General features: G+C 55.7%; 62 protein-coding genes, 6 tRNA genes and 3 rRNA genes (2 of these 71 cut by a window edge). 62 read left to right on the top strand and 9 right to left on the bottom strand.

Annotated elements, in window-relative coordinates; translation table 11 throughout:
• From trpD to PSH90_RS23965, 3 genes are all read left to right on the top strand, one after another.
• On the top strand, positions 1-662 hold the 3' portion of the coding sequence (gene trpD, locus PSH90_RS23975) for an anthranilate phosphoribosyltransferase (RefSeq protein ID WP_041476682.1). The gene continues 388 nt to the left of window position 1, outside the view; 662 of the gene's 1,050 nt are visible here — the last part of the coding sequence; its start codon lies beyond the left edge, outside the window; the stop codon is at positions 660-662.
• A complete protein-coding gene (trpC, locus tag PSH90_RS23970; RefSeq protein WP_041476681.1) occupies positions 659-1,495 on the top strand; it encodes an indole-3-glycerol phosphate synthase TrpC in 837 nt (278 codons plus the stop codon). Before trpD ends, trpC begins: the two co-directional genes overlap by 4 nt.
• Before the next feature lie 124 nt (positions 1,496-1,619).
• Positions 1,620-2,318 carry a lipoate--protein ligase family protein gene (locus PSH90_RS23965; protein WP_252868379.1) on the top strand — a complete coding sequence of 233 codons (699 nt, stop codon included), beginning with the start codon at positions 1,620-1,622 and terminating at the stop codon, positions 2,316-2,318.
• On the opposite strand, the gene crp is transcribed toward PSH90_RS23965, so the two are convergent.
• The gene (gene crp / locus PSH90_RS23960) at positions 2,315-2,959 is read right to left on the bottom strand and encodes a cAMP-activated global transcriptional regulator CRP (RefSeq protein WP_041476679.1); all 645 of its coding nucleotides are present in this window, start codon (positions 2,957-2,959) and stop codon (positions 2,315-2,317) included. The two genes, PSH90_RS23965 and crp, sit on opposite strands and share 4 nt — an antisense overlap.
• A gap of 235 nt (positions 2,960-3,194) precedes the next feature.
• Between crp and PSH90_RS23955 the strand changes: the two genes are divergently transcribed.
• Entirely contained in the window at positions 3,195-3,617 is a 423-nt protein-coding gene (locus tag PSH90_RS23955; RefSeq protein WP_016772921.1) for an OsmC family protein, read from the top strand.
• 237 nt (positions 3,618-3,854) lie between these two features.
• Positions 3,855-4,649, top strand: a complete 795-nt coding sequence (speD, locus tag PSH90_RS23950) for an adenosylmethionine decarboxylase (RefSeq protein ID WP_024014530.1) — start codon at positions 3,855-3,857, stop codon at positions 4,647-4,649.
• A gap of 112 nt (positions 4,650-4,761) precedes the next feature.
• Here speD and coq7 read toward each other — a convergent pair whose 3' ends face one another.
• The 6 genes from coq7 to hemJ form a co-directional block, all read right to left on the bottom strand.
• Complete coding sequence (coq7, locus tag PSH90_RS23945) at positions 4,762-5,409, bottom strand: 2-polyprenyl-3-methyl-6-methoxy-1,4-benzoquinone monooxygenase (RefSeq protein WP_252886882.1); 648 nt, start codon at positions 5,407-5,409, stop codon at positions 4,762-4,764.
• Between the two features lie 195 nt (positions 5,410-5,604).
• Positions 5,605-5,943: a histidine triad nucleotide-binding protein gene (locus PSH90_RS23940; RefSeq protein WP_017128660.1), complete on the bottom strand. Its 339-nt coding sequence runs from the start codon at positions 5,941-5,943 to the stop codon at positions 5,605-5,607.
• Between the two features lie 56 nt (positions 5,944-5,999).
• Positions 6,000-6,788 (bottom strand): SDR family oxidoreductase, encoded by a 789-nt coding sequence (locus PSH90_RS23935; protein ID WP_041476677.1) that lies wholly within the window; start codon positions 6,786-6,788, stop codon positions 6,000-6,002.
• Positions 6,789-6,849: 61 nt separating this feature from the next.
• Complete coding sequence (locus PSH90_RS23930; RefSeq protein ID WP_252886881.1) at positions 6,850-7,797, bottom strand: DUF805 domain-containing protein; 948 nt, start codon at positions 7,795-7,797, stop codon at positions 6,850-6,852.
• An 80-nt stretch (positions 7,798-7,877) separates the two neighbouring features.
• Complete coding sequence (locus PSH90_RS23925) at positions 7,878-8,846, bottom strand: nitronate monooxygenase family protein (RefSeq protein ID WP_056786714.1); 969 nt, start codon at positions 8,844-8,846, stop codon at positions 7,878-7,880.
• Between the two features lie 33 nt (positions 8,847-8,879).
• A complete protein-coding gene (gene hemJ, locus PSH90_RS23920) occupies positions 8,880-9,308 on the bottom strand; it encodes a protoporphyrinogen oxidase HemJ (protein WP_039757756.1) in 429 nt (142 codons plus the stop codon).
• 134 nt (positions 9,309-9,442) lie between these two features.
• On the opposite strand from hemJ, the gene argC reads away from it, so the two are divergent.
• Positions 9,443-10,477 carry an N-acetyl-gamma-glutamyl-phosphate reductase gene (gene argC / locus PSH90_RS23915; protein ID WP_041476674.1) on the top strand — a complete coding sequence of 345 codons (1,035 nt, stop codon included), beginning with the start codon at positions 9,443-9,445 and terminating at the stop codon, positions 10,475-10,477.
• Between the two features lie 147 nt (positions 10,478-10,624).
• Entirely contained in the window at positions 10,625-10,975 is a 351-nt protein-coding gene (gene erpA, locus PSH90_RS23910; protein WP_003228776.1) for an iron-sulfur cluster insertion protein ErpA, read from the top strand.
• A gap of 69 nt (positions 10,976-11,044) precedes the next feature.
• Here erpA and PSH90_RS23905 read toward each other — a convergent pair whose 3' ends face one another.
• A complete protein-coding gene (locus PSH90_RS23905; protein ID WP_305381630.1) occupies positions 11,045-12,136 on the bottom strand; it encodes an anhydro-N-acetylmuramic acid kinase in 1,092 nt (363 codons plus the stop codon).
• Positions 12,137-12,139: 3 nt separating this feature from the next.
• A complete protein-coding gene (locus PSH90_RS23900) occupies positions 12,140-13,564 on the bottom strand; it encodes a peptidoglycan DD-metalloendopeptidase family protein (protein WP_305381628.1) in 1,425 nt (474 codons plus the stop codon).
• Between the two features lie 212 nt (positions 13,565-13,776).
• Between PSH90_RS23900 and tyrS the strand changes: the two genes are divergently transcribed.
• From tyrS to PSH90_RS23625, 55 genes are all read left to right on the top strand, one after another.
• Positions 13,777-14,976 (top strand): tyrosine--tRNA ligase, encoded by a 1,200-nt coding sequence (gene tyrS, locus PSH90_RS23895; RefSeq protein ID WP_016772931.1) that lies wholly within the window; start codon positions 13,777-13,779, stop codon positions 14,974-14,976.
• Between the two features lie 552 nt (positions 14,977-15,528).
• Positions 15,529-17,063: ribosomal RNA gene (locus tag PSH90_RS23890) — 16S ribosomal RNA — on the top strand.
• Positions 17,064-17,142: 79 nt separating this feature from the next.
• Positions 17,143-17,219, top strand: a tRNA-Ile gene (locus PSH90_RS23885).
• 30 nt (positions 17,220-17,249) lie between these two features.
• A tRNA-Ala gene (locus PSH90_RS23880) sits at positions 17,250-17,325 on the top strand.
• A 247-nt stretch (positions 17,326-17,572) separates the two neighbouring features.
• A 23S ribosomal RNA gene (locus PSH90_RS23875) occupies positions 17,573-20,465 on the top strand.
• Positions 20,466-20,618: 153 nt separating this feature from the next.
• Positions 20,619-20,734 (top strand): 5S ribosomal RNA (gene rrf, locus PSH90_RS23870).
• The 16S, 23S and 5S rRNA genes sit together here with 2 tRNA genes alongside, the layout of an rRNA operon.
• Positions 20,735-20,866: 132 nt before the next feature.
• Positions 20,867-21,820: a bifunctional biotin--[acetyl-CoA-carboxylase] ligase/biotin operon repressor BirA gene (gene birA / locus PSH90_RS23865; protein WP_150638814.1), complete on the top strand. Its 954-nt coding sequence runs from the start codon at positions 20,867-20,869 to the stop codon at positions 21,818-21,820.
• The gene (locus tag PSH90_RS23860) at positions 21,810-22,562 is read left to right on the top strand and encodes a pantothenate kinase (RefSeq protein ID WP_095181970.1); all 753 of its coding nucleotides are present in this window, start codon (positions 21,810-21,812) and stop codon (positions 22,560-22,562) included. The genes birA and PSH90_RS23860 overlap by 11 nt, the downstream gene beginning before the upstream one ends.
• Before the next feature lie 7 nt (positions 22,563-22,569).
• Positions 22,570-23,001, top strand: coding sequence for a hypothetical protein (locus tag PSH90_RS23855; protein WP_095181969.1), 432 nt, complete (start codon positions 22,570-22,572; stop codon positions 22,999-23,001).
• Between the two features lie 142 nt (positions 23,002-23,143).
• Positions 23,144-23,228, top strand: a tRNA-Tyr gene (locus PSH90_RS23850).
• 25 nt (positions 23,229-23,253) lie between these two features.
• A tRNA-Gly gene (locus PSH90_RS23845) sits at positions 23,254-23,327 on the top strand.
• Between the two features lie 27 nt (positions 23,328-23,354).
• A tRNA-Thr gene (locus PSH90_RS23840) sits at positions 23,355-23,430 on the top strand.
• Positions 23,431-23,515: 85 nt separating this feature from the next.
• Positions 23,516-24,709 carry an elongation factor Tu gene (gene tuf / locus PSH90_RS23835; RefSeq protein WP_064361246.1) on the top strand — a complete coding sequence of 398 codons (1,194 nt, stop codon included), beginning with the start codon at positions 23,516-23,518 and terminating at the stop codon, positions 24,707-24,709.
• A 53-nt stretch (positions 24,710-24,762) separates the two neighbouring features.
• Positions 24,763-24,838: transfer RNA gene (locus tag PSH90_RS23830), tRNA-Trp, on the top strand.
• 45 nt (positions 24,839-24,883) lie between these two features.
• Entirely contained in the window at positions 24,884-25,252 is a 369-nt protein-coding gene (gene secE / locus PSH90_RS23825) for a preprotein translocase subunit SecE (protein ID WP_016772937.1), read from the top strand.
• A gap of 9 nt (positions 25,253-25,261) precedes the next feature.
• Positions 25,262-25,795, top strand: coding sequence for a transcription termination/antitermination protein NusG (nusG, locus tag PSH90_RS23820; protein ID WP_007957598.1), 534 nt, complete (start codon positions 25,262-25,264; stop codon positions 25,793-25,795).
• Between the two features lie 118 nt (positions 25,796-25,913).
• Positions 25,914-26,345 carry a 50S ribosomal protein L11 gene (rplK, locus tag PSH90_RS23815; RefSeq protein ID WP_003176435.1) on the top strand — a complete coding sequence of 144 codons (432 nt, stop codon included), beginning with the start codon at positions 25,914-25,916 and terminating at the stop codon, positions 26,343-26,345.
• Complete coding sequence (rplA, locus tag PSH90_RS23810) at positions 26,345-27,040, top strand: 50S ribosomal protein L1 (RefSeq protein WP_024014523.1); 696 nt, start codon at positions 26,345-26,347, stop codon at positions 27,038-27,040. The genes rplK and rplA overlap by 1 nt, the downstream gene beginning before the upstream one ends.
• Positions 27,041-27,238: 198 nt before the next feature.
• The gene (rplJ, locus tag PSH90_RS23805; protein WP_008081912.1) at positions 27,239-27,739 is read left to right on the top strand and encodes a 50S ribosomal protein L10; all 501 of its coding nucleotides are present in this window, start codon (positions 27,239-27,241) and stop codon (positions 27,737-27,739) included.
• Between the two features lie 73 nt (positions 27,740-27,812).
• Entirely contained in the window at positions 27,813-28,178 is a 366-nt protein-coding gene (gene rplL, locus PSH90_RS23800; RefSeq protein ID WP_007962228.1) for a 50S ribosomal protein L7/L12, read from the top strand.
• 221 nt (positions 28,179-28,399) lie between these two features.
• Entirely contained in the window at positions 28,400-32,473 is a 4,074-nt protein-coding gene (gene rpoB / locus PSH90_RS23795; RefSeq protein ID WP_016772939.1) for a DNA-directed RNA polymerase subunit beta, read from the top strand.
• Positions 32,474-32,537: 64 nt separating this feature from the next.
• Positions 32,538-36,737, top strand: a complete 4,200-nt coding sequence (rpoC, locus tag PSH90_RS23790; protein WP_016772940.1) for a DNA-directed RNA polymerase subunit beta' — start codon at positions 32,538-32,540, stop codon at positions 36,735-36,737.
• Between the two features lie 216 nt (positions 36,738-36,953).
• Entirely contained in the window at positions 36,954-37,325 is a 372-nt protein-coding gene (gene rpsL, locus PSH90_RS23785) for a 30S ribosomal protein S12 (protein ID WP_003186084.1), read from the top strand.
• Positions 37,326-37,432: 107 nt separating this feature from the next.
• Positions 37,433-37,906 carry a 30S ribosomal protein S7 gene (gene rpsG / locus PSH90_RS23780; RefSeq protein WP_016772941.1) on the top strand — a complete coding sequence of 158 codons (474 nt, stop codon included), beginning with the start codon at positions 37,433-37,435 and terminating at the stop codon, positions 37,904-37,906.
• Between the two features lie 30 nt (positions 37,907-37,936).
• Positions 37,937-40,042, top strand: coding sequence for an elongation factor G (fusA, locus tag PSH90_RS23775; protein WP_016772942.1), 2,106 nt, complete (start codon positions 37,937-37,939; stop codon positions 40,040-40,042).
• 31 nt (positions 40,043-40,073) lie between these two features.
• Positions 40,074-41,267, top strand: a complete 1,194-nt coding sequence (tuf, locus tag PSH90_RS23770) for an elongation factor Tu (protein ID WP_064361246.1) — start codon at positions 40,074-40,076, stop codon at positions 41,265-41,267.
• Between the two features lie 154 nt (positions 41,268-41,421).
• A complete protein-coding gene (rpsJ, locus tag PSH90_RS23765) occupies positions 41,422-41,733 on the top strand; it encodes a 30S ribosomal protein S10 (protein WP_003186070.1) in 312 nt (103 codons plus the stop codon).
• Between the two features lie 80 nt (positions 41,734-41,813).
• Positions 41,814-42,449 (top strand): 50S ribosomal protein L3, encoded by a 636-nt coding sequence (gene rplC, locus PSH90_RS23760; protein WP_003228738.1) that lies wholly within the window; start codon positions 41,814-41,816, stop codon positions 42,447-42,449.
• A 12-nt stretch (positions 42,450-42,461) separates the two neighbouring features.
• Entirely contained in the window at positions 42,462-43,064 is a 603-nt protein-coding gene (gene rplD, locus PSH90_RS23755) for a 50S ribosomal protein L4 (protein WP_003228735.1), read from the top strand.
• Positions 43,061-43,360, top strand: coding sequence for a 50S ribosomal protein L23 (rplW, locus tag PSH90_RS23750; RefSeq protein WP_002555488.1), 300 nt, complete (start codon positions 43,061-43,063; stop codon positions 43,358-43,360). The genes rplD and rplW overlap by 4 nt, the downstream gene beginning before the upstream one ends.
• Before the next feature lie 14 nt (positions 43,361-43,374).
• Positions 43,375-44,199 (top strand): 50S ribosomal protein L2, encoded by an 825-nt coding sequence (rplB, locus tag PSH90_RS23745; protein WP_016772943.1) that lies wholly within the window; start codon positions 43,375-43,377, stop codon positions 44,197-44,199.
• Between the two features lie 16 nt (positions 44,200-44,215).
• The gene (gene rpsS, locus PSH90_RS23740) at positions 44,216-44,491 is read left to right on the top strand and encodes a 30S ribosomal protein S19 (RefSeq protein ID WP_011336172.1); all 276 of its coding nucleotides are present in this window, start codon (positions 44,216-44,218) and stop codon (positions 44,489-44,491) included.
• Positions 44,492-44,502: 11 nt separating this feature from the next.
• Positions 44,503-44,835 carry a 50S ribosomal protein L22 gene (gene rplV, locus PSH90_RS23735; protein WP_003103908.1) on the top strand — a complete coding sequence of 111 codons (333 nt, stop codon included), beginning with the start codon at positions 44,503-44,505 and terminating at the stop codon, positions 44,833-44,835.
• Positions 44,836-44,848: 13 nt separating this feature from the next.
• The gene (gene rpsC, locus PSH90_RS23730; protein WP_003176422.1) at positions 44,849-45,535 is read left to right on the top strand and encodes a 30S ribosomal protein S3; all 687 of its coding nucleotides are present in this window, start codon (positions 44,849-44,851) and stop codon (positions 45,533-45,535) included.
• A gap of 12 nt (positions 45,536-45,547) precedes the next feature.
• Entirely contained in the window at positions 45,548-45,961 is a 414-nt protein-coding gene (rplP, locus tag PSH90_RS23725; RefSeq protein ID WP_003228729.1) for a 50S ribosomal protein L16, read from the top strand.
• On the top strand, positions 45,961-46,152 hold the full coding sequence (gene rpmC / locus PSH90_RS23720) for a 50S ribosomal protein L29 (RefSeq protein ID WP_002555481.1): 192 nt from the start codon (positions 45,961-45,963) through the stop codon (positions 46,150-46,152). Before rplP ends, rpmC begins: the two co-directional genes overlap by 1 nt.
• Positions 46,153-46,154: 2 nt before the next feature.
• A complete protein-coding gene (gene rpsQ, locus PSH90_RS23715) occupies positions 46,155-46,421 on the top strand; it encodes a 30S ribosomal protein S17 (protein ID WP_003194644.1) in 267 nt (88 codons plus the stop codon).
• A gap of 23 nt (positions 46,422-46,444) precedes the next feature.
• Positions 46,445-46,813 (top strand): 50S ribosomal protein L14, encoded by a 369-nt coding sequence (rplN, locus tag PSH90_RS23710; protein WP_002555479.1) that lies wholly within the window; start codon positions 46,445-46,447, stop codon positions 46,811-46,813.
• Positions 46,814-46,824: 11 nt separating this feature from the next.
• Positions 46,825-47,139: a 50S ribosomal protein L24 gene (gene rplX / locus PSH90_RS23705; protein ID WP_003186046.1), complete on the top strand. Its 315-nt coding sequence runs from the start codon at positions 46,825-46,827 to the stop codon at positions 47,137-47,139.
• A gap of 20 nt (positions 47,140-47,159) precedes the next feature.
• Entirely contained in the window at positions 47,160-47,699 is a 540-nt protein-coding gene (rplE, locus tag PSH90_RS23700) for a 50S ribosomal protein L5 (RefSeq protein WP_003210069.1), read from the top strand.
• A 13-nt stretch (positions 47,700-47,712) separates the two neighbouring features.
• Positions 47,713-48,018 carry a 30S ribosomal protein S14 gene (rpsN, locus tag PSH90_RS23695; RefSeq protein WP_003186042.1) on the top strand — a complete coding sequence of 102 codons (306 nt, stop codon included), beginning with the start codon at positions 47,713-47,715 and terminating at the stop codon, positions 48,016-48,018.
• Positions 48,019-48,226: 208 nt separating this feature from the next.
• A complete protein-coding gene (gene rpsH, locus PSH90_RS23690) occupies positions 48,227-48,619 on the top strand; it encodes a 30S ribosomal protein S8 (RefSeq protein WP_016772944.1) in 393 nt (130 codons plus the stop codon).
• A gap of 12 nt (positions 48,620-48,631) precedes the next feature.
• Entirely contained in the window at positions 48,632-49,165 is a 534-nt protein-coding gene (rplF, locus tag PSH90_RS23685; RefSeq protein WP_003228722.1) for a 50S ribosomal protein L6, read from the top strand.
• A 10-nt stretch (positions 49,166-49,175) separates the two neighbouring features.
• Complete coding sequence (gene rplR, locus PSH90_RS23680) at positions 49,176-49,526, top strand: 50S ribosomal protein L18 (RefSeq protein ID WP_003186037.1); 351 nt, start codon at positions 49,176-49,178, stop codon at positions 49,524-49,526.
• 3 nt (positions 49,527-49,529) lie between these two features.
• Positions 49,530-50,030, top strand: a complete 501-nt coding sequence (gene rpsE, locus PSH90_RS23675; protein ID WP_007955637.1) for a 30S ribosomal protein S5 — start codon at positions 49,530-49,532, stop codon at positions 50,028-50,030.
• A gap of 2 nt (positions 50,031-50,032) precedes the next feature.
• The gene (rpmD, locus tag PSH90_RS23670; RefSeq protein WP_003176408.1) at positions 50,033-50,209 is read left to right on the top strand and encodes a 50S ribosomal protein L30; all 177 of its coding nucleotides are present in this window, start codon (positions 50,033-50,035) and stop codon (positions 50,207-50,209) included.
• Positions 50,210-50,212: 3 nt separating this feature from the next.
• On the top strand, positions 50,213-50,650 hold the full coding sequence (rplO, locus tag PSH90_RS23665; RefSeq protein ID WP_003228720.1) for a 50S ribosomal protein L15: 438 nt from the start codon (positions 50,213-50,215) through the stop codon (positions 50,648-50,650).
• Positions 50,651-51,979 (top strand): preprotein translocase subunit SecY, encoded by a 1,329-nt coding sequence (gene secY, locus PSH90_RS23660; RefSeq protein WP_016772945.1) that lies wholly within the window; start codon positions 50,651-50,653, stop codon positions 51,977-51,979.
• Positions 51,980-52,006: 27 nt separating this feature from the next.
• On the top strand, positions 52,007-52,123 hold the full coding sequence (gene rpmJ, locus PSH90_RS23655) for a 50S ribosomal protein L36 (RefSeq protein ID WP_002555468.1): 117 nt from the start codon (positions 52,007-52,009) through the stop codon (positions 52,121-52,123).
• A gap of 130 nt (positions 52,124-52,253) precedes the next feature.
• On the top strand, positions 52,254-52,610 hold the full coding sequence (gene rpsM, locus PSH90_RS23650; RefSeq protein WP_003186020.1) for a 30S ribosomal protein S13: 357 nt from the start codon (positions 52,254-52,256) through the stop codon (positions 52,608-52,610).
• A 30-nt stretch (positions 52,611-52,640) separates the two neighbouring features.
• Complete coding sequence (gene rpsK, locus PSH90_RS23645; RefSeq protein WP_002555466.1) at positions 52,641-53,030, top strand: 30S ribosomal protein S11; 390 nt, start codon at positions 52,641-52,643, stop codon at positions 53,028-53,030.
• 18 nt (positions 53,031-53,048) lie between these two features.
• Positions 53,049-53,669 (top strand): 30S ribosomal protein S4, encoded by a 621-nt coding sequence (gene rpsD, locus PSH90_RS23640; protein WP_003176404.1) that lies wholly within the window; start codon positions 53,049-53,051, stop codon positions 53,667-53,669.
• Positions 53,670-53,691: 22 nt separating this feature from the next.
• Entirely contained in the window at positions 53,692-54,693 is a 1,002-nt protein-coding gene (rpoA, locus tag PSH90_RS23635) for a DNA-directed RNA polymerase subunit alpha (protein WP_016772946.1), read from the top strand.
• A 42-nt stretch (positions 54,694-54,735) separates the two neighbouring features.
• A complete protein-coding gene (gene rplQ / locus PSH90_RS23630; protein WP_003176402.1) occupies positions 54,736-55,122 on the top strand; it encodes a 50S ribosomal protein L17 in 387 nt (128 codons plus the stop codon).
• Between the two features lie 242 nt (positions 55,123-55,364).
• Positions 55,365-55,481 carry the start of a catalase gene (locus tag PSH90_RS23625; protein ID WP_305381627.1) on the top strand. Its footprint extends 1,338 nt past the window's final position, so 117 of the gene's 1,455 nt are visible here — the first part of the coding sequence; the start codon lies at positions 55,365-55,367; its stop codon lies off the right edge, out of view.

Raw genomic sequence — 55,481 nt, 5'->3', positions numbered from 1 at the left:
GCATTTATCTGAACCTGACCCCGGTGCAGGTCGCGCGCTGCATCGACAACGTCGGCATCGGTTTCATGTTCGCCCAGACTCACCACAAAGCGATGAAGTACGCCGCCGGCCCGCGCCGCGAACTCGGTCTGCGCACGCTGTTCAACATGCTCGGCCCGCTTACGAATCCGGCCGGTGTGAAACATCAGGTCGTCGGCGTATTCACTCAGGCGCTGTGCCGGCCATTGGCCGAAGTCTTGCAAAGACTGGGCAGCAAACACGTTCTGGTCGTGCATTCGAAGGACGGCCTGGACGAATTCAGCCTCGCCGCGCCGACTTTTGTTGCCGAGTTGAAGAACAACGAAATCACTGAGTATTGGGTCGAACCGGAAGACCTCGGCATGAAGAGCCAGAGCCTGCACGGCCTGTCGGTTGAAGGCCCGGAAGCGTCGCTGGCGCTGATCCGCGATGCCCTCGGCAAGCGCAAAACCGAAAACGGCCAGAAAGCTGCCGAGATGATTGTGCTCAATGCCGGTGCGGCGCTGTATGCCGCCGACCTCGCAAGCAGTCTGAAACAAGGTGTGGAGCTGGCGCACGACGCGCTGCACACCGGCCTCGCTCGGGAAAAACTCGAGGAGCTGGGTGCCTTTACCGCGGTATTCAAAGTGGAGAATGAAGGATGAGTGTACCGACGGTTCTGGAAAACATTCTGGCGCGCAAGGTTGAGGAAGTCGCCGAGCGCAGCGCTCGGGTCAGCCTGAGCGAGCTGGAAAGTCTGGCCAAGGCGGCCGATGCACCCCGTGGTTTTGCCCAGGCGTTGCTGGCGCAAGCGAAGAAGAAACAACCGGCCGTGATTGCCGAAATCAAAAAGGCTTCGCCGAGCAAAGGCGTGATCCGCGAAGACTTCGTCCCGGCAGACATTGCCAAGAGCTACGAAAAGGGTGGGGCCACCTGTCTGTCGGTGCTGACCGATATCGACTACTTCCAGGGCGCCGATGCCTACCTGCAACAGGCGCGCGCCGCCTGCAAATTGCCGGTGATCCGCAAGGATTTCATGATCGATCCGTACCAGATCGTTGAAGCTCGCGCGCTTGGCGCCGATTGCGTGCTGTTGATCGTCTCCGCACTGGACGACGTGAAAATGGCCGAGCTGGCCGCCGTGGCCAAAGGCGTCGGTCTCGACGTGTTGGTGGAAGTGCACGACGGTGACGAACTGGAGCGCGCGTTGAAAACCCTCGACACGCCGCTGGTCGGGGTCAACAACCGCAACCTGCACACATTCGACGTCAGCCTGGAAACCACCCTCGACCTGCTGCCGCGCATCCCGCGCGATCGCCTGGTGATCACCGAAAGCGGCATCCTCAATCGGGCCGACGTCGAGCTGATGGAAATCAGCGATGTGTACTCGTTCCTGGTCGGCGAAGCGTTCATGCGCGCGGAAAATCCAGGCATTGAATTGCAGCGCCTGTTCTTTCCGGAGCGTGGTGTGCCGATCAGTGGTTCGACCCTCGACTGACCGAGTCGACCTCATTCGCGAGCAGGCTCGGTCCCACAGGGAAATGCATTCCAGTGTGGGAGCGAGCCTGCTCGCGAAGAGGCGCTAAATTCCGCTAAAGAGATTCAATCTGCCGGAGCTCACCATGTCGTTGCCAACCCCGCTGACCATCGAATCCGGCCTGCAAGCCGAACAGGACTTGCTGGCCTCGGTCTGCGCCGGCGACGCCGAATTCGGCCTGCTGTTCTGGCAACCCACCGATCGCGCGCTGGTCATGCCGCGCCGCCTCAACCGTCTCCCGCATTTCGACCACGCCTGCGAAGTTTCCGCTGCTGCTGGCTGGCCGGTGCTGTTGCGTGAAACCGGCGGTGAGCCCGTCCCGCAATCCGCTGCGACCGTCAACATTGCCTTGGTATATGCCCCGCCTCGCAGCGAAGGCGATCTGAACCGCATCGAAACCGGCTACCGCCGCCTGTGCGATCCGATCTGTCAGTTGCTGGATGAGTTGGGTGGCACCTCGTCGGTCGGGGAAATCGACGGCGCATTCTGCGACGGCCGTTTCAACGTCAATCTCGACGGTCGCAAGATGGTCGGTACCGCCCAGCGCTGGCGCCAGAGTCAGGGAGGCCAGCGTCCGGTTGGCCTGGTGCATGGTGCGATGCTGATGGATGACGAGCGCGAAGCGATGGTTGCTGCGGTCAATCGCTTCAATGAAGCCTGCGGCCTGGAGCAGCGGGTGAGGGCGCAAAGCCACATTGCCCTGTATGAGAAATTCAACGCGCCACAGGCATTGGCGCGTCTCGATGAATTGTTTCGTTTGATGCTGGCGCAGATTTACGTCTAGCGCGTGCCGAAGACCACCATGGTCTTGCCTTTCACATCGACCAGGTTGCGTTCTTCCAGATCCTTGAGCACGCGGCCGACCATCTCTCGAGAACAGCCGACGATACGACCGATCTCCTGGCGGGTGACCTTGATCTGCATGCCGTCCGGGTGAGTCATGGCGTCCGGTTGTTTGCACAACTCCAGCAGGCAGCGGGCGACTCGGCCAGTGACATCGAAAAACGCCAGGTCGCCGACTTTGCGCGTGGTGTTACGCAGGCGTTGTGCGATTTGTCCGCTGAGGGCGTAAAGAATGTCTGGATCCTGCTGCGACAGTTCGCGGAACTTGGCGTAGCTGATTTCGGCGGTTTCGCATTCAACTTTGGCACGCACCCAGGCGCTGCGTTCCTGCTCCTGACCTGCCTGCTCGAACAGACCCAGTTCGCCGAAGAAATCCCCGGCGTTCAGGTAAGCGATGATCATCTCGCGACCATCGTCGTCTTCGATGAGGATGGTGACCGAGCCTTTGATGATGAAAAACAGCGTGTCCGAGCGATCCCCGGCGCAGATGATATTGCTCTTGGCCGCATGACGCCGGCGCTGGCAATGCATCAACAGCTTGTCGATGTTCTTGATTTTGGGTGTGGGGGTAATAGCAACCATGGTTGTATCCCGAAAAGACTGCACGGTGATGTTTGAGTTTTTATGAGGCGCTGAAGGCGGTCGCTACAGGGCTGACGAATTGGCGCCAGCGAATTGGCGCCAGCTTACCAGACACTTCGTCGAAAATTCGAGAAATTACCTACAGCCAGAAAGCATCCGTCCTAGGACGTCGTTCCTGTCGGGACAAAGTGCTGTGCTAAGCTGGCGACCCTTTTTTTACAGTGGAGTCTGGGCGATGAAGGCACGCATCCAATGGGCTGGCGAAGCCATGTTCCTCGGCGAATCCGGCAGCGGTCATGTCGTGGTAATGGACGGCCCGCCAGATGCCGGTGGCCGTAACCTCGGGGTTCGCCCGATGGAAATGCTCTTGCTGGGTGTCGGCGGTTGCAGCAACTTCGACGTGGTCAGCATCCTGAAGAAGTCGCGCCAGGCTGTTGAAAGCTGTGAAGCCTTCCTTGATGCCGAGCGTGCGACTGAAGATCCCAAGGTGTTTACCAAGATCCACATGCACTTCGTGGTCAAGGGCCGGGGCCTGAAGGAAGCTCAGGTCAAGCGCGCCATCGAGCTGTCGGCCGAGAAGTATTGCTCGGCGTCGATCATGCTCGGCGCGGCTGGCGTGGCAATCACCCACGATTATGAAATCGTCGAACTCGGCTGAACCGACATTCAACTATCATAAAAGCAGTGCAGACTCTGGCGATCCCCCGCTGACGTCTGCATAATGCGCCACTTTTTTCAGGGCAGTGATCGGTCAGCCGACGGGTCATCCGCCTGAACAGATAACCAAAATCGCCATCGCGAAGAGGTGTTAACCGTCCTACGCAGGTGCGTTGTTCGCACTTGACGGGCATGCTTGATCACGCGGCCGCGCCGCATACATAGAGAGTTTTTAACGGTGAAAAGCAAACTCAAGCTCCACGGGTTCAATAACCTGACAAAGACCTTGAGCTTCAACATCTATGACATCTGCTACGCGGAAACCCCGCAAGACCAGCAGGCTTACGTTGAGTACATCAATCAAGAGTACAACGCGAAACGCCTGACGCAGATTCTCACAGAAGTTGTCGAGATCATTGGTGCCAACATCCTGAACATCGCCAGTCAGGACTATGAACCCCAGGGCGCCAGCGTCACGATTCTGATTTCGGAAGAGCCGGTAACCCCGACTGACAGCCAGATCGAAGAATCGCCGGGCCCGTTGCCCGAAATTATTCTGGCCCACCTCGACAAGAGCCACATCACGGTGCACACCTATCCGGAAATCCATCCGGACGACGGTATTGCAACGTTCCGTGTGGATATCGACGTGTCGACCTGTGGTGTCATTTCACCGCTCAAAGCGCTCAACTTCCTCATTCACCAGTTCGATTCGGACATCGTGACCGTGGATTACCGTGTGCGCGGTTTCACCCGTGACGTTGAAGGCAACAAGCACTTCATCGACCACGAGATCAACTCGATCCAGAACTACCTCTCCGAAGACACCCGCGACGCGTACCAGATGACCGACGTGAACGTGTACCAGGAAAACCTGTTCCACACCAAAATGCTGCTGAAGAACTTCGAACTGGACAACTACCTGTTCGGCGACGCCACCAGCAACCTCTCGCCCGAGCAACGTGCCCAGGTGACCGACCGTGTGAAACACGAAATGCTGGAAATCTTCTACGCGCGCAATATGCCGACCTAAGATTCCCGGAAACAAAAAAGGCGACCTCCTGGTCGCCTTTTTCATGCTTCAGACAAAACCCCCTGTGGGAGCTGGCTTGCCAGCGATAGGGCAATGTCGGGCGATACATATCTCAGATCCGATAAGTACTCTTGGTCATCACCTTGGCCAACAAGCTCATCCCGAACTTGACCGGCGCCGGAAAACGAAACCCGCCCGCATCCAGGGCACTTTCCGCATGGTGTTCTTCATCGATGCGCATCTGCTCAAGAATCGCCCGGGACTTCTCGTCCTCGGCCGGCAATTGCTCCAGATGTTCGTTCAAGTGTTTGCAGACCTGATGCTCGGTCGCCGCAACGAAACCAAGGCTAACCTTGTCGCTGATCAGTCCGGCGACCGCGCCGATACCGAACGACATGCCGTAAAACAGTGGATTCAGCACGCTGGTGTGGCTGCCCAACTGATGGATGCGCTGCTCACACCAGACCAGATGATCGATCTCTTCTTCAGCCGCGTGCTCCATGGCCGCGCGTACCTGCGGCAACTTGGCGGTCAGCGCTTGCCCCTGATACAGCGCCTGAGCGCAGACTTCGCCAGTGTGGTTGATACGCATCAGGCCGGCGACGTGGCGAGTGTCTTCATCGCTCATCTGCGTATCCGGTTGCAGAATCGCCGGCGACGGGCGGTACGGCTGACCACTGGAGGGCAACAGCGTGCGCATCGCGGCATCGGCTTGCAGCAGCAGACGGTCTATGGGCGAGTAGTGACGTTGGGTAGTCATGCTGACCTCCGGGAAGAATCTCGGCGGCCAGTTTAACCGAATCGGCCGGCGAGGGTTTGCGCTGGGTCACTTCCTGCGCGGTCAGGCTTTTTTGTGGGAGCGAGCCTGCTCGCGAAAGCGGATTATCGGATACTGAAGTGTTGAATGTATCGGCGCCTTCGCGAGCAGGCTCGCTCCCACAGTTGTTGTCGCCAATCAGCCCGGCGGCCAGTTCATCTGGCGCTGACCCAGCACGTGCATATGAATGTGATAGACAGTCTGCCCACCAAGTTCATTGCAGTTCATCACCACGCGGAAGCCCTCTTCGCAACCCAGTTCCAGCGCCAGACGCTGCGCGGTGAACAGGATGTGCCCGGCCAGCGCCTTGTCGTCTTCGGTCAGGTCGTTGAGCGTGCGCACCGGTTTTTTCGGGATTACCAGAAAGTGCACCGGAGCCTGGGGGGCGATGTCGTGGAAGGCCAGAACCTGGTCGTCCTCGTAAATGATCTTCGCCGGGATTTCCCGGTTGATGATCTTGGTGAACAGAGTATCCACTGCTGTTTCTCCGTTGAGTTGGGCTGAATCGAGTGTACCGCTTCGAAGTTGTCTTCCTAGCGGGGGCAGTAAGCTTTGTTGATCATGCCGACGATGGTGCGATTGAGCCAGCGCGAACCCAGCCGCGGCAGGAACGCCAGCCAGCGATTGCGTCGTCCCGGAATGATGATGGCGCGGTTTTTATCCAGTGCGCGTACGGCATGCAGTGCCACTTCTTCCGGACTCATCAGCGAGTGGCTGCTTTCGATCTTTTCGCTACTCATCTGTGCGGTTCGGAAGAACGGTGTGCGCGTCGGGCCGGGGCACAGCACCGAAACTTTCACGCCGCTTTGTTTGAGCTCCACGCGCAAGGCTTCGGAAAAATGCAGCACATACGCTTTGCTGGCGTAGTACGTGCTCATCCACGGGCCAGGACTGTAGGCGGCGACCGACGCGACGTTGAGAATCTGCCCGCCACCCAGCAGCGCCATGCTGTTACCCACCGCATGGCAGAGGCGGGTGAGGGCGAGGATATTGACCTCGATGAGGTCCTGCTCAGTCATCCAGTCCTGCGCGAGGAACGGCCCGCAAGTGCCGATGCCGGCGCAGTTGACCAGCAGATCGATCTGCCGGTCGCCTTCTTCCAGCTCCAGCAAAAAGCCCGACAGGCGCAACGGTTCGCCGAGATCGCAGGCACGAAACAATACTTCGACATCGAAGCGCTGGGTCAGCTCGATGGCGATACTTTCCAGCTGATCACGCTGCCGTGCCACCAGAATCAGGCTGCGGCCGCGCCGGGCCAGTGCTTCGGCCATGGCCAGGCCGATGCCGCTGGAAGCACCGGTGATCAGAGCGTAACGGGTCATGCAGTTCTCCATCGCAACAGCTCCGCGCCGGCGACGCGATTGTCGCGGCAGGGAGCGCTGTTCATTCTTGCGCAGAGTCTACAGGGGCCTGCGCCGGTTCGGCTGCCTCGTCGGCGGAAATCACTGGCGGTTCGACGACCTCAACTTCGTCGGTGGTCACCGCGCCGCTGTCATAGCTGCTCTCCAGATTGCTTTCATATTCTTCCTGCACAGCCGAGAAGCCGCCAAGAAGGCCTCCGGCAAAAATCAGTGCGAAGAATACGATCCATAACGAGCACAGCACTTTGACGGCCGTGCTGTTCGGCGGTGGTGGCGGGCCATAGCGGTTGGCGCCGGCATTGCCGGGTACGACCATCATCACCAGCGGGAAAAAACTGCCGACGAACGGCACCAGATTCAACAACCACAGCCAGCCCGACCAGCCGATATCGTGCAGGCGCTGAACGCTGAACAGAATGCTGACGATCATGAAGCCGAGGAACAGGAAGACCGCCAGAATGCCGCCGAGGATCAGGCCTGTGGTTGAATCGCCACTGACCAGACCCAAGGCAATCAAGGCAAACACACCGACGATGGGCAGGGTCACCAGGCTCAGGACCATGGTCCAGGCGAGAAAGCGCAGGCGACCGATCCGGCCTTCGACGCTGAATGGCTTGAGCGTGGCGAATGGCGGCAGAGCTTCACCGACATTGGCGCGCGGTGGGGCGTAAGGCGAGTCCGGTTCCGCCACCGCTGCAGGGTTATCGTGGACATCCGCCAGATTCAGCTCGATGGCGGTTTCCGCTTCGATCCGCGCATCGATCCCGGTTTTGTTCAATGCCTGCAGATACGTCTGGGCATCGCTGTGGGACAGATCACGTTTGAGGGCGATGGTGCGGCCATTGAACAGGCGCTCGATGGCGGCCACATCGCTTTTGAACAGATCCGCCAGATTCAGTTTGGCGGTGGTGAGGTCGACGCCGGGCTGCAGCGCGCCGTCGAAGACGATCTTGTAACGGGTGTCGCTCATGGCCGAGGCATCCTTGTCGCGATTGGGTTTGCAGTAGTCAGTTCAAGGCCAGTCTGACAGCGACTGGCCGGGGGTATTGCTCAGCGCGGCCAGCGTTCCGGCAGCTGTGCGGCGCGCGCCTGAGCCTGACGATATTCTGCGTCGAGCCGCGCAATCAACTGATCCACGCTTGGCAGGTCACCAATCTGGCCAACACCCTGGCCCGCCGACCACACGGTCTTCCAGGCTTTGGCTTCATCGTTGATCGGCTTTAGCTTGTCGCCGAAGTTCACCTCGCCCTTACCTTGCAGTGCCGCCATGTCGAAACCGGCCGCCTCCAGGCTCTGGCGCATGAAACTGGCCGGCACTCCCGACACTGCTGGAGTATGAATGATGTCGGCAGCCTTGGCTGTCAGCAGCATGTCTTTGTAGGCGTCAGGCGCGTGACTTTCTGTGGTGCCGATAAATCGCGTACCGAAGTAGGCCAAATCCGCGCCGAGCAGTTGCGCGGCGAGAATCTCATGGCCGTGGTTCAGACATCCTGCAAGCAAGAGTGTCTTGTCGAAGAACTCACGGATCTCGGCAATCAGCGCAAACGGGCTCCAGGTACCAGCATGCCCGCCGGCACCGGCCGCGACGGCAATGAGCCCGTCGACACCGGCTTCAGCGGCTTTCTCGGCATGGCGCCGCGTGGTCACGTCGTGAAACACCAGACCGCCATAGCTGTGCACCGCGTCGACCAGTTCCTTCACCGCGCCGAGGCTGGTGATAACGATCGGCACCTTGTGCTCGACGCAAATGTCCAGATCCGCCTGAAGGCGCGGGTTGCTGTGGTGAACAATCAGGTTCACCGCATAAGGGGCCGGATTATCCAGCGTCGCCAGGCCCGCTTCGATCTGTTCCAGCCAAGCCTTGAACCCACTGCTTTCGCGTTGGTTCAGCGCCGGAAAGCTGCCGACCACACCATTGCGGCAGCAGGCGAGCACCAGTTCCGGATTGGAGATCAGGAACATCGGTGCCGCCACCACGGGCAGACGCAGACGTTGTTCGAGCAAAGCGGGCAGCGACATTGTGAACACCCCGAAGATTTTTATTGATTGAAGTTAGAACGGCTTGACCACGACCAGAATTACGATAGCCAGCAATATCAGAACCGGCACTTCATTGAACCAGCGATAAAAGACATGGCTGCGGGTGTTTTCGCCACGGGCAAAGCGTTTGACCTGCGCGCCGCACATGTGGTGGTAGCCGATCAGCAATACGACCAGGGTCAGTTTGGCGTGGATCCAGCCGCCCTGGCTGAAAAGGCTAGGGTTGAGGTAGATCAGCCAGCCACCGAAGATCAGCGTGGCGATCATCGCCGGGCCCATGATGCCGCGATACAGCTTGCGCTCCATGACGCTGAAGCGTTCCTGGCTGATCGTGTCTGCGCTTTGCGCGTGGTAAACGAACAGGCGCGGCAAGTAGAACAGTCCGGCAAACCAGCAGACGACGCTGACAATGTGAAACGCTTTGAGCCATAGATAGAGCATTTTTGGGTATTCCCTCATTCACGGTAGCCAGATAGTAGAGGCTTGAGCGTCCGCGCGTCACCTTGGCGGTTGTCGCAGGCGCGCGCGGCCCCTATTATCGACGGCTTTCCAGTGGGTTCGTTGAGGGCAGGTTTATGGTCAAGGTCGGTATCGTCGGCGGCACGGGTTACACCGGTGTCGAACTGCTGCGTCTGTTGGCACAGCATCCGCAGGCAGAAGTGGTCGTCATCACTTCCCGATCCGAGGCCGGTCTGGCCGTGGCTGACATGTACCCGAACCTGCGCGGTCACTATGACGGGCTGGCCTTCAGCGTGCCGGACGTGAAAACCCTTGGCGCCTGCGATGTGGTGTTTTTCGCCACGCCGCACGGTGTGGCTCACGCCTTGGCAGGCGAACTGCTGGCGGCGGGCACCAAGGTCATCGACCTGTCCGCCGACTTCCGTCTGCAAGACGCTGATGAATGGGCCAAGTGGTACGGCCAGCCGCACGGCGCGCCAGATCTGCTGGACGAAGCTGTTTACGGGTTGCCGGAAGTCAATCGCGAGCAGATCAAGAAAGCGCGCCTGATTGCGGTACCAGGTTGCTATCCGACCGCAACGCAATTGGGTTTCCTGCCATTGCTGGAAGCAGGTCTGGCTGACGCATCGCGTTTGATCGCCGACTGCAAATCCGGTGTCAGTGGTGCCGGGCGTGGCGCGGCTGTAGGTTCTTTGTACTCCGAGACGTCGGAAAGCATGAAGGCCTACGCGGTAAAAGGTCATCGCCACCTGCCGGAAATTCGCCAGGGCCTGCGTCGCGCGGCGGGCAAGGATGTCGGCCTGACCTTCGTACCGCACCTGACGCCGATGATTCGCGGTATTCACTCCACGCTCTATGCGACTGTGGTCGATCGCTCGGTGGATCTGCAGGCGCTGTTCGAAAAGCGCTACGCCAACGAACCGTTCGTCGATGTAATGCCAGCCGGCAGCCATCCGGAAACCCGTAGCGTGCGCGGCGCCAACGTGTGCCGCATCGCCGTGCATCGTCCACAGGATGGCGATCTGGTGGTGGTACTCTCGGTGATTGACAACCTGGTCAAGGGCGCGTCGGGCCAGGCGGTGCAGAACATGAACATTCTGTTCGGACTGGATGAGCGCTTCGGTCTGTCCCACGCCGGTATGCTTCCTTAACGGCCGTCACAGGTCAGGCGCCGCAAGCTTGAAGCTCACCGCTTGAAGCTTGCAGCTGCCTTTCTAATAGTTGACCAATTTTCTAGGACAAGCGGATAATGCGCGTCATCACGCATTATGGCGGCGTAACGCCGGGAGATAGTCAGCATGAGCGTCGAATCCTTCACCCCCACGGCTTTGCAATTCACCCAAGGTGCTGCGCACAAGGTGAAGAGCCTGGTCGATGAAGAGGGGAATGATCGCTTGAAGCTGCGCGTATTTGTTACGGGCGGCGGTTGTTCAGGGTTTCAATACGGTTTCACCTTCGATGAAGATGTTGCCGAGGACGACACCATTGTCGAGCGCGAAGGCGTGAGTCTGGTGGTTGATCCGATGAGTTTCCAGTACCTGGCCGGTGCGGAGGTGGACTACCAGGAAGGTCTGGAAGGTTCGCGCTTCGTGATCAAGAACCCGAACGCGACAACGACTTGTGGTTGCGGGTCGTCGTTCTCGATCTGATCGCGCTTTACAGCACACAACAAAACGCCGCAGAGCCTTTCGGTTCTGCGGCGTTTTTGTTTCTGAAGGTTATGCCGGGTAGATGGCGCCGAGGACGCGCAGGCCGCGAGCGCCGGTGACGCTTGGCCGATTGGCGGCGATGCCTTCCAGGCAGCAATGGGCGAGCCAGGCGAAGGCCATGGCTTCCACCCAATCTGGATCAACCCCGTGAGTTGCGGTGCTGGCCACTTGGGTATTTGGCAGCAGGTCCGCCAGACGTTTCATCAGCGTGGCGTTGTGCGCGCCGCCGCCACAGACCAGCAGTTCCTGAGTGCCCGATTGAGCGCTTTGTAGCGACTCGACGATGGTCTGCGCAGTCAGTTCCAGCAGCGTGGCCTGAACGTCTTCGGCTGCGAAGGTTGGCAGGTTCGAAAGATGCTGTTCCAGCCATGGCAGATTGAAGACTTCCCGGCCCGTACTTTTCGGGCCTTTGGTCACGAAGAACGGGTCGCTTAGCAGTGCCTTGAGCAGGGTTGGTTCAACCTTGCCGGTCGCAGCCCATTTGCCGTCCCGGTCATAGTTCTCGCCCCGTTGCCGGCTAATCCAGGCGTCCATCAGAACATTTCCCGGCCCGCAGTCGAAACCGGCTACAGGTTTGTTCGGCTCAATCAGGCTGAGATTGCTGAATCCACCGACATTCAAGACTGCCTGGTTACCGCTACGCTCTTCAAACAACGCTTCATGAAAGGCTGGCACCAGAGGCGCACCTTGGCCACCCGCTGCGACATCGCGACTGCGGAAATCGCTGACGACGGTAATACCGGTCAACTCAGTCAGCAGGGCTGGATTACCGATCTGCACGGTAAACCCGCGCGCCGGCTCATGGCGAATGGTCTGACCGTGGCTGCCGATAGCGCGGATTGCTTCGGGCTTGAGTTGTTGCTGCGCGAGGAGGGTGTGAATGCCCAACGCGGCAAGTTCGACCCAGTGTTGCTGGGCAATCGCCGAGCGGGCGATCTCGTCGGGGCCGCTGGCGCACAAGCCAAGCAGCTCGGCGCGCAGGGAGTCAGGCATTGGCAGGTAGTGGGTGGCGATCAGTTTGATCGCCGAGGTCTGCTCGATCAGGGCGATGTCCAGCCCGTCGAGACTGGTTCCGGACATCACACCGATATACAGGGCCATGGCTTAGCGCTTGCTCGAAGCCAGCATGGTGGCCTTCTCTTGATCCATGCGCGCCATCAGTGGCTGGCTCTGCGCGAGGAAGCGCGCGCGTTCGGACTTGGCGATCGGATCGGCCATTGGCAGCTTCTGGCCCAGCGGATCGACGTGAACGCCGTTGACCTGGAACTCATAGTGCAAATGCGGGCCGGTGGACAGTCCGGTGGTGCCGATATAGCCAATGACTTGACCTTGCTTGACGCTGCCACCGGTTTTCACGCCTTTGGCAAAGCCTTGCATATGGCCATAGAGCGTACGGTAAGTGTTGCCGTGCTGAATGATCACAGTGTTGCCATAGCCACCACGACGACCGGCCAGCAACACTTTGCCGTCACCGGCAGCCTTGATTGGCGTACCCCGTGGCGCTGCGTAATCGACACCTTTGTGGGCGCGGATCTTGTTGAGGATCGGGTGCTTGCGGCCCATGGAAAACTTCGAGCTGATGCGGGCGAAGTCAACAGGGGTGCGGATGAAGGCCTTGCGCATGCTGTTGCCATCGGCAGTGTAATAGCTGCTGTTGCCTTGTTTGTTGGTGTAGCGAACGGCGGTGTAAGTCTTGCCGCGGTTGGTGAAGCGCGCCGACAGGATCGGGCCGGTGCCGACGGCCATGCCGTTGATGACTTTCTGCTCGTAGATCACATCGAATTCATCGCCCTGACGAATGTCCTGCGCGAAGTCGATGTCGTAGCCAAAGACACTGGCCATGTCCATGGTCAGGCTGTGAGAAAGACCGGCGCGGGCTGCGGACTGCGACAGTGAGCTGTTGATGACACCGTGGACGTAGGCAGTGCGAACAGTTGGCTTGGCAGTCACTCGGTTGAACGAATAACCCTTGTCATTCTTGGTCAGGGTGATGGTTTCAACGTCGCTGACCTTGCTGTGCAGGCTGGTCAACTGGCCTTCCGGACTCAGTTCGAACTCGAGTTTCTGGCCGCGCTTGAGCTGGCTGAACTGTTTGGCTTGCTTGTCGCTTGCCAGTACTTCGTGCACGGAGGCTGCAGGCAGACCGACTTTTTCAAACAGGGTAGACAGTGTATCGCCTTTGGAAACCACGACTTCACGGTGCCCAGGCTCTTTCGGTTTCTCAGCAGGCGCCACAGGTGCTGGCGCGGTTTCAGCGGTTTGTGCGGTGTTTTCGTCGCTGTTTTCGATTTGTGCGAACGGCGAAGCTGCGGGCTCGTTTGTGGCTTGAGCCGCATCAGCAGCGTCTTGATCTTGTGTCAGTTGTTCAGCAGGACTTTCCAGTTCAAGACTCAGAGTCGTCTTTTTGGCTTCAACATCGCTGGAGGGAAATACCAGCAGCGCCAGGCTGAGAAGGGCGGCGATTCCACTTGCGGCGAGCAGGTGGGTCTTCGGGTAAAGCGGGGGCGCTTTAGACGGTTCTGTGGTCATAGGTAATTTTTGACTTTGAAATAGATGAATTGGAAAAGATGAATGACATGATGAAGATGAAATAACTGTATAAAATATAACCAAATCATCGCTGAAGCAAGTCTACAGACCTCGGGTCTGTGGATTGGTGTCCGTGCGCCGGGCAAAACTTGTAATTGGTGCGCGTTCTTGTATGGTTGGTTCCCTTTGAATCTGAGCCTTGCGGGTCTGTTATGAAGTCGGTTGAAGAGCAGCTAGCGCTGATTAAACGTGGTGCGGAAGAACTGTTGGTCGAGTCCGAGCTGGTCGAGAAGCTCAAGCGCGGCCAACCGCTGCGTATCAAGGCTGGTTTCGATCCAACCGCTCCGGATCTGCATCTGGGTCATACGGTGCTTATTAATAAGCTGCGCCAGTTCCAGGAGCTGGGGCACCAGGTCATCTTCCTTATAGGTGACTTCACCGGGATGATCGGTGATCCGAGTGGCAAAAGCGCAACGCGTCCACCGCTGACGCGTGAACAGGTTCTGGAAAATGCTGAGACTTACAAGACTCAGGTTTTCAAAATCCTTGATCCGGCGAAAACCGAAGTTGCCTTCAACTCCACCTGGATGGACAAGATGGGGCCGGCGGATTTCATTCGCCTGACTTCGCAATACACGGTCGCTCGCATGCTTGAGCGCGATGACTTCGACAAGCGCTACACCACCAACCAGCCAATCGCTATTCACGAATTCCTCTATCCGCTGGTTCAGGGTTATGACTCGGTCGCGCTGCGCGCCGATGTCGAGCTGGGCGGTACCGATCAGAAATTCAACCTGCTGATGGGGCGTGAGTTGCAGCGTGGGTATGGTCAGGAGGCACAGTGCATTCTGACGATGCCATTGCTGGAAGGTCTGGATGGCGTGAAGAAGATGTCCAAGTCGCTGGGCAACTATGTCGGTATCCAGGAAGCACCAGGCGTCATGTACAGCAAGCTGGTTTCCATCCCGGATGCGCTGATGTGGCGTTACTTCGAGTTGCTCAGCTTTCGCTCAATGGACGAGATCAACGCCTTCCGGGCTGACGTCGAAGCTGGAGCGAATCCACGCGACATCAAAATCAAGCTGGCTGAAGAGATCGTTGCGCGCTTCCATGGTGAAGAGGCTGCGGCGAATGCTCACCGAGGCGCCGGCAACCGTATGAAGGATGGCGAGCTTCCAGATGACTTGCCTGAGATCGAGCTGTCTTCGGTTGAGGATATGCCGATCGCTGCCGTCCTTAATAAGGCAGGCCTGGTGAAGAACTCGGCGGCGGCGCGTGATCTGTTGGCGGCGGGCGGAGTCCGGGTCGATGGTGAAGTGGTTGATCGCTCCTTTATATATGTACTGGGCACGACTCACGTTTGTCAGGCCGGCAAGAAGGCTTTTGCACGTATTACGCTGAAATCTGAATAAAGTTGGAATTGGGGGTTGACGGCGAATTTTAGAAGTCTATAATTCGCCCCACTTCCGGCGCAGTCGAAACGGAAAACTCCTTGAGATTCAAAGAGTTATGCGGTTTTCGACAGCGGCTTGCTTCAGGTCATCGAAGCCTGGAAGGAGTTGAAAGGGCAGTGATGTGTAGTTCTTTTAACGGTTCGATCTTTTCGGTCGAAAGCGGAAAAAAGAGGTGTTGACAGCAGCGATTAACGCTGTAGAATTCGCCTCCCGCTAACGAGAGATCGGAAGCGCAAGTGGTTGAAGTTGTTGAAGAATTCTTCGAAAACTTCTGAAAATAATCACTTGACAGCAAATGAGGCTGCTGTAGAATGCGCGCCTCGGTTGAGACGAAAGATCTTAACCAACCGCTCTTTAACAACTGAATCAAGCAATTCGTGTGGGTGCTTGTGCAGTCAGACTGATAGTCAACAAGATTATCAGCATCACAAGTTACTCCGCGAGAAATCAAAGATGTAACCAACGATTGCTGAGCCAAGTTTAGGGTTTCTTAAAAACCCAAAGATGTTTGAACTGAAGAGTTTGATCATGGCTCAGATTGAACGCTGGCGGCAGGCCTAACACATGCAAGTCGAGCGGATGAGAGGAGCTTGCTCCTGGATTCAGCGGCGGACGGGTGAGTAATGCCTAGGAATCTGCCTGGTAGTGGGGGACAACGTTTCGAAAGGAACGCTAATACCGCATACGTCCTACGGGAGAAAGCAGGGGACCTTCGGGCCTTGCGCTATCAGATGAGCCTAGGTCGGATTAGCTAGTTGGTGAGGTAATGGCTCACCAAGGCGACGATCCGTAACTGGTCTGAGAGGATGATCAGTCACACTGGAACTGAGACACGGTCCAGACTCCTACGGGAGGCAGCAGTGGGGAATATTGGACAATGGGCGAAAGCCTGATCCAGCCATGCCGCGTGTGTGAAGAAGGTCTTCGGATTGTAAAGCACTTTAAGTTGGGAGGAAGGGTTGTAGATTAATACTCTGCAATTTTGACGTTACCGACAGAATAAGCACCGGCTAACTCTGTGCCAGCAGCCGCGGTAATACAGAGGGTGCAAGCGTTAATCGGAATTACTGGGCGTAAAGCGCGCGTAGGTGGTTTGTTAAGTTGGATGTGAAATCCCCGGGCTCAACCTGGGAACTGCATCCAAAACTGGCAAGCTAGAGTATGGTAGAGGGTGGTGGAATTTCCTGTGTAGCGGGAAATGCGTAGATATAGGAAGGAACACCAGTGGCGAAGGCGACCACCTGGACTGATACTGACACTGAGGTGCGAAAGCGTGGGGAGCAAACAGGATTAGATACCCTGGTAGTCCACGCCGTAAACGATGTCAACTAGCCGTTGGGAGCCTTGAGCTCTTAGTGGCGCAGCTAACGCATTAAGTTGACCGCCTGGGGAGTACGGCCGCAAGGTTAAAACTCAAATGAATTGACGGGGGCCCGCACAAGCGGTGGAGCATGTGGTTTAATTCGAAGCAACGCGAAGAACCTTACCAGGCCTTGACATCCAATGAACTTTCCAGAGATGGATTGGTGCCTTCGGGAACATTGAGACAGGTGCTGCATGGCTGTCGTCAGCTCGTGTCGTGAGATGTTGGGTTAAGTCCCGTAACGAGCGCAACCCTTGTCCTTAGTTACCAGCACGTAATGGTGGGCACTCTAAGGAGACTGCCGGTGACAAACCGGAGGAAGGTGGGGATGACGTCAAGTCATCATGGCCCTTACGGCCTGGGCTACACACGTGCTACAATGGTCGGTACAAAGGGTTGCCAAGCCGCGAGGTGGAGCTAATCCCATAAAACCGATCGTAGTCCGGATCGCAGTCTGCAACTCGACTGCGTGAAGTCGGAATCGCTAGTAATCGCGAATCAGAATGTCGCGGTGAATACGTTCCCGGGCCTTGTACACACCGCCCGTCACACCATGGGAGTGGGTTGCACCAGAAGTAGCTAGTCTAACCTTCGGGGGGACGGTTACCACGGTGTGATTCATGACTGGGTGAAGTCGTAACAAGGTAGCCGTAGGGGAACCTGCGGCTGGATCACCTCCTTAATCGACGACATCAGCTGCTGCATGAGCTCCCACAAATTGCTTGATTCATTGAAGAAGACGATAGAAGCAGCCCGAAATTGGGTCTGTAGCTCAGTTGGTTAGAGCGCACCCCTGATAAGGGTGAGGTCGGCAGTTCGAATCTGCCCAGACCCACCAATTTTGTGTGGGAAACGCCTGTAGAAATACGGGGCCATAGCTCAGCTGGGAGAGCGCCTGCCTTGCACGCAGGAGGTCAGCGGTTCGATCCCGCTTGGCTCCACCACTACTGCTTCTGAAGTTTGAAAGCTTAGAAATGAGCATTCCACCGGTTTGGTGATGAATGTTGATTTCTAGTCTTTGACTAGATCGTTCTTTAAAAATTTGGGTATGTGATAGAAAGATAGACTGAACGTTACTTTCACTGGTAACGGATCAGGCTAAGGTAAAATTTGTGAGTTCTCTTAGTTGAGAAATTCGAATTTTCGGCGAATGTCGTCTTCACAGTATAACCAGATTGCTTGGGGTTATATGGTCAAGTGAAGAAGCGCATACGGTGGATGCCTTGGCAGTCAGAGGCGATGAAAGACGTGGTAGCCTGCGAAAAGCTTCGGGGAGTCGGCAAACAGACTTTGATCCGGAGATGTCTGAATGGGGGAACCCAGCCATCATAAGATGGTTATCTTGTACTGAATACATAGGTGCAAGAGGCGAACCAGGGGAACTGAAACATCTAAGTACCCTGAGGAAAAGAAATCAACCGAGATTCCCTTAGTAGTGGCGAGCGAACGGGGACTAGCCCTTAAGTGGCTTTGAGATTAGCGGAACGCTCTGGAAAGTGCGGCCATAGTGGGTGATAGCCCTGTACGCGAAAATCTCTTAGTCATGAAATCGAGTAGGACGGAGCACGAGAAACTTTGTCTGAATATGGGGGGACCATCCTCCAAGGCTAAATACTACTGACTGACCGATAGTGAACTAGTACCGTGAGGGAAAGGCGAAAAGAACCCCGGAGAGGGGAGTGAAATAGATCCTGAAACCGTATGCGTACAAGCAGTGGGAGCAGACTTTGTTCTGTGACTGCGTACCTTTTGTATAATGGGTCAGCGACTTATTTTCAGTGGCGAGCTTAACCGAATAGGGGAGGCGTAGCGAAAGCGAGTCTTAATAGGGCGTCTAGTCGCTGGGAATAGACCCGAAACCGGGCGATCTATCCATGGGCAGGTTGAAGGTTAGGTAACACTGACTGGAGGACCGAACCGACTACCGTTGAAAAGTTAGCGGATGACCTGTGGATCGGAGTGAAAGGCTAATCAAGCTCGGAGATAGCTGGTTCTCCTCGAAAGCTATTTAGGTAGCGCCTCATGTATCACTGTAGGGGGTAGAGCACTGTTTCGGCTAGGGGGTCATCCCGACTTACCAAACCGATGCAAACTCCGAATACCTACAAGTGCCGAGCATGGGAGACACACGGCGGGTGCTAACGTCCGTCGTGAAAAGGGAAACAACCCAGACCGTCAGCTAAGGTCCCAAAGTTATGGTTAAGTGGGAAACGATGTGGGAAGGCTTAGACAGCTAGGAGGTTGGCTTAGAAGCAGCCACCCTTTAAAGAAAGCGTAATAGCTCACTAGTCGAGTCGGCCTGCGCGGAAGATGTAACGGGGCTCAAACCATACACCGAAGCTACGGGTATCATCTTCGGATGATGCGGTAGAGGAGCGTTCTGTAAGCCTGTGAAGGTGAGTTGAGAAGCTTGCTGGAGGTATCAGAAGTGCGAATGCTGACATGAGTAACGACAATGGGTGTGAAAAACACCCACGCCGAAAGACCAAGGTTTCCTGCGCAACGTTAATCGACGCAGGGTTAGTCGGTCCCTAAGGCGAGGCTGAAAAGCGTAGTCGATGGAAAACAGGTTAATATTCCTGTACTTCTGGTTATTGCGATGGAGGGACGGAGAAGGCTAGGCCAGCTTGGCGTTGGTTGTCCAAGTTTAAGGTGGTAGGCTGAGATCTTAGGTAAATCCGGGATCTTAAGGCCGAGAGCTGATGACGAGTGTTCTTTTAGAACACGAAGTGGTTGATGCCATGCTTCCAAGAAAAGCTTCTAAGCTTCAGGTAACCAGGAACCGTACCCCAAACCGACACAGGTGGTTGGGTAGAGAATACCAAGGCGCTTGAGAGAACTCGGGTGAAGGAACTAGGCAAAATGGCACCGTAACTTCGGGAGAAGGTGCGCCGGTGAGGGTGAAGGACTTGCTCCGTAAGCTCATGCCGGTCGAAGATACCAGGCCGCTGCGACTGTTTATTAAAAACACAGCACTCTGCAAACACGAAAGTGGACGTATAGGGTGTGACGCCTGCCCGGTGCCGGAAGGTTAATTGATGGGGTTAGCTAACGCGAAGCTCTTGATCGAAGCCCCGGTAAACGGCGGCCGTAACTATAACGGTCCTAAGGTAGCGAAATTCCTTGTCGGGTAAGTTCCGACCTGCACGAATGGCGTAACGATGGCGGCGCTGTCTCCACCCGAGACTCAGTGAAATTGAAATCGCTGTGAAGATGCAGTGTATCCGCGGCTAGACGGAAAGACCCCGTGAACCTTTACTATAGCTTTGCACTGGACTTTGAATTTGCTTGTGTAGGATAGGTGGGAGGCTTTGAAGCGTGGACGCCAGTTCGCGTGGAGCCATCCTTGAAATACCACCCTGGCAACTTTGAGGTTCTAACTCAGGTCCGTTATCCGGATCGAGGACAGTGTATGGTGGGTAGTTTGACTGGGGCGGTCTCCTCCTAAAGAGTAACGGAGGAGTACGAAGGTGCGCTCAGACGGTCGGAAATCGGTCGTAGAGTATAAAGGCAAAAGCGCGCTTGACTGCGAGACAGACACGTCGAGCAGGTACGAAAGTAGGTCTTAGTGATCCGGTGGTTCTGTATGGAAGGGCCATCGCTCAACGGATAAAAGGTACTCCGGGGATAACAGGCTGATACCGCCCAAGAGTTCATATCGACGGCGGTGTTTGGCACCTCGATGTCGGCTCATCACATCCTGGGGCTGAAGCCGGTCCCAAGGGTATGGCTGTTCGCCATTTAAAGTGGTACGCGAGCTGGGTTTAGAACGTCGTGAGACAGTTCGGTCCCTATCTGCCGTGGACGTTTGAGATTTGAGAGGGGCTGCTCCTAGTACGAGAGGACCGGAGTGGACGAACCTCTGGTGTTCCGGTTGTCACGCCAGTGGCATTGCCGGGTAGCTATGTTCGGGAAAGATAACCGCTGAAAGCATCTAAGCGGGAAACTTGCCTCAAGATGAGATCTCACTGGAACCTTGAGTTCCCTGAAGGGCCGTCGAAGACTACGACGTTGATAGGTTGGGTGTGTAAGCGCTGTGAGGCGTTGAGCTAACCAATACTAATTGCCCGTGAGGCTTGACCATATAACACCCAAGCAATTTGCTGACCTGAAAAGGCACCAGATTGCGGTGTGTGAAGACGAAACGAACCGAAAGTTCGAAGTTCACAAACACCAGCTATCACATACCCAATTTGCTGAAGCGAGGCCGTCTGGTCCCGAGTCAGTACCCGAATTTCTTGACGACCATAGAGCGTTGGAACCACCTGATCCCATCCCGAACTCAGCAGTGAAACGATGCATCGCCGATGGTAGTGTGGGGTTTCCCCATGTGAGAGTAGGTCATCGTCAAGATTAAATTCCGAAACCCCAATTGCGAAAGCAGTTGGGGTTTTGTTTTGCCTGCGAGAAATGTGTCCGCTTGATTTCTATGCAACGGCCCGGGGCATGGCTATTATGCGGGCCTCATTATGAGGCGATACCTGCATGCTGACGTTGTTGAACCTACTGAAGGATGGACGATTCCATTCCGGACAGGACTTGGGCGTTGCCCTGGGAATTAGCCGAAGTGCTGTATGGAAGCAGCTACAACAGCTTGAAGCTGAACTCGGCCTGTCGATCCATAAAGTTCGCGGTCGCGGATATCAATTGTCGGCGCCTCTGATGCTCCTTGATCCACTTGAAATAACCAGGAAGATGCCCGAATGGCCGGTGCGTGTGTTCGACTCCGTCGACTCGACAAATGCCGAAGCTTTGCGCTCTATCAGTGAGGGCGCCCCCGCGCCGTTTTTGGTGCTCGCGGAGCGACAATTGGCAGGCCGTGGTCGTCGAGGCCGCAAGTGGGTGAGCCCATTTGCGGAAAATCTTTATTACAGCCTGGTTCTTCGAATAGATGGCGGCATGCGTCAGCTTGAGGGGTTGAGCCTTGTTGTTGGCTTGGCCGTGATGCAGACCTTGCGAAGCGCCGGCGTGCCCAATGCCGGTTTGAAGTGGCCCAACGATGTTTTGGTGGGTAACAAGAAAATAGCCGGCATCCTGCTCGAACTCGTCGGCGATCCGGCGGATGTATGTCATGTTGTATTGGGTATAGGAATCAACGTGAATATGCAGGTTGCCGATGAGGTCGACCAGCAATGGACTTCTATAAAACTGGAGTCAGGCAAAGCCTGCGATCGCAATGCTCTGGTGGTTGAGTTGAGTAATCAACTCAAAGCTTATACCCATAAACACCAGCTCAACGGGTTCGCAAGTCTGCAGGCAGAATGGGCGGAAAATCATCTGTGGCAGGGTCGATCCGTGTCGTTGATCGCGGGTAACAGCCATATCGATGGGATAGTGCTCGGGATTGATAGCCAAGGCGGGTTGCGCTTGATTGTAGATGGTGTTGAAAAAGTCTTTAGTGGTGGAGAGCTCAGCCTGAGGTTGCGTGATGATTCTTGAGCTTGACTGCGGCAATAGTTTTATCAAATGGCGCGTGCTGGATGCGTCGGCGAGTGGGCTGGTTTCGGAAGGGGTTGTAGATTCCAATCAGGCTTTGCTTGAGAGTCTACGGATCATAAAGCCGCTCTCGCTGCGCAAGTGTCGTTTGGTAAGCGTCAGGACTAACGAGGAAACCAGCGCTTTAACCGAAATGCTTGAGCGCGCGTTCGGTATTCCTATCGTGTGTGCGAAACCCGCCCGCGAGATGTCCGGTGTTCGAAACGGCTATGAAGACTATGAGCGTCTGGGGCTTGATCGCTGGCTGGCGATGCTCGGCGGCTTCCACCTGGCTGCCGGAAGTGCTTGCCTGGTTCTCGATTTCGGTACCGCGGTCACTGCCGATTTTGTCGCGGCTGACGGTGAGCATCTCGGGGGGTTCATTTGTCCTGGTATGCCTTTGATGCGAAACCAGTTGCGCACCCATACCCGTAAAATTCGTTATGGTGATGAAGCAGCAGAGCGCGCCCTTTCCAGTCACGTCCCGGGACGGACCACCGTTGAAGCGGTGGAGCGCGGTTGTTCTTTGATGCTGAGGGGCTTCGTTCTCACTCAATTAGAGCTGGCTCGAGCGTACTGGGGAGAGCAATTCGCCGTCTTTATTACGGGAGGGGATGCCGAGTTGGTTAAAGGCGTCGCGCCTGACGCCAGGGTTGTGCCCGACCTGGTTTTTGTCGGCTTGGCGATGGCTTGTCCCTTGTCTTGAGGTTTATATGCGTTGGTTGTTCCTGCTGCTGGTTGTACTCAATGTTTTTTACTATGTCTGGCATCAGCAGGAAGCGCCCTTGCGAGCCAAAGATGTAACGCCTCTTAATCTGTATCGTGGTTCGCAGCAGGATATCCGTCTGCTGAGCGAAACCGCAGGTGAAGGTCGAAGAGGCGAGGTGGCGCCGCGTCAGCAGTGCTTGTTCCTTGGTGGATTTTCTGACGAAGATTCAATTGCCAGGTTGCAACAGCGTCTGGTGGCGATGAAAGTCAATGTGCAATCCCTGCCGAAAGATGCTGCCGGAAGCGGGTACTGGCTGGCAGCTGCGCCGGACAGCCAGCGTTTGTTGGGCGATCTGCAGTTGCAAAACCTTTCCAAGGAATTCAATGAGTTAAAACATAAAATAATGCTGTGCGAAGGGGTTGCACCTGCTCAATAGTTTGCATAGAATGGCGCCCGCTCCACAGCGAACACCTTAAACGGGATTCGAAGTGAAGCGTGTCAACGCAGCTAACCTCAGGTTTTTAAATGAGAAAATGCTTGACAGGGGTTTGGCATGATATAGAATGCCGGCCTGATTAGGAGGGGTTCCCGAGCGGCCAAAGGGATCAGACTGTAAATCTGACGTCTACGACTTCGAAGGTTCGAATCCTTCTCCCTCCACCAGATTTAAGCGTGAGCTGCAGGCTCCGCGGGTATAGTTTAGTGGTAGAACCTCAGCCTTCCAAGCTGATGATGCGGGTTCGATTCCCGCTACCCGCTCCAAGTTTGCAGGTTGTGCAAAAGGGTTTTGCTCTTGTAGCTCAGTTGGTAGAGCACACCCTTGGTAAGGGTGAGGTCAGCGGTTCAAATCCGCTCAAGAGCTCCATATAACAAGGCAGATATGAAAATATCTGCCTTTGTTTTAATGGTTGATATTGTTTGTCTAATTTCTTCTGTAGAGGGTGATATCGATGGCTAAGGAAAAATTTGATCGTTCCCTGCCCCACGTCAACGTTGGGACCATTGGTCACGTTGACCACGGTAAAACCACTCTGACTGCTGCTCTGACTCGCGTTTGCTCCGAGGTTTTCGGTTCTGCAATCGTTGACTTCGACAAGATCGACAGCGCACCAGAAGAAAAAGCTCGCGGTATCACCATCAACACCGCGCACGTTGAGTACAACTCGAAGATCCGTCACTACGCTCACGTTGACTGCCCAGGTCACGCTGACTACGTGAAGAACATGATCACCGGTGCTGCTCAGATGGACGGCGCTATCCTGGTTTGCTCGGCCGCTGATGGTCCGATGCCGCAAACCCGTGAGCACATCCTGCTGTCCCGTCAGGTTGGCGTTCCGTACATCGTGGTCTTCCTGAATAAGGCTGACCTGGTAGACGACGCTGAGCTGCTGGAACTGGTTGAGATGGAAGTTCGTGACCTGCTGTCGACTTACGACTTCCCGGGCGACGACACTCCGATCATCATCGGTTCGGCTCGTATGGCGCTGGAAGGCAAAGACGACAACGAGATGGGCACCACTGCCGTCAAGAAGCTGGTTGAAACTCTGGATGCCTACATCCCAGAACCAGTTCGTATGATCGACAAGCCATTCCTGATGCCAATCGAAGACGTATTCTCGATCTCGGGTCGCGGTACTGTTGTGACTGGTCGTATCGAGCGCGGTATCGTTCGCGTTCAGGACCCGCTGGAAATCGTTGGTCTGCGTGACACCACCGTTACTACTTGCACCGGTGTTGAAATGTTCCGCAAGCTGCTCGACGAAGGTCGTGCCGGCGAGAACTGCGGCGTTCTGCTGCGTGGTACCAAGCGTGACGACGTTGAGCGTGGCCAGGTTCTGGTCAAGCCAGGTTCGGTCAAGCCGCACACCAAGTTCACCGCAGAAGTTTACGTTCTGAGCAAGGAAGAAGGCGGTCGTCACACTCCGTTCTTCAAAGGCTACCGTCCACAGTTCTACTTCCGTACTACTGACGTGACTGGTAACTGCGAGCTGCCAGAAGGCGTTGAAATGGTAATGCCAGGTGACAACATTCAGATGACTGTTACCCTGATCAAAACCATCGCGATGGAAGACGGTCTGCGTTTCGCTATCCGTGAAGGCGGTCGTACCGTCGGCGCTGGCGTCGTAGCAAAAATCATCGAATAAGCGGTTGTAATGTATTTTTCGGGCCGGCATAATGGTCGGCCTGATTTTGTTTTAGGTCAGTAGCTCAATTGGCAGAGCGACGGTCTCCAAAACCGTAGGTTGGGGGTTCGATTCCCTCCTGACCTGCCAGATTCACTCGGTGTATCTGGCTTTCTTTTCACAGGATCTTCATAGATGACTCCTAAAGCTGAAGCTCAAGGCTCTCGCTTCGATCTGCTCAAGTGGCTTGTAGTAGTCGCTTTAGTGGTTGTTGGCGTTGTTGGCAATCAGTATTACGCTGCTTCGCCGATCCTGTACCGTGTACTCGCTTTGCTTGCCATTGCTGCCGTAGCTGCCTTTGTAGGCCTGCAAACCGCGAAGGGCAAGTCTTTCTTTGTACTGGTTAAGGAAGCTCGCACCGAGATTCGTAAAGTCGTGTGGCCAACTCGCCAAGAAACCACGCAGACCACGCTGATTGTCGTGGCTGTTGTTCTGGTTATGGCGTTGCTGTTGTGGGGTCTTGATTCCCTGCTCGGCTGGCTTGTTTCCTTGATTGTCGGCTAAGGGTGTCCCGTGGCTAAGCGTTGGTATGTTGTGCATGCTTACTCGGGTTACGAGAAGCATGTGATGCGCTCGCTGATCGAGCGCGTAAAGCTGGCTGGCATGGAAGATGGCTTCGGCGAGATTCTGGTTCCCACTGAAGAAGTGGTTGAGATGCGTAACGGCCAGAAGCGCAAAAGCGAACGGAAGTTCTTTCCAGGCTATGTGCTGGTCCAAATGGATATGAACGAGGGTACTTGGCACTTGGTCAAGGATACTCCTCGGGTGATGGGTTTTATCGGCGGTACCGCTGACAAGCCTGCGCCAATTACAGATAAAGAGGCAGAAGCGATTCTGCGTCGCGTTGCTGATGGTAGCGACAAGCCGAAGCCGAAGACTTTGTTCGAGCCGGGCGAGACGGTACGTGTCAATGACGGTCCATTCGCTGATTTCAACGGCGTTGTGGAAGAAGTTAACTACGAAAAGAGCCGGATCCAAGTGGCAGTGCTCATTTTCGGTCGCTCTACTCCGGTGGAGCTCGAGTTCAGTCAGGTCGAGAAGGTCTAACTGGACAAGCAATCCCAACCCCGCAGCCTTAGGCTGTGGGGTTTTGTCGTCACTGGGATAAACGCGCAAGTAACCGGGGAGCCTTTCGAGGCGTTCGAACCCGTAATTGGAGTGCCTCATGGCCAAGAAGATTACCGCTTACATCAAGCTGCAAGTGAAGGCCGCTCAGGCTAACCCAAGTCCACCGGTTGGTCCTGCTCTGGGTCAGCACGGCGTGAACATCATGGAATTCTGCAAGGCTTTCAACGCCCGTACTCAGGGTCTTGAGCCAGGTCTGCCGACTCCAGTGATCATCACTGTCTACAGCGACCGTAGCTTCACTTTCGAAACCAAATCCACCCCTGCTTCGGTTCTGCTGAAGAAGGCGGCCGGTCTGACCAGCGGTTCCGCTCGTCCGAACACCGTTAAGGTTGGCACTGTTACCCGTGCTCAGCTGGAAGAAATCGCGAAAACCAAAAACGCGGATCTGACTGCAGCTGATATGGATGCAGCCGTGCGTACTATCGCCGGTTCTGCTCGTAGCATGGGCCTTAACGTGGAGGGTGTGTAATGGCTAAGCTGACCAAGCGTCAAAAGGCTATCGCCGGCAAAATCGAAGCAGGCAAGGCCTACAACATTGTAGACGCCGCTGCTCTGCTGGCCGAGCTGTCGACTGTCAAGTTCAGCGAGTCGTTCGACGTTGCTGTAAACCTGGGTGTAGACCCGCGTAAATCCGACCAGGTTGTTCGTAGCGCTACTGTGCTGCCACACGGCACTGGCAAGACCGTTCGCGTTGCTGTGTTCACCCAGGGTCCAGCTGCTGAGGCCGCTCTGGCTGCCGGCGCTGATCGTGTAGGTATGGACGACCTGGCTGCCGAAATGAAAGGCGGCGATCTGAACTATGACGTAGTGATCGCATCCCCGGATGCCATGCGCGTTGTAGGTCAGTTGGGTCAGATCCTCGGTCCACGTGGCCTGATGCCTAACCCTAAAGTCGGCACCGTAACTCCAGACGTAGCCAACGCGGTCAAGAACGCCAAGGCTGGTCAGGTTCGTTATCGCACCGACAAAAACGGCATCATCCACACTTCCGTTGGCAAGATCGGCTTCGACGCCGTCAAGCTGAAGGAAAACGTTGAAGCCCTGATCGCTGATCTGAAGCGTATCAAGCCAGCTTCCTCGAAAGGTATTTACGTCAAGCGCGTTACCCTGAGCACCACTATGGGCCCAGGTCTGGTTATCGACCAGAGCTCGCTCGACGCGTAAGACAAAGGTTGGCGCGGATTGCCGCGCCAATTGAAAGATTGGGGTCCCTGCCTGGCGGGGGCTATCCAAGACCGTAGGCGGCGCAAGCCTTAAACCTCAAGCCTACGCAGATGGTGCTCCCGGTTCCTTACCGAATCAGACACCAAAACGACATTCGGTTCCGATCGAATGAAACGGTAACAAGCAGGAGTTAAACCCGTGGCAATTAATCTCGAAGACAAGAAGGCCATCGTCGCTGAAGTCAACGAGGCTGCCAAAGTCGCTCTGTCCGCTGTCGTGGTTGATGCACGTGGCGTAACAGTAGGCGCAATGACCGGACTCCGTAAAGAGGCTCGTGAAGCTGGCGTTTACGTACGTGTTGTACGTAACACCCTGCTCAAGCGCGCTGTTGCTGACACTCAATACAGTGTCCTCAACGACGTGTTCACCGGCCCGACCCTGATTGCATTCTCGAACGAACATCCGGGCGCTGCTGCCCGTATCTTCAAAGAGTTTGCCAAGGGTCAGGACAAGTTCGAGATCAAGGCAGCTGCGTTCGAGGGCAAGTTCCTCGCAGCTAATCAGATCGACGTACTGGCAACTCTGCCGACCCGTGACGAAGCAATTTCTCAGCTGATGAGCGTGATTCAAGGCGCAACCAGCAAATTGGCTCGTACTCTGGCGGCAATTCGCGACCAGAAAGAAGCTGCCGCAGCCTAAGGCTCGTCACTTTTCGCGTTTTTTGTTTATTTCGATGGTCGCGTAGGCCGTCCCCCAATTCAGGAATTGAGTCATGTCTCTGACTAACGAACAAATCATCGAAGCAATCGGCCAGAAATCCGTAGTGGAAATCGTTGAGCTGATCAAAGCGATGGAAGAAACCTTCGGTGTTACCGCTGCTGCCGCTTCGGCTGGCCCAGCTGTAGCTGCTGCTGCTGTTGAAGAGCAAACCGAGTTCAACGTTGTTCTGCTGGAAGCTGGCGAGAAGAAGGTTAACGTGATCAAGGCAGTTCGTGAGCTGACTGGTCTGGGCCTGAAAGAAGCCAAAGAGAAAGTAGACGGCGCTCCTCAGGTTGTAGCTGAAGGCGTTTCGAAAGAAGCGGCTGAAGACGCCAAGAAGAAGCTGGAAGAAGCAGGCGCTAAAGTCGAGCTGAAGTAAGCATCGACTTTGCTCCTCCAGCCCGAGCGTCAAGCGACAGGCTGATGGCTGGTGGCTCTTGCCACCGGCCTTTTTCCGTTATTGGCAGCCGACTGGGTCGGTGCTGATAAAGGCGCTGTAACCACCCGATGCGGTGGCGCAAACCATGGGGTTTGCACGATTTTCTGGCTGCTCCCGTCGGGAGGGGCCAAACAAGCAGGTGACCAAGCTGGGGAACGCTGATGGCTTACTCATATACTGAGAAAAAACGTATCCGCAAGGACTTTAGCAAGTTGCCGGACGTCATGGATGTGCCTTACCTCCTGGCCATCCAGCTGGATTCGTATCGTGAATTCTTGCAAGCGGGAGCGACTAAAGATCAGTTCCGCGACGTGGGCCTGCATGCGGCCTTCAAATCCGTTTTCCCGATCATCAGCTACTCCGGCAATGCTGCGCTGGAGTACGTCGGTTATCGCCTGGGCGAACCGGCATTTGATGTCAAAGAATGCGTATTGCGCGGTGTAACTTTCGCCGTACCTTTGCGGGTAAAAGTGCGCCTGATCATCTTCGACAAAGAATCGTCGAACAAAGCGATCAAGGACATCAAAGAGCAAGAAGTCTACATGGGTGAAATCCCCCTGATGACTGAGAACGGTACCTTCGTAATCAACGGTACCGAGCGTGTTATCGTTTCCCAGCTGCACCGTTCCCCGGGCGTGTTCTTCGACCACGACCGCGGCAAGACGCACAGCTCCGGCAAACTGCTGTACTCGGCTCGCATCATTCCTTACCGCGGTTCGTGGCTGGACTTCGAATTCGACCCGAAAGACTGTGTCTTCGTGCGTATCGACCGTCGTCGCAAACTGCCGGCTTCGGTACTGCTGCGCGCACTCGGTTACACCACCGAAGAGGTGCTGGACGCGTTCTATACCACCAACGTATTCCACCTGAGCGGCGAAACCCTCAGCCTGGAACTGGTGCCATCGCGCCTGCGTGGTGAAGTTGCGGTTCTGGACATCCAGGACGAGAAGGGCAAGGTCATCGTTGAGCAAGGCCGCCGTATTACCGCGCGCCACATCAACCAGATCGAGAAAGCCGGTATCAAGACGCTGGACGTGCCACTGGACTACGTCCTCGGCCGCACCACCGCCAAGGCTATCGTGCACCCGGCTACCGGCGAAATCCTGGCCGAATGCAACACCGAGCTGAACACTGAAGTCCTGGCAAAGATCGCCAAGGCCCAGGTGGTTCGCATCGAGACCCTGTACACCAACGACATCGACTGCGGTCCGTTCGTCTCCGACACGCTGAAGATCGACTCCACCAGCAACCAACTGGAAGCGCTGGTCGAGATCTATCGCATGATGCGTCCAGGCGAGCCGCCAACCAAAGACGCTGCCGAGACCCTGTTCAACAACCTGTTCTTCAGCCCTGAGCGTTATGACCTGTCTGCGGTCGGCCGGATGAAGTTCAACCGTCGTATCGGTCGTACCGAGATCGAAGGTTCGGGCGTGCTGTGCAAGGAAGACATCGTCGCGGTACTGAAGACTCTGGTCGACATCCGTAACGGTAAAGGCATCGTCGATGACATCGACCACTTGGGTAACCGTCGTGTTCGCTGCGTAGGCGAAATGGCCGAGAACCAGTTCCGCGTTGGCCTGGTACGTGTTGAGCGTGCGGTCAAAGAGCGTCTGTCGATGGCTGAAAGCGAAGGCCTGATGCCGCAAGACCTGATCAACGCCAAGCCAGTGGCTGCGGCGGTGAAAGAGTTCTTCGGTTCCAGCCAGCTGTCGCAGTTCATGGACCAGAACAACCCGCTGTCCGAGATCACCCACAAGCGTCGTGTCTCTGCACTCGGCCCTGGCGGTCTGACTCGTGAGCGCGCAGGCTTCGAAGTCCGTGACGTACACCCGACTCACTACGGTCGTGTCTGCCCGATTGAAACGCCGGAAGGTCCGAACATCGGCCTGATCAACTCCCTGGCTGCGTACGCTCGCACCAACCAGTACGGCTTCCTGGAAAGCCCGTACCGCGTGGTGAAAGAGGGTGTGGTCACCGACGAGATCGTGTTCCTGTCCGCTATTGAAGAAGCCGATCACGTGATCGCGCAGGCTTCGGCGACCATGAACGAGCAGAAAGTCCTGATCGACGAACTGGTTGCCGTACGTCACCTGAACGAATTCACCGTCAAGGCGCCGGAAGACGTCACCCTGATGGACGTTTCGCCGAAGCAGGTTGTGTCGGTTGCAGCGTCGCTGATTCCGTTCCTCGAGCACGACGACGCCAACCGTGCGTTGATGGGTTCGAACATGCAGCGTCAGGCTGTACCGACTCTGCGCGCTGACAAGCCGCTGGTAGGTACCGGCATGGAGCGTAACGTAGCCCGTGACTCCGGCGTTTGCGTCGTGGCTCGTCGTGGTGGCGTGATCGACTCCGTCGACGCCAGCCGTATCGTGGTTCGTGTTGCCGATGACGAAGTTGAAACCGGTGAAGCCGGTGTCGACATCTACAACCTGACCAAATACACCCGCTCGAACCAGAACACCTGCATCAACCAGCGTCCGCTGGTACGTAAAGGTGATCGCGTTCAGCGTAGCGACATCATGGCCGACGGCCCGTCCACCGACATGGGTGAGTTGGCACTGGGTCAGAACATGCGCATCGCGTTCATGGCATGGAACGGCTTCAACTTCGAAGACTCCATCTGCCTGTCCGAGCGTGTTGTTCAGGAAGACCGTTTCACCACGATCCACATTCAGGAACTGACCTGTGTGGCCCGTGACACCAAGCTTGGCCCAGAGGAAATCACTGCGGACATCCCGAACGTGGGTGAAGCTGCACTGAACAAGCTGGACGAAGCCGGTATCGTTTACGTAGGTGCTGAAGTAGGCGCAGGCGACATCCTGGTGGGTAAGGTCACTCCGAAAGGCGAGACCCAACTGACTCCGGAAGAAAAACTGCTGCGTGCAATCTTCGGTGAAAAAGCCAGCGACGTTAAAGACACCTCCCTGCGCGTGCCAACCGGCACCAAAGGTACTGTCATCGACGTACAGGTCTTCACCCGCGACGGCGTTGAGCGTGATGCTCGTGCACTGTCGATCGAGAAGTCCCAGCTGGACGAGATCCGCAAGGATCTGAACGAAGAGTTCCGCATCGTTGAAGGCGCGACTTTCGAACGTCTGCGTTCCGCACTGGTAGGCCACAAGGCCGAAGGCGGCGCCGGCCTGAAGAAAGGTCAGGACATCACCGACGAAGTACTCGACGGTCTTGAGCACGGCCAGTGGTTCAAACTGCGCATGGCTGAAGATGCGCTGAACGAGCAGCTCGAGAAGGCTCAGGCCTACATCGTTGATCGTCGCCGTCTGCTGGACGACAAGTTCGAAGACAAGAAGCGCAAACTGCAGCAGGGCGATGACCTGGCTCCAGGCGTGCTGAAAATCGTCAAGGTTTACCTGGCAATCCGTCGCCGCATCCAGCCGGGCGACAAGATGGCCGGTCGTCACGGTAACAAGGGTGTGGTCTCCGTGATCATGCCGGTTGAAGACATGCCGCACGATGCCAATGGCACCCCGGTCGACGTGGTCCTCAACCCGCTGGGCGTACCTTCGCGTATGAACGTTGGTCAGATTCTCGAAACCCACCTGGGCCTCGCGGCCAAAGGTCTGGGCGAGAAGATCAACCGGATGGTCGAAGAGCAGCGTAAAGTCGCTGAACTGCGCACTTTCCTGGACGAGATCTACAACCAGATCGGCGGTCGTAACGAAGATCTGGACAGCTTCTCCGATCAGGAAATCCTCGATCTGGCGAACAACCTGCGTGGCGGCGTTCCAATGGCCACTCCAGTGTTCGACGGCGCCAAGGAAAGCGAAATCAAGGCCATGCTGAAACTGGCAGACCTGCCGGAAAGCGGCCAGATGCAGCTGACCGACGGCCGTACCGGCAACAAGTTCGAGCGTCCAGTTACCGTTGGCTACATGTACATGCTGAAGCTGAACCACTTGGTAGACGACAAGATGCACGCGCGTTCTACCGGTTCTTACAGCCTGGTTACCCAGCAGCCGCTGGGTGGTAAGGCGCAGTTCGGTGGTCAGCGTTTCGGGGAGATGGAGGTCTGGGCACTGGAAGCATACGGTGCTGCTTACACTCTGCAAGAAATGCTCACAGTGAAGTCGGACGATGTGAACGGCCGTACCAAGATGTACAAGAACATCGTGGATGGCGATCACCGTATGGAGCCGGGCATGCCCGAGTCCTTCAACGTGTTGATCAAGGAAATTCGTTCCCTCGGCATCGATATCGATCTGGAAACCGAATAACACGTGACGCGAATCGAGAGCGGGGCAGGATTGCCCGCTCTCTGCTCCGCCAGGAGGAAAGGCCTTGAAAGACCTACTGAATTTGCTGAAAAACCAGGGTCAAGTCGAAGAGTTCGACGCCATCCGTATCGGATTGGCCTCGCCGGAGATGATCCGTTCGTGGTCGTTCGGTGAAGTTAAAAAGCCGGAAACCATCAACTACCGTACGTTCAAACCTGAGCGTGACGGCCTGTTCTGCGCCAAGATCTTTGGCCCGGTAAAGGATTACGAGTGCCTGTGCGGTAAGTACAAGCGCTTGAAGCACCGTGGTGTGATCTGCGAGAAGTGCGGCGTTGAAGTTGCACTGGCCAAGGTTCGTCGTGAGCGCATGGCGCACATCGAGCTGGCTTCGCCGGTTGCCCACATCTGGTTCCTGAAATCGCTGCCGTCCCGTATCGGCCTGCTGATGGACATGACCCTGCGTGATATCGAGCGCGTTCTCTACTTCGAGAGCTATGTCGTTATCGATCCAGGCATGACCACCCTTGAAAAAGGTCAGCTGCTGAACGACGAGCAGTACTTCGAAGCGCTTGAAGAGTTCGGTGACGATTTCGATGCCCGCATGGGTGCTGAAGCTGTCCGTGAACTGCTGCACGCTATCGACCTGGAGCACGAGATTGGCCGTCTGCGCGAAGAAATTCCGCAAACCAACTCGGAAACCAAGATCAAGAAGCTGTCCAAGCGTCTGAAGTTGATGGAAGCCTTCCAGGGTTCCGGCAACCTGCCAGAGTGGATGGTGCTGACCGTTCTGCCGGTTCTGCCGCCAGATCTGCGTCCACTGGTCCCGCTGGATGGCGGTCGTTTCGCGACCTCCGACCTCAACGATCTGTATCGTCGAGTGATCAACCGTAACAACCGTTTGAAGCGCCTGCTGGATCTGTCGGCTCCGGACATCATCGTGCGCAACGAAAAGCGCATGTTGCAGGAAGCTGTCGATGCACTGCTCGACAACGGTCGTCGTGGCCGCGCTATCACCGGTTCCAACAAGCGTCCTCTGAAATCCCTGGCTGACATGATCAAGGGTAAGCAGGGTCGTTTCCGTCAGAACTTGCTCGGTAAGCGTGTTGACTACTCCGGTCGTTCGGTAATTACCGTAGGCCCGACCCTGCGTCTGCACCAGTGCGGTCTGCCGAAGAAGATGGCTCTCGAGCTGTTCAAGCCGTTCATTTTCGGCAAGCTGGAAATGCGTGGTCTGGCGACCACCATCAAAGCTGCCAAGAAAATGGTCGAGCGCGAACTGCCAGAGGTTTGGGACGTTCTAGCTGAAGTGATTCGCGAACACCCGGTTCTTCTCAACCGTGCACCAACCCTTCACCGTCTGGGTATCCAGGCGTTTGAACCGGTACTGATCGAAGGTAAGGCTATCCAGCTGCACCCGCTGGTCTGCGCCGCGTACAACGCCGACTTCGACGGCGACCAAATGGCCGTGCACGTACCGCTGACACTGGAAGCCCAGCTCGAAGCGCGTGCGCTGATGATGTCGACCAACAACATTCTGTCGCCAGCCAACGGTGAGCCAATCATCGTTCCGTCGCAGGACGTTGTATTGGGTCTGTACTACATGACTCGTGAAGCGATCAACGCCAAGGGCGAAGGTCGTGTGTTCGCGGATCTGCAGGAAGTCGACCGTGTGTTCCGTGCCGGCGAAGCCGCACTGCACGCCAAGGTCAAGGTTCGTATCAACGAAACCGTCAACGACCGTGACGGCAACAGCGTGAGCGGTACCCGTATTGTCGACACCACTGTCGGCCGTGCGCTGCTGTTCCAGGTTGTGCCAAAAGGTCTGTCGTTCGACGTCGTCAACCTGCCGATGAAGAAAAAGGCGATCTCCAAGCTGATCAACCAGTGCTACCGCGTGGTTGGTCTGAAAGAGACCGTGATCTTCGCTGACCAGTTGATGTACACCGGTTTCGCGTACTCGACCATCTCCGGCGTTTCCATCGGTGTTAACGACTTCGTTATCCCGGATGAAAAAGCCCGCATCATCGGTGCAGCCACCGACGAAGTGAAAGAGATCGAGAGCCAGTACGCCTCCGGCCTGGTAACCCAGGGCGAGAAGTACAACAAAGTGATCGACCTCTGGTCGAAAGCGAACGACGAAGTTTCCAAGGCGATGATGGCCAACCTCTCGAAAGAGAAAGTCATCGACCGTCACGGCGACGAAGTCGACCAAGAGTCTTTCAACTCGATGTACATGATGGCCGACTCGGGTGCGCGGGGTTCCGCAGCACAGATTCGTCAGCTGGCCGGTATGCGTGGTCTGATGGCCAAGCCGGACGGTTCCATCATTGAAACGCCGATTACTGCGAACTTCCGTGAAGGTTTGAGCGTACTTCAGTACTTCATCTCGACTCACGGTGCTCGTAAAGGTCTGGCGGATACCGCGTTGAAAACTGCGAACTCCGGTTACCTGACTCGTCGTCTGGTAGACGTGGCGCAGGATCTGGTTGTAACCGAGATCGATTGCGGCACCGAACACGGTCTGCTGATGACTCCGCACATTGAGGGCGGTGACGTTGTAGAGCCGTTGGGTGAGCGCGTATTGGGTCGTGTCATTGCCCGTGACGTATTCAAGCCAGGCACCGAGGACGTCATCGTTCCTGCCGGTACTCTGGTAGACGAGAAGTGGGTCGAATTCATCGAGCTGAACAGCATCGACGAAGTGATCGTGCGTTCGCCGATCAGCTGCGAAACCCGCTATGGCATTTGCGCCAAGTGCTACGGCCGTGATCTGGCTCGTGGTCACCAGGTGAACATCGGTGAAGCGGTCGGCGTTATCGCTGCCCAGTCCATCGGTGAGCCGGGTACCCAGCTGACCATGCGTACGTTCCACATCGGTGGTGCGGCAAGCCGTACTTCCGCAGCCGACAGCGTTCAGGTGAAGAATGGCGGTACCGTCCGTCTGCACAACCTGAAGCACGTTGAGCGAGTGGATGGCCATCTGGTTGCTGTGTCCCGTTCCGGTGAGCTGGCAATCGCGGACGATTTCGGTCGTGAGCGCGAGCGTTACAAGCTGCCGTACGGTGCTGTGATTTCGGTTAAAGAAGGTGACAAGGTCGACGCTGGCGCAATCGTGGCCAAGTGGGATCCGCACACTCACCCGATCGTTACCGAAATGAAAGGTACCGTGACCTACGTGGGCATGGAAGAGGGCATCACGATCAAGCGTCAGACTGACGAATTGACCGGTATGACCAACATTGAAGTACTCGACGCGAAAGATCGTCCAGCTGCCGGCAAGGAAATCCGTCCAGCAGTGAAGATGGTCGACGACAACGGCAAGGATCTGTTGCTGCCAGGCACTGACGTTATCGCTCAGTACTTCCTGCCAGCCAACGCCCTGGTCGGTGTGGCTGACGGTGCGAAGATTGCGATCGGTGATGTTATCGCTCGTATCCCGCAGGAAACTTCGAAGACCCGTGACATCACCGGTGGTCTGCCGCGTGTTGCCGACCTGTTCGAAGCGCGTCGTCCGAAAGAAGCGTCGATTCTGGCTGAAGTCAGCGGCACCATCGCGTTCGGTAAAGAGACCAAGGGCAAGCGCCGTCTGGTCATTACCCCGAACGACGGTAGCGATCCGTACGAAGAGCTGATTCCGAAGTGGCGTCACCTGAACGTCTTCGAAGGCGAACAGGTAAACCGCGGCGAAGTTATCTCCGACGGTCCAAGCGATCCGCACGACATCCTGCGTCTGCTGGGTGTGAGCGCGCTGGCCAAGTACATCGTCAACGAGATCCAGGACGTTTATCGTCTGCAAGGCGTGAAGATCAACGACAAGCACATCGAGACCATCCTGCGTCAGATGCTGCGTAAAGTTGAGATCTCCGAGTCCGGCGATTCCAGCTTCATCAAGGGCGACCAGATGGAACTGACTCACGTTCTGGTCGAGAACGAGCGTCTGAGCGCGGAAGACAAGTTTGTCTCCAAGTTCACTCGCGTTCTGCTGGGTATCACCAAGGCGTCGTTGTCCACCGAATCGTTCATCTCGGCGGCTTCCTTCCAGGAAACCACTCGCGTACTGACCGAAGCGGCAGTCACCGGCAAGCGCGATTACCTGCGCGGCCTGAAAGAAAACGTAGTCGTGGGTCGTCTGATCCCGGCCGGTACCGGTCTTGCCTATCACAGCGAGCGCAAGCGTCGCCGTGATGCCGACAAGCCGTTGCGCGTAAGCGCCAGTGAAGTGGAAGCTGCACTGACCGAAGCGCTGAACTCGAGCGGTAACTGAGTTCTGCGATAAACGAGAGTGAGGCCCTGATCGCTCCGTTCGTCGAATCGAGACATTAAGTCAAGGTTCGATGGGCGGGGAGGTCGGGGCCTTGCCTTGACTGGAATCAAGATCCTCTTTAGACTCTTGATCCCCTAAATTTGGCGGGAATTCGTTCCTGCCATTTTGCTTTTCTTGCAAGACAATAGCGTCGCAAGACAACAGTGGAGCTAGTAGATGGCAACTATCAACCAGCTGGTACGTCAGCCGCGTAAGCGTATCGTCGAGAAATCCGACGTACCTGCGCTGCAGAACTGCCCGCAACGTCGTGGCGTGTGCACCCGTGTGTACACCACCACGCCGAAAAAACCTAACTCGGCACTGCGTAAAGTATGCCGTGTGCGTCTGACCAACGGTTTCGAGGTTTCCTCCTACATCGGTGGTGAAGGCCACAACCTGCAAGAGCACAGCGTGGTACTGATCCGCGGCGGTCGTGTAAAAGACTTGCCAGGTGTTCGTTACCACACCGTTCGCGGCTCCTTGGATACTTCCGGCGTTAAAGGCCGTAACCAGGGTCGTTCGAAGTACGGTACCAAGCGTCCGAAGTAATCGGCCGTTTTGCAGATTTTTATTTTATTGAGTCGATAAGAGTAAGGTCGGGCACGCATCCTCTGGATCTGTCCCGAGCTAACCTGAAGACCGCTTGAGGGCTTATCATGCCAAGACGTCGCGTAGCAGCAAAGCGTGAGATTCTGGACGATCCGAAATACGGAAGCCAGATCCTCGCCAAATTCATGAACCACGTTATGGAAAGCGGCAAGAAAGCCGTTGCCGAGCGTATCGTTTATGGTGCCCTGGAAACCGTTGCGGCCCGTAAGGCTGGCACCGATCCCCTGGAACTCTTCGAAAAAGCACTCGACGCCATCGCTCCGCTGGTCGAAGTGAAGTCGCGCCGCGTTGGTGGTGCTACTTACCAGGTTCCGGTCGAGGTTCGTCCTTCCCGTCGTAACGCTCTGGCAATGCGCTGGTTGGTAGACTTCGCCCGTAAGCGCGGCGAGAAGTCTATGGCTCTGCGTTTGGCTGGCGAACTGCTGGATGCTGCTGAAGGTAAAGGTGCTGCTGTTAAGAAGCGTGAAGACGTGCACCGTATGGCCGAAGCTAACAAAGCTTTCTCGCACTACCGCTTCTAATTTTAGCTTCACTAATTTTGCGAGGGCTTTATGGCTCGTACTACTCCGATTAGCCGCTACCGTAACATCGGTATCGTCGCTCACGTGGATGCTGGTAAAACCACCACCACCGAGCGCGTACTGTTTTACACCGGCAAAAGTCACAAAATGGGCGAGGTGCATGATGGCGCCGCGACCACAGACTGGATGGTTCAGGAGCAGGAGCGTGGTATTACCATTACTTCTGCTGCCATTACCGCCTTCTGGAAAGGTTCCGAGAAGCAGTACTCTCACGAGCACCGTTTCAACGTAATCGATACCCCGGGCCACGTTGACTTCACCATTGAAGTTGAGCGTTCCCTGCGCGTACTCGACGGCGCTGTCGTTGTGTTCTGCGGTACTTCGGGTGTTGAGCCGCAGTCGGAAACCGTATGGCGTCAAGCCAACAAATACGGCGTTCCACGTCTTGTTTACGTAAACAAGATGGACCGTGCCGGCGCCAACTTCCTGCGCGTGATCGGTCAGATCAAGCAGCGTCTGGGTCACACTCCGGTGCCGATCCAGTTGGCCATCGGTTCCGAAGACAACTTCCAGGGTCAGATCGATCTGATCAACATGCAAGCTGTCTACTGGAACGACTCCGACAAAGGTATGGTTCCTGTTCGCAAGGACATTCCTGCCGAGCTGCAAGAGCTGGCGGAAGAGTGGCGCAACAACATGGTTGAAGCTGCCGCCGAAGCCAACGAAGAGCTGATGAACAAGTACCTGGAAGGCGAAGAGCTGTCGATCGAAGAGATCAAGGCGGCTTTGCGTCAGCGTACTATCGCCGGCGAAATCGTTCTGGCCGTTTGCGGTTCTTCGTTCAAGAACAAGGGCGTTCCCCTGGTTCTCGACGCCGTTATCGACTACCTGCCTGCTCCGACCGACATTCCTGCTATCAAGGGTTCCAACCCTGATAACGAGGAAGAAGAGATGGAGCGTCATGCAGACGACAACGAGCCTTTCGCGGCTCTGGCGTTCAAGATCGCTACCGACCCATTCGTGGGTACTCTGACCTTCGTCCGCGTTTACTCGGGCGTGTTGAACTCCGGCGACGGCGTGATCAACTCGGTCAAAGGCAAGAAAGAGCGCGTGGGTCGTATGGTGCAAATGCACGCAAACGCCCGTGAAGAGATCAAGGAAGTACGCGCTGGTGACATCGCGGCCCTGATCGGCATGAAGGACGTCACCACTGGTGAAACCCTCTGCAACGCTGACAAGCCAATCATCCTGGTTCGCATGGACTTCCCGGAGCCGGTTATTTCGGTTGCTGTAGAGCCTAAGACCAAGGATGACCAGGAAAAAATGGGTATCGCTCTGGGCAAACTTGCTCAGGAAGACCCGTCTTTCCGCGTTAAAACTGATGAAGAGACTGGTCAGACGATCATCTCCGGCATGGGCGAGCTGCACCTGGACATCCTGGTTGACCGGATGCGCCGTGAGTTCAACGTCGAAGCCAACATCGGCAAGCCTCAGGTTTCGTATCGTGAGCGCATCACGAAGAACTGTGAAATCGAAGGCAAGTTCGTTCGTCAGTCCGGTGGTCGCGGCCAGTTCGGTCACTGCTGGATCCGTTTTGCTCCTGCTGACGAAGGTCAGGAAGGTCTGCAATTCGTGAACGAAGTTGTAGGTGGTGTGGTTCCTAAGGAATACATCCCGGCTATCCAGAAGGGTATCGAAGAGCAGATGAAGAACGGCGTTGTTGCCGGCTATCCGCTGATCGGCCTGAAGGCTACCGTGTTCGATGGTTCTTACCACGACGTCGACTCCAACGAGATGGCGTTTAAAGTGGCTGCTTCCATGGCGACCAAGCAACTGGCCCAGAAGGGTGGTGGTGAGTTGCTCGAGCCGATCATGGCGGTAGAGGTTGTTACGCCTGAAGACTATATGGGTGATGTGATGGGCGACCTTAACCGTCGTCGCGGCATGATCCAGGGTATGGAAGACACAGTGTCCGGCAAGGTTATCCGTGCCGAGGTTCCACTGGGTGAGATGTTCGGTTATGCGACCGACGTTCGTTCCATGTCCCAGGGTCGCGCAAGCTACTCTATGGAATTCAAAAAATATGATACGGCTCCGTCGCACATCGTCGAATCCGTAACCAAAAAACAAGGCTGATTCAGCCCCTTTAGGCTAGGAGTTAATTGTCGTGGCTAAAGAAAAATTTGATCGTTCCCTACCGCACGTCAACGTTGGCACCATCGGTCACGTTGACCACGGTAAAACCACTCTGACTGCTGCTCTGACTCGCGTTTGCTCCGAAGTTTTCGGTTCTGCAATCGTTGACTTCGACAAGATCGACAGTGCACCAGAAGAAAAAGCTCGCGGTATCACCATCAATACCGCGCACGTTGAGTACAACTCGAAGATCCGTCACTACGCTCACGTTGACTGCCCAGGTCACGCTGACTACGTGAAGAACATGATCACCGGTGCTGCTCAGATGGACGGCGCTATCCTGGTTTGCTCGGCCGCTGATGGTCCGATGCCGCAAACCCGTGAGCACATCCTGCTGTCCCGTCAGGTTGGCGTTCCGTACATCGTGGTCTTCCTGAACAAGGCTGACCTGGTAGACGACGCTGAGCTGCTGGAACTGGTTGAGATGGAAGTTCGTGACCTGCTGTCGACTTACGACTTCCCGGGCGACGACACTCCGATCATCATCGGTTCGGCTCGTATGGCGCTGGAAGGCAAAGACGACAACGAGATGGGCACCACTGCCGTCAAGAAACTGGTTGAAACTCTGGATGCCTACATCCCAGAGCCAGTTCGTATGATCGACAAGCCATTCCTGATGCCAATCGAAGACGTATTCTCGATCTCGGGTCGCGGTACTGTTGTGACTGGTCGTATCGAGCGCGGTATCGTTCGCGTTCAGGATCCGCTGGAAATCGTTGGTCTGCGTGACACCACCGTTACTACTTGCACCGGTGTTGAAATGTTCCGCAAGCTGCTCGACGAAGGTCGTGCTGGCGAGAACTGCGGCGTTCTGCTGCGTGGTACCAAGCGTGACGACGTTGAGCGTGGCCAGGTTCTGGTCAAGCCAGGTTCGGTCAAGCCGCACACCAAGTTCACCGCAGAAGTTTACGTTCTGAGCAAGGAAGAAGGCGGTCGTCACACTCCGTTCTTCAAAGGCTACCGTCCACAGTTCTACTTCCGTACTACTGACGTGACTGGTAACTGCGAGCTGCCAGAGGGCGTTGAAATGGTAATGCCAGGTGACAACATTCAGATGACTGTTACCCTGATCAAAACCATCGCGATGGAAGATGGTCTGCGTTTCGCTATCCGTGAAGGCGGTCGTACCGTCGGCGCTGGCGTCGTAGCCAAAATCATCGAGTAAGACTTTTAAAGTCAGCTTGATGAATTGAAAAAGCCCCCGCTCAGCGGGGGCTTTTTTATTGGGTTGACACCTATCGGGGGCGTCTATAGAATTGCGCCTCCTTTTAACGGGCGTATTGCGCCCGGTGGGAATAGCAGCCGGAGTCTGAAATCCAATGCAAAATCAGCAAATCCGTATCAGGTTGAAGGCTTTTGACCATCGCCTGATCGACCAATCAACCCAGGAAATCGTGGAAACCGCGAAACGTACTGGTGCTCAAGTGCGTGGTCCAATTCCACTGCCTACCCGTAAAGAGCGGTTCACCGTTCTGGTTTCCCCGCACGTCAACAAAGACGCGCGTGACCAGTACGAGATCCGCACTCATAAGCGTGTTCTGGACATCGTCCAGCCAACGGATAAAACCGTTGACGCGCTGATGAAGCTTGATCTTGCGGCCGGTGTGGAAGTGCAGATCAGCCTCGGCTAAGACTCGGTCTTGGTCGTGTAACGCTCTGAAATGGGCGGCCATAGCGGGTGAAAGCCCCGTACACTCATGAGGTTTACAACATGACTATTGGTGTAGTCGGTCGTAAATGCGGTATGACCCGTATTTTCACCGAAGAAGGTGTCTCCATTCCGGTCACGGTCATTGAGATCGAGCCGAATCGCGTCACCCAGTTCAAAACTGAAGAGACCGATGGCTATCGTGCAGTGCAAGTCACTGTCGGCGAGCGTCGCGCTTCGCGTGTAACAGCAGCTCAGGCTGGCCACTTCGCTAAAGCGAACGTTGCCGCTGGTCGCACCACCATGGAATTCCGCCTTGAAGAAGGCGAGTACCAGGCTGGCGATCTGATCAACGCTGAAATCTTCGCCGCTGGTCAACTGGTTGATGTAACCGGTCAGTCCAAGGGTAAAGGCTTCCAGGGTACGATCAAGCGTTGGAATTTCCGCGGGCAAGATAACACCCACGGTAACTCCGTATCCCACCGCGTCCCAGGCTCTATCGGCCAGTGCCAGACTCCTGGTCGTGTATTCAAGGGCAAAAAAATGTCCGGTCATATGGGCGCTGAGCGCGTGACCGTGCAGTCCCTGGAAGTAGTGCGCGTGGACGCTGAACGCAATCTGTTGTTGGTCAAGGGTGCTGTTCCTGGCGCTACTGGCGGCAACCTGGTTGTACGTCCAGCAGCCAAGGCTCGCGGTTAAGGGGAAGCTGACATGCAATTAAATGTAAATGACGCTCAAGCGATCGAAGTTTCCGAACTGACATTTGGCGGCGAATTCAACGAGACGCTGGTTCACCAAGCAGTCGTGGCCTACATGGCCGGCGGCCGTCAAGGTAGCAAGCAGCAGAAGACCCGTTCCGACGTTCGTGGTGGCGGCAAGCGCCCATGGCGTCAGAAAGGTACTGGCCGTGCTCGTGCCGGTACTATCCGTAGCCCAATCTGGCGTGGCGGCGGTACCACTTTCGCAGCTCGTCCACAGGATCACTCCCAGAAGCTGAACAAGAAGATGTATCGCGCAGCAATGCGTTCCATCCTGGCTGAGCTGGTGCGTACTGATCGTCTGGTCGTGGTTCAGGATTTCGCTGTTGAAACTCCGAAAACCAAAGATCTGCTGGGCAAACTGAACAACATGAGCCTGACCGACGTTCTGATCGTGTCGGACGCTGTTGATCAGAACCTGTACCTGGCTGCTCGCAACCTGCCGCACGTAGATGTACGTGACGTGCAAGGTTCCGATCCAGTTAGTCTGATCGCATACGACAAGGTGTTGATCACCGTGTCGGCCGTGAAGAAATTCGAGGAGCTGCTGGGATGAACCAGGAACGCGTATTTAAAGTTCTGCTTGGCCCGCACGTTTCCGAGAAGGCTACGGTTCTGGCAGACAAGAAAGGCCAGTTCGTTTTCAAGGTTGCTACTGATGCAACCAAGCTGGAAATCAAGAAGGCCGTCGAAAGCCTGTTCAGCGTGAAAGTAGAGCGCGTCACTACCCTGAACGTTCTGGGTAAGAGCAAGCGCACTGCTCGCGGTCTGGGCAAGCGTAATGACTGGAAGAAGGCAGTTATCTCCCTTCAGCCAGGCCAAGATCTCGATTTCAGCAGCAGTGCTGAGTAAGGAAGGGGTGCATCATGGCAATCGTTAAATGCAAACCGACTTCCCCTGGCCGCCGTTTTGTGGTCAAGGTGGTCAACCAGGAGCTGCATAAAGGCGCTCCTCACGCACCGCTGCTCGAGAAAAAATCGAAGTCTGGTGGTCGTAACAACAATGGCCGTATTACCACTCGTCACATCGGTGGTGGTCATAAGCAGCATTACCGTATGGTCGATTTCCGTCGCAACGACAAAGATGGCATCGTCGCCACTGTCGAGCGTATCGAATACGATCCAAACCGTACTGCTCACATCGCACTGCTGTGCTACGCAGACGGCGAGCGTCGCTACATCATCGCCCCTAAAGGCGTGAGTGCTGGCGACCAGCTGATCGCAGGCGCTCTGGCTCCAATCAAGCCAGGCAACGCTCTGCAACTGCGCAACATTCCAGTCGGTTCTACCGTACACGGCATCGAATTGAAGCCAGGTAAAGGTGCACAGATCGCTCGTTCCGCTGGTGCTTCGGCTCAGCTGATCGCTCGTGAAGGTGTCTACGTGACCCTGCGTCTGCGTTCCGGTGAAATGCGTAAAGTCCTGGCTGAATGCCGTGCGACCCTGGGTGAAGTCTCGAACTCCGAGCACAGCCTGCGTTCGCTGGGTAAAGCTGGTGCCAAACGCTGGCGTGGCGTTCGCCCAACCGTTCGTGGTGTTGCCATGAACCCGGTTGACCACCCACATGGTGGTGGTGAAGGTCGTACCTCTGGTGGTCGTCATCCGGTATCGCCATGGGGCTTCCCGACTAAGGGCGCGAAGACTCGTGGTAATAAGCGTACCGACAAAATGATCGTCCGTCGTCGCAAGTAAATAGAGGGATACGACAGTGCCACGTTCTCTGAAAAAAGGTCCTTTTATTGATCTTCACCTACTGAAGAAGATCGAAGTGGCGGCGGAAAAGAACGATCGCAAACCAATTAAAACCTGGTCGCGTCGTTCGATGATCCTGCCACAAATGGTCGGTCTGACCATCGCAGTACACAACGGTCGTCAGCACGTCCCAGTTCTCGTTAACGAAGACATGGTCGGCCACAAACTGGGCGAGTTCGCCGGTACCCGCAACTATCGCGGGCACGTGGCTGACAAGAAAGCCAAGCGTTAAGGGGTAAGGAAATGGAAGTAGCCGCTAAGTTGTCGGGCGCTCGAATCTCCGCCCAGAAAGCCCGCTTGGTCGCCGACCAGATCCGCGGGAAGAAGGTGGGCGAAGCGCTCAACCTGTTGGCTTTCAGCAGTAAGAAAGCCGCCGAGATCATGAAGAAAGTGCTGGAGTCGGCCGTAGCCAACGCCGAGCATAACGAAGGCGCAGACGTTGATGACCTGAAGGTCAGCACCGTTTTCGTCAACGAAGGGCGTTCGCTGAAGCGCATCATGCCACGTGCCAAAGGCCGTGCTGATCGCATCGTCAAGCGGTCTTGCCATATCACTGTCAAGGTTGCTGACAAGTAACGGAGTCGAAGAGATGGGTCAGAAAGTACATCCCATTGGCATTCGCCTGGGAATCGTCAAGGAGCACACCTCCGTCTGGTACGCAGACGGTCGGACTTATGCGGACTACTTGTTCGCAGATCTGAAAGTGCGTGAGTATCTCCAAGACAAACTAAAAAGCGCGTCCGTAAGCCGTATCGATATCCATCGTCCGGCCCAAACTGCACGCATCACCATCCACACCGCTCGTCCAGGTATCGTTATCGGGAAGAAAGGTGAAGATGTTGAGAAACTGCGTCAGGACCTGACCAAGCAAATGGGTGTGCCTGTGCACATCAATATCGAAGAGATCCGCAAGCCGGAGCTCGACGGTATGCTGGTTGCGCAGAGCGTAGCTCAGCAGCTGGAGCGTCGTGTAATGTTCCGTCGCGCTATGAAGCGCGCTGTACAGAACGCCATGCGCATTGGTGCCAAAGGCATCAAAATCCAAGTGAGCGGTCGTCTCGGCGGTGCTGAAATCGCACGTACTGAATGGTATCGCGAAGGTCGTGTGCCACTGCACACCCTGCGTGCCGACATCGACTATGCCAACTACGAAGCTCACACCACTTACGGTGTGATCGGTGTAAAGGTTTGGATCTTCAAAGGCGAAGTTATTGGTGGTCGCCAAGAAGAACTGAAACCACAAGCACCAGCGCCTCGTAAAAAAGCTGCTAAGTAAGGGGTACGCCAAATGTTGCAACCAAAGCGTACGAAGTTCCGCAAGCAGATGACCGGCCACAACCGTGGTCTGGCACTGCGCGGTAGCAAAGTCAGCTTCGGCGAGTTCGCGCTGAAGTCTGTTGCTCGTGGTCGTCTCACCGCTCGTCAGATCGAGTCAGCGCGTCGTGCTCTGACCCGTCACGTAAAACGTGGCGGCAAGATCTGGATCCGTGTATTCCCGGACAAGCCGATTTCCAAGAAGCCTCTTGAGGTTCGTATGGGTAAAGGTAAGGGTAACGTGGAGTACTGGGTTGCCCAGATTCAGCCAGGCAAAGTCCTGTATGAAATCGAGGGTGTTTCTGAAGAGCTGGCGCGTGAGGCTTTCGCCCTGGCTGCTGCAAAGCTGCCGCTCGCCACCTCCTTTGTTAAACGGACGGTGATGTGATGAAAGCGAATGAACTTCGTGAAAAATCCGCACAGCAGCTGAACGAGCAACTGCTCGGCTTGCTGCGCGACCAGTTCAATCTGCGCATGCAGAAAGCAACTGGCCAGTTGGGGCAGTCTCATCTGCTCTCGCAAGTTAAGCGTGACATCGCTCGCGTGAAGACTGTGCTCAACCAGCAGGCAGGTAAGTGATCATGGCTGAAGCCGAAAAAACTGTCCGTACGCTGACTGGCCGTGTTGTCAGCGACAAGATGGACAAAACCATCACCGTTCTGATCGAGCGTCGCGTAAAGCACCCGATCTACGGTAAATACGTTAAGCGTTCGACTAAGCTGCACGCGCACGACGAAACCAATCAGTGCCACATCGGCGACAAAGTCACTATTCGTGAAACTCGTCCGATGGCCAAGACCAAGTCTTGGGCGCTGGTTGATGTTCTCGAACGCGCTGTGGAAGTCTAAGGGCTAGGGGTCGGAGAAATTATATGATTCAGACTCAATCCATGCTCGATGTGGCCGATAACAGCGGCGCTCGCCGTGTTATGTGCATCAAGGTGCTGGGTGGCTCCCATCGTCGTTACGCTGGTATCGGTGACATCATCAAAGTTACCGTGAAGGAAGCAATTCCTCGCGGTAAAGTGAAAAAAGGCCAAGTGATGACTGCTGTTGTAGTCCGCACTCGTCACGGCGTACGTCGTGCTGATGGCTCCATTATCCGCTTTGATGGCAACGCTGCTGTTCTTCTGAACAACAAGCAAGAGCCGATCGGCACCCGTATCTTTGGGCCAGTGACCCGTGAACTTCGTACTGAGAAGTTCATGAAGATCGTCTCGCTCGCCCCAGAAGTGCTGTAAGGAGATCCGACATGCAAAAGATTCGTCGTGACGACGAGATCATCGTGATCGCCGGCAAAGACAAAGGTAAGCGCGGTAAGGTGCTGAAGGTTCTTGCTGACAACCGTCTGGTTGTTGGTGGTCTGAACCTGGTCAAGCGTCATACCAAGCCTAACCCGATGTCGGGCGTACAGGGCGGTATCGTCGAGAAAGAAGCGCCACTGCACGCTTCCAACGTCGCCATCTTCAACGGCGAAACCAACAAGGCTGACCGCGTTGGTTTCAAAGTAGAAGACGGTAAGAAAATTCGTGTCTTCAAGTCGACCCAAAAAGCGGTTGATGCTTGAACACTGCTAGGTAGAAGACCATGGCACGACTAAAAGAGATTTACCGGAAGGAAATCGCTCCGAAACTTAAGGAAGAACTTAAGCTTTCGAACGTGATGGAAGTTCCGCGCGTTACCAAAATCACCCTGAACATGGGTCTGGGCGAAGCGATCGGCGACAAAAAAGTCATCGAGCACGCTGTTGCTGACCTGGAAAAGATCACCGGCCAGAAAGTCGTTGTGACCTACGCTCGTAAATCCATCGCTGGCTTTAAAGTCCGCGAAGGATGGCCGATCGGCGTCAAAGTGACCCTGCGCCGTGAGCGTATGTACGAGTTCCTGGATCGTCTGCTGTCGATCTCCCTGCCTCGGGTTCGCGACTTCCGCGGCCTGAATGCCAAGTCCTTCGATGGTCGCGGCAACTACAGCATGGGCGTGAAAGAGCAGATCATCTTCCCGGAAATCGACTACGACAAGATCGATGCTCTCCGCGGTCTGGACATTACCCTGACCACCACTGCCAAGAACGATGATGAAGGCCGCGCTCTGCTGCGTGCTTTCAAATTCCCGTTCCGCAACTGATTGGAGTAGGAAAATGGCCAAGAAGAGCATGAAGAACCGTGAGCTGAAGCGTCAGCTCACCGTTGCCAAGTACGCCACCAAGCGTGCAGCGCTGAAAGCTATCATCGTCGATCTGAACGCAAGTCCAGAAGCGCGTTGGGAAGCTACCGTAGCTCTGCAGAAGCAACCACGTGACGCAAGCGCTTCGCGCATGCGTAACCGTTGCCGCCTGACTGGTCGTCCGCACGGCGTGTACCGCAAGTTCGGCCTCGGCCGTAACATGCTGCGTCAAGCTGCAATGCGTGGTGACGTACCAGGTCTGGTTAAAGCCAGCTGGTAACAGTTGTCAAAGTCTCGATGTTCGGGTTCGCAAGAACCTGACCATCGGTGGCCTTGAATCTGAATCAAGCCCCTTTTGGGGCTTGATTCATTTCTGGGGTGTGTCTAGAATGACCGGCTCGCCTGAGCCCGTGTTTTTCTGCCCGGAAGTTCTCGGCGACAAGTAGTAGCCGCAAGGCTAATTTTTTTGTATTAGGAGCGTCTAGCCCATGAGTATGCAGGACCCGTTAGCGGACATGCTAACTCGAATCCGTAATGCCCAGATGGCTGAAAAGTCTGTCGTAAGCATGCCGTCTTCCACGTTGAAGGCTGCTGTAGCAAAAGTCCTGAAGGACGAAGGTTACATCGCGGATTTTCAGATCACCACCGACGCCAAGCCGTCGCTGTCCATCTCGCTGAAGTACTTCGAAGGCCGTCCGGTTATCGAAGAAGTGAAGCGCGTTAGTCGTCCAGGCCTGCGTCAGTACAAGTCCGTTGAAGATCTGCCGAAAGTTCGTGGCGGTCTTGGCGTGTCTATCGTCTCCACCAACAAAGGTGTGATGACTGATCGTGCTGCGCGCGCTGCCGGTGTCGGCGGCGAAGTTCTTTGCACTGTGTTCTAAGGGGGGATAAGCATGTCTCGCGTCGCTAAGAACCCCGTTAAGCTGCCAGCCGGTGTCGAAGTCAAATTCGCAGGCCAACAGCTTTCGGTGAAGGGTGCCAAGGGCACTCTTGAACTGAACATCCATTCGTCCGTTGAGATCGTTGAAGAAGCTGGTGAGCTGCGTTTCGCTGCTCGCAATGGCGATCAACAAACTCGCGCAATGGCCGGTACCACACGTGCGTTGGTAAACAACATGGTCCAGGGCGTAAGCCAAGGCTTCGAGCGCAAGCTCCAGCTGGTCGGTGTTGGTTACAAAGCGCAAGCAAAAGGTCAGGTTCTGAACCTGGCTCTTGGCTTCTCGCACCCAGTGGATTACGAACTGCCGGAAGGCATCACCGCTGAGACTCCTAGCCAGACCGATATCCTGATCAAGGGCATCGACAAGCAGCTGGTAGGTCAAGTGGCCGCCGAGATCCGCGACTTCCGTCCACCAGAGCCGTACAAAGGCAAAGGTGTGCGCTACGCGGACGAAGTCGTCCGTCGTAAAGAAGCCAAGAAGAAGTAGGGCATAGCAAATGACCGACAAAAAAGTTACTCGACTGCGTCGCGCTCGCAAAGCACGCCTGAAAATGCACGAACTCGAAGTCGTGCGTCTCTGCGTGTTCCGCTCGTCGCAGCACATCTACGCCCAGGTCATCTCGGCCGACGGCAACAAAGTCCTGGCAAGTGCCTCGACTTTGGATAAAGAACTGCGTGATGGTGCCACTGGCAACATCGACGCGGCCACAAAGGTTGGCCAGCTGGTCGCTACGCGTGCTAAGGCCGCTGGCGTATCGCAAGTGGCTTTCGACCGCTCTGGCTTCAAGTACCATGGCCGCGTTAAAGCGCTGGCTGATGCTGCTCGTGAAGCTGGGCTGGAGTTCTAAGTTATGTCAAATAACGACCAAAAGCGCGACGAAGGCTACATCGAGAAGCTGGTTCAAGTTAACCGCGTAGCCAAAACCGTTAAAGGCGGCCGTATCTTCACTTTCACCGCGTTGACCGTGGTTGGTGATGGTAAAGGGCGTGTTGGCTTCGGCCGTGGCAAGTCGCGTGAAGTGCCTGCTGCGATCCAGAAGGCAATGGAAGCTGCTCGCCGCAACATGATTCAAGTTGACCTGAACGGCACCACTCTGCAGTACGCAATGAAGTCCGCTCACGGCGCTTCGAAGGTGTACATGCAGCCTGCTTCTGAAGGTACCGGTATCATCGCTGGCGGCGCTATGCGTGCTGTCCTCGAAGTTGCTGGCGTTCAGAACGTTCTGGCCAAGTGCTACGGCTCGACTAACCCGGTAAACGTGGTTCACGCCACTTTCAAGGGTCTGAAGGCTATGCAGTCTCCTGAGTCCATCGCTGCCAAGCGTGGCCTGCGTGTTGAGGAGATCAAGTAATCATGGCTACCGTTAAAGTTACGCTGATCAAAAGCATGACCGGCCGCATCCCTAACCACAAATTGTGCGTTAAGGGTCTGGGTCTGCGTCGCATCGGTCACACTGTAGAAGTCCAGGATACTCCCGAGAATCGCGGGATGATCAACAAGGCTTACTACATGCTGCGTGTCGAGGGTTAATCGATGAAACTCAATGATCTGAGTCCAGCGCCGGGTTCCCGTCGCGAAAAGCATCGTCCGGGCCGTGGTATCGGTAGTGGTTTGGGCAAGACTGGTGGCCGTGGTCACAAAGGTCAGACCTCCCGCTCCGGTGGCACCATCGCTCCAGGCTTTGAAGGCGGTCAACAGCCGCTGCATCGTCGTCTGCCTAAGTTCGGTTTCGTTTCCCTGAAAGCCATGGATCGCGCAGAAGTGCGTTTGTCCGAGCTGGCTAAAGTGGAAGGCGACATCGTTACTGTGCAGTCCCTGAAAGATGCCAACGTGATCAACGTCAACGTACAGCGTGTGAAAATCATGCTGTCCGGTGAAGTGACTCGCGCTGTCACTATCGGCAAGGGAATCGGCGCCACCAAAGGTGCGCGTGCGGCTATCGAAGCAGCTGGCGGCAAGTTCGAGGAATAAATGGCTAAGCAAGGTGCTCTCTCTGCGCTCGGCAAAGGCGGTATGTCTGAACTCTGGGCTCGTCTGCGTTTTCTGTTCCTGGCGATTATCGTCTACCGAATAGGCGCACACATCCCGGTTCCAGGTATCAACCCGGACCGACTCGCAGACCTGTTTCGACAGAATGAGGGGACCATTCTTAGCTTGTTCAACATGTTCTCCGGCGGCGCGCTGGAACGGATGAGCATCTTTGCACTGGGGATCATGCCGTACATTTCGGCATCGATCATCATGCAACTGATGACCGCCGTCAGCCCGCAGCTGGAGCAGTTGAAGAAGGAAGGTGAAGCTGGCCGTCGCAAGATTAGCCAGTACACCCGCTACCTCACCGTCGCTCTCGCTCTGGTCCAGGCTATTGGCATGTCCATTGGTCTGGCGGGGCAGGGCGTCGCGTTCACTGGTGACTTTGGCTTCCATTTCGTCGCGGTAACCACATTTGTGGCTGGTGCGATGTTCATGATGTGGCTGGGTGAGCAGATTACTGAGCGTGGTGTTGGCAACGGTATCTCGATGTTGATTTTTTCGGGTATCGTCGCCGGTCTTCCGAGAGCAATCGGGCAGTCTTTCGAGTCTGCGCGTCAGGGTGATATCAACATCTTCGCCCTGGTTGCCATCGGTTTGCTGGCAGTAGCGATTATCGGTTTCGTGGTGTTCATTGAGCGTGGTCAGCGTCGTATCGCTGTTCATTACGCCAAGCGTCAGCAGGGCCGCAAGGTTTTTGCTGCGCAGACAAGCCACTTGCCGCTGAAGGTGAACATGGCCGGTGTTATTCCGGCTATTTTCGCGAGCAGCATTTTGCTGTTCCCGGCTTCGTTGGGTGCCTGGTTCGGTCAGTCTGAAGGTATGGGCTGGTTGCAGGACATCTCGCAGTCGATCGCTCCTGGTCAGCCGTTGAATATTCTGCTGTTTAGTGCAGGGATTATTTTCTTCTGCTTCTTCTATACGGCGTTGATGTTCAATCCGAAAGACGTAGCGGAAAACCTGAAGAAGTCCGGTGCCTTTATTCCGGGCATTCGTCCAGGTGAGCAGTCTGCGCGCTATATTGATGGCGTTCTGACCCGCTTGACCCTGTTCGGTGCTCTTTACATGACGGCCGTGTGCCTGTTGCCCCAATTCCTGGTGGTTGCAGCAAACGTTCCGTTCTACCTTGGCGGGACCTCGTTGCTGATCGTGGTCGTGGTTGTGATGGACTTCATGTCCCAAGTACAATCGCACCTCGTTTCGCACCAGTACGAATCCCTGATGAAGAAAGCCAACCTGAAGGGTTACGGCAGCGGCATGTTGCGCTGAGTACCCATAAGGTTCGAGGAGTTGGTGATGAAAGTTCGTGCATCGGTGAAAAAGCTGTGCCGTAACTGCAAGATTATTCGCCGCGAAGGTGTTGTTCGAGTAATTTGCAGCGCGGAACCGCGTCACAAACAGCGCCAAGGCTGAGTGTGATTGTGCTTCAAGCCCGGTAGCTAGTGCGCTACCGGGTTGATTATTTGTTATTACAGCGATATTATCTCGCGCCCTATTTCTTGGCTTCCGGGGCGTAGGTAGCTGTCAATTGGAGTCCCACTGAATGGCCCGTATTGCAGGCGTTAACATTCCAGATAACAAGCATACTGTTATCTCGCTGACCTACATCTATGGTGTTGGTCGCACTACTGCGCAGAAGATCTGTGCAGTGACTGGGGTAAACCCAGCAGCAAAGATCAAAGATCTGAGCGACGAGCAAATTGAACAGCTGCGTGGCGAAGTGGCGAAGTTCACCACTGAAGGTGACCTGCGTCGCGAAATCAACATGAAAATCAAGCGCTTGATGGACCTCGGTTGCTATCGCGGTCTGCGTCATCGTCGTGGTCTGCCAGTACGCGGTCAGCGTACCAAGACCAACGCGCGTACCCGTAAAGGTCCGCGTAAGCCGATCCGCAAGTAATCGCCCCAGCGAATCGACAGGAATTTAATCATGGCAAAACCTGCTGCTCGTCCTCGTAAAAAAGTTAAAAAGACAGTGGTTGATGGCATCGCCCACATCCATGCATCTTTTAACAACACCATCGTGACCATTACCGACCGTCAAGGTAACGCTCTTTCCTGGGCTACCTCCGGTGGTTCGGGTTTCCGCGGTTCCCGCAAGTCCACCCCGTTCGCTGCTCAAGTAGCTGCTGAACGTGCTGGTCAAGCTGCGCTGGAATACGGCCTGAAAAACCTCGACGTCAACGTCAAGGGTCCAGGTCCAGGTCGTGAATCCGCAGTCCGCGCTTTGAACGGCTGTGGCTACAAGATCGCCAGCATCACCGACGTGACGCCAATCCCGCACAACGGGTGCCGTCCGCCGAAGAAGCGCCGCGTGTAATCCAGGAGATTGTAAAGAATGGCTCGTTACATTGGTCCAAAATGCAAACTCGCTCGTCGCGAAGGCACCGATCTCTTCCTGAAGAGCGGCGTGCGCGCGATCGAATCGAAGTGCAACATTGAAGCAGCACCTGGTATCCACGGCCAGCGCCGCGGTCGCCAGTCCGACTACGGCACCCAACTGCGTGAAAAGCAGAAGGTCCGTCGTATCTACGGCGTTCTCGAGCGTCAGTTCAGCGGCTACTACAAAGAAGCTGCTGGCAAGAAAGGTGCAACCGGTGAAAACCTGCTGCAACTGCTCGAATGCCGTCTGGACAACGTTGTATACCGTATGGGCTTTGGTTCGACTCGTGCCGAATCCCGTCAACTGGTATCGCACAAGTCGATCAGCGTTAACGGTCAGACCGTAAACGTTCCGTCGTATCAGGTTCGTGCTGGTGACGTGGTTGCAGTTCGCGAGAAAGCAAAAAACCAGCTTCGCATTGTCCAAGCTCTCGATCTGTGTGCCCAACGTGGCCGCGTAGAATGGGTAGAAGTAGACACTGAGAAGAAGTCGGGCGTTTTCAAGAACGTTCCTGCTCGCAGTGATCTGTCCGCCGACATCAACGAAAGCCTGATTGTCGAGCTCTACTCCAAGTAAGGGCTAGAAAATAGGTGCATCCATGCAGATTTCGGTAAATGAGTTCCTGACACCCCGCCACATTGATGTGCAGGTTGTCAGTCCAACCCGCGCCAAGATCACTCTCGAGCCTCTCGAGCGTGGTTTTGGCCACACCCTGGGCAACGCGCTGCGCCGCATCCTGTTGTCCTCAATGCCCGGCTGCGCAGTAGTCGAGGCCGAGATTGACGGTGTGCTCCACGAGTACAGCGCCATCGAAGGTGTACAGGAAGACGTAATTGAAATCCTGTTGAACCTTAAAGGTCTGGCCATCAAGCTGCACGGTCGTGACGAAGTTACGCTGACCTTGTCGAAGAAGGGTTCGGGGGTGGTTACCGCTGCCGATATTCAGCTGGATCATGATGTCGAGATCGTTAATCCCGATCACGTAATCGCTAACCTGGCGTCTAACGGCGCCCTGAACATGAAGCTCACCGTAGCTCGTGGTCGTGGTTATGAACCAGCCGACTCGCGTCAGAGCGATGAAGACGAAAGCCGCAGCATCGGTCGCTTGCAGCTCGACTCTTCGTTCAGCCCGGTTCGCCGTATCGCTTACGTGGTGGAAAACGCCCGTGTCGAGCAGCGTACCAACCTGGACAAGCTGGTTATTGATCTGGAAACCAACGGTACCCTGGATCCTGAAGAGGCTATCCGTCGCGCTGCAACCATCCTGCAACAGCAGCTGGCTGCGTTCGTCGACCTCAAAGGTGAAAGTGAGCCGCTGGTTGTCGAGCAGGAAGACGAGATCGATCCGATCCTGCTTCGCCCGGTTGACGATCTGGAACTGACTGTACGTTCGGCTAACTGCCTTAAGGCGGAAAACATCTACTACATCGGCGACCTGATTCAGCGTACCGAAGTAGAGCTGTTGAAGACTCCGAACCTGGGCAAGAAATCCTTGACTGAAATCAAGGACGTTCTGGCCTCCCGCGGTCTGTCCCTCGGCATGCGCCTCGACAACTGGCCGCCTGCAAGTCTTAAGAAGGACGACAAGGCGACTGCCTGATCGTCGTAATCACCGAACGTAGTGTTTGGTAAGGAATGAACCATGCGTCATCGTAAAAGTGGTCGTCACCTGAGCCGCACCAGCTCGCACCGCAAGGCCATGTTCCAAAACATGGCGGTGTCGCTGTTCGAGCACGAGCTGATCAAAACTACTCTGCCAAAAGCCAAAGAACTGCGCCGCGTTGCCGAGCCGCTGATCACTCTGGCCAAGACAGACAGCCTGGCTAACCGCCGTCTGGCTTTCGACCGTACTCGTTCGAAAGCTATCGTTGGTAAGCTCTTCAACGACCTGGGCAAGCGTTACGCTACCCGTGAGGGTGGCTACCTGCGCATCCTCAAGTGCGGTTTCCGCGCTGGCGACAACGCGCCTATGGCGTACGTCGAGTTGGTTGATCGTGCTACTGCTGGCGAAGCTGTATCCGCCGAGTAAGACGTCAGTCTGAAACAAAGAACCGGGCCTAGTGCCCGGTTTTTTTTGTGCCCGTAAGAAATGCGCCGTCCATACAAGTTTCTGACATGGCTGAACTGCCACTATGTGCCGGGAAAAACATAATTAGTAATTATCTATCGATGCTTGCAGGTTAATGAATTTGTAGCTGTAACGTCCATGATCAATACTTCCCGCCAAGCCCATTAGCCGGCAGTTCAAGACTGACAGAGGAAGAAGACCGCATGAGCCAGACCAAGACGCTTACAACCGCCAATGGCGCGCCAGTCGCTGATAACCAGAATTCCCGTTCCGCCGGCCCACGCGGTCCGCTGCTTCTCGACGATTTCCATCTGATCGAA

The sequence above is a fragment of the Pseudomonas sp. FP1762 genome (genome assembly GCF_030687105.1).
GTDB lineage: Bacteria > Pseudomonadota > Gammaproteobacteria > Pseudomonadales > Pseudomonadaceae > Aquipseudomonas > Aquipseudomonas siliginis.
The sequence above is the reverse complement of the archived record's forward strand: the minus strand, read 5'-3'. Positions and strand labels throughout refer to the sequence as shown.

Coding starts and splice junctions, on each gene's coding strand:
- rplE (WP_003210069.1), top strand. CDS start 47,160: ATGGCACGACTAAAAGAGATTTACCGGAAGGAAATCGCTCCGAAACTT.
- rplK (WP_003176435.1), top strand. CDS start 25,914: ATGGCCAAGAAGATTACCGCTTACATCAAGCTGCAAGTGAAGGCCGCT.
- PSH90_RS23925 (WP_056786714.1), bottom strand. CDS start 8,846: ATGTCGCTGCCCGCTTTGCTCGAACAACGTCTGCGTCTGCCCGTGGTG.
- rpsN (WP_003186042.1), top strand. CDS start 47,713: ATGGCCAAGAAGAGCATGAAGAACCGTGAGCTGAAGCGTCAGCTCACC.
- rplN (WP_002555479.1), top strand. CDS start 46,445: ATGATTCAGACTCAATCCATGCTCGATGTGGCCGATAACAGCGGCGCT.
- erpA (WP_003228776.1), top strand. CDS start 10,625: ATGAGCGTCGAATCCTTCACCCCCACGGCTTTGCAATTCACCCAAGGT.
- rplR (WP_003186037.1), top strand. CDS start 49,176: ATGACCGACAAAAAAGTTACTCGACTGCGTCGCGCTCGCAAAGCACGC.
- rpsL (WP_003186084.1), top strand. CDS start 36,954: ATGGCAACTATCAACCAGCTGGTACGTCAGCCGCGTAAGCGTATCGTC.
- rplB (WP_016772943.1), top strand. CDS start 43,375: ATGGCAATCGTTAAATGCAAACCGACTTCCCCTGGCCGCCGTTTTGTG.
- trpC (WP_041476681.1), top strand. CDS start 659: ATGAGTGTACCGACGGTTCTGGAAAACATTCTGGCGCGCAAGGTTGAG.
- crp (WP_041476679.1), bottom strand. CDS start 2,959: ATGGTTGCTATTACCCCCACACCCAAAATCAAGAACATCGACAAGCTG.
- rplV (WP_003103908.1), top strand. CDS start 44,503: ATGGAAGTAGCCGCTAAGTTGTCGGGCGCTCGAATCTCCGCCCAGAAA.
- PSH90_RS23860 (WP_095181970.1), top strand. CDS start 21,810: ATGATTCTTGAGCTTGACTGCGGCAATAGTTTTATCAAATGGCGCGTG.
- rpsE (WP_007955637.1), top strand. CDS start 49,530: ATGTCAAATAACGACCAAAAGCGCGACGAAGGCTACATCGAGAAGCTG.
- rplC (WP_003228738.1), top strand. CDS start 41,814: ATGACTATTGGTGTAGTCGGTCGTAAATGCGGTATGACCCGTATTTTC.
- PSH90_RS23965 (WP_252868379.1), top strand. CDS start 1,620: ATGTCGTTGCCAACCCCGCTGACCATCGAATCCGGCCTGCAAGCCGAA.
- rpsJ (WP_003186070.1), top strand. CDS start 41,422: ATGCAAAATCAGCAAATCCGTATCAGGTTGAAGGCTTTTGACCATCGC.
- hemJ (WP_039757756.1), bottom strand. CDS start 9,308: ATGCTCTATCTATGGCTCAAAGCGTTTCACATTGTCAGCGTCGTCTGC.
- secE (WP_016772937.1), top strand. CDS start 24,884: ATGACTCCTAAAGCTGAAGCTCAAGGCTCTCGCTTCGATCTGCTCAAG.
- rpsQ (WP_003194644.1), top strand. CDS start 46,155: ATGGCTGAAGCCGAAAAAACTGTCCGTACGCTGACTGGCCGTGTTGTC.
- secY (WP_016772945.1), top strand. CDS start 50,651: ATGGCTAAGCAAGGTGCTCTCTCTGCGCTCGGCAAAGGCGGTATGTCT.
- rpsK (WP_002555466.1), top strand. CDS start 52,641: ATGGCAAAACCTGCTGCTCGTCCTCGTAAAAAAGTTAAAAAGACAGTG.
- rplL (WP_007962228.1), top strand. CDS start 27,813: ATGTCTCTGACTAACGAACAAATCATCGAAGCAATCGGCCAGAAATCC.
- rpoA (WP_016772946.1), top strand. CDS start 53,692: ATGCAGATTTCGGTAAATGAGTTCCTGACACCCCGCCACATTGATGTG.
- rpsG (WP_016772941.1), top strand. CDS start 37,433: ATGCCAAGACGTCGCGTAGCAGCAAAGCGTGAGATTCTGGACGATCCG.
- rpmD (WP_003176408.1), top strand. CDS start 50,033: ATGGCTACCGTTAAAGTTACGCTGATCAAAAGCATGACCGGCCGCATC.
- rpsC (WP_003176422.1), top strand. CDS start 44,849: ATGGGTCAGAAAGTACATCCCATTGGCATTCGCCTGGGAATCGTCAAG.
- PSH90_RS23900 (WP_305381628.1), bottom strand. CDS start 13,564: ATGACCACAGAACCGTCTAAAGCGCCCCCGCTTTACCCGAAGACCCAC.
- argC (WP_041476674.1), top strand. CDS start 9,443: ATGGTCAAGGTCGGTATCGTCGGCGGCACGGGTTACACCGGTGTCGAA.
- rplF (WP_003228722.1), top strand. CDS start 48,632: ATGTCTCGCGTCGCTAAGAACCCCGTTAAGCTGCCAGCCGGTGTCGAA.
- coq7 (WP_252886882.1), bottom strand. CDS start 5,409: ATGACTACCCAACGTCACTACTCGCCCATAGACCGTCTGCTGCTGCAA.
- PSH90_RS23855 (WP_095181969.1), top strand. CDS start 22,570: ATGCGTTGGTTGTTCCTGCTGCTGGTTGTACTCAATGTTTTTTACTAT.
- PSH90_RS23935 (WP_041476677.1), bottom strand. CDS start 6,788: ATGACCCGTTACGCTCTGATCACCGGTGCTTCCAGCGGCATCGGCCTG.
- rplW (WP_002555488.1), top strand. CDS start 43,061: ATGAACCAGGAACGCGTATTTAAAGTTCTGCTTGGCCCGCACGTTTCC.
- PSH90_RS23905 (WP_305381630.1), bottom strand. CDS start 12,136: ATGGCCCTGTATATCGGTGTGATGTCCGGAACCAGTCTCGACGGGCTG.
- tyrS (WP_016772931.1), top strand. CDS start 13,777: ATGAAGTCGGTTGAAGAGCAGCTAGCGCTGATTAAACGTGGTGCGGAA.
- rplP (WP_003228729.1), top strand. CDS start 45,548: ATGTTGCAACCAAAGCGTACGAAGTTCCGCAAGCAGATGACCGGCCAC.
- rpsD (WP_003176404.1), top strand. CDS start 53,049: ATGGCTCGTTACATTGGTCCAAAATGCAAACTCGCTCGTCGCGAAGGC.
- rplO (WP_003228720.1), top strand. CDS start 50,213: ATGAAACTCAATGATCTGAGTCCAGCGCCGGGTTCCCGTCGCGAAAAG.
- rpsM (WP_003186020.1), top strand. CDS start 52,254: ATGGCCCGTATTGCAGGCGTTAACATTCCAGATAACAAGCATACTGTT.
- tuf (WP_064361246.1), top strand. CDS start 23,516: ATGGCTAAGGAAAAATTTGATCGTTCCCTGCCCCACGTCAACGTTGGG.
- PSH90_RS23930 (WP_252886881.1), bottom strand. CDS start 7,797: ATGAGCGACACCCGTTACAAGATCGTCTTCGACGGCGCGCTGCAGCCC.
- rpmC (WP_002555481.1), top strand. CDS start 45,961: ATGAAAGCGAATGAACTTCGTGAAAAATCCGCACAGCAGCTGAACGAG.
- rplD (WP_003228735.1), top strand. CDS start 42,462: ATGCAATTAAATGTAAATGACGCTCAAGCGATCGAAGTTTCCGAACTG.
- rpmJ (WP_002555468.1), top strand. CDS start 52,007: ATGAAAGTTCGTGCATCGGTGAAAAAGCTGTGCCGTAACTGCAAGATT.
- birA (WP_150638814.1), top strand. CDS start 20,867: ATGCTGACGTTGTTGAACCTACTGAAGGATGGACGATTCCATTCCGGA.
- fusA (WP_016772942.1), top strand. CDS start 37,937: ATGGCTCGTACTACTCCGATTAGCCGCTACCGTAACATCGGTATCGTC.
- PSH90_RS23955 (WP_016772921.1), top strand. CDS start 3,195: ATGAAGGCACGCATCCAATGGGCTGGCGAAGCCATGTTCCTCGGCGAA.
- rplX (WP_003186046.1), top strand. CDS start 46,825: ATGCAAAAGATTCGTCGTGACGACGAGATCATCGTGATCGCCGGCAAA.
- rpsH (WP_016772944.1), top strand. CDS start 48,227: ATGAGTATGCAGGACCCGTTAGCGGACATGCTAACTCGAATCCGTAAT.
- rplA (WP_024014523.1), top strand. CDS start 26,345: ATGGCTAAGCTGACCAAGCGTCAAAAGGCTATCGCCGGCAAAATCGAA.
- rplQ (WP_003176402.1), top strand. CDS start 54,736: ATGCGTCATCGTAAAAGTGGTCGTCACCTGAGCCGCACCAGCTCGCAC.
- rpoB (WP_016772939.1), top strand. CDS start 28,400: ATGGCTTACTCATATACTGAGAAAAAACGTATCCGCAAGGACTTTAGC.